Source organism: Streptomyces sp. NBC_00075 (assembly GCF_045041225.1).
Lineage (GTDB): Bacteria > Actinomycetota > Actinomycetes > Streptomycetales > Streptomycetaceae > Streptomyces > Streptomyces adonidis.
On the sequence record NZ_CP108243.1, the window covers coordinates 2,531,699 to 2,589,369 of the forward strand.

Below are 57,671 nucleotides of genomic sequence, written 5' to 3' on the forward strand. Positions count from 1 at the left end.
TGGAGGCGCTCGCCCGCCGCAACAAGCGGGAAAGCGCCGGGAGTTCGGGCTCCGGCGGCGAGCTGTCGGTACGGACCCGGCTCACCCTCATCGACAAGGACCGGTACTACTTCCGGGGCGTCGACGCCGCCGAACTGGCCTCGCGTCACTCCTACGAAGAGGTCGCCGAGTGGCTGTGGACCGGCACCCTGCGCCCCGGGGTCACCTTCACCGCCCCCAAGGCCTCCGTCGCCGCCGCCCGCCGCTCCGTCAACGCGCTGCCCGAGCACAGCGACCCGGTCGACCGGCTCCGCGTCGCCGCGATCGCCGCGGCGGCGGCCGACCCGCTCCGCTTCGACCTCTCCGCGGACACCGTCCTGGGCACCGCCCGCACCCTCATCCCCACCCTCGTCGCCGCCCTGCCGACACTCTCGCCGGGCCACCGCGACGAGGGCCCGCTGGCCCACCGCCTCTGGACCCGGCTCGCCTTCCGGGTCCCCGACGAGGCGTCGCTGCGCACCCTGGACACGGCTCTCGGCCTGCTCGTCGACCACGACCTGGCCGCCTCGACCCTCGCCGTGCGCGTCGCCGCGTCCGCCCGCGCGCACCCCTACGCGGCCGTCTCGGCCGGCCTCGGCGTCCTCGAAGGCCCGCTGCACGGCGCCGCCAGCGGCCTGGCCCACAAGATGCTCCTGGCCGTGCTGGAAGAGGGCGACGCGGCTCCCGTGGTCGCGGACGAGCTGCGCGCGGGCCGCCGCGTCCCCGGGCTCGGCCACCGGCTCTATCCCGGCGAGGACCCACGCGCGCGTGCCCTCTTCGCCCTCCTGGAGGAGATGCCCCAGGCCGAGCCCGCCCTCGCCGCCGCCCGCGACGTCGTGACCACCGCCGCCCGCCACACCCCGCTGCACGCCAACGTGGACCTCGCCCTGGCCGTGTTCACGGTCGCCAGCGGCATGGGCGCGTCGGCAGGCGAGACGATCTTCGCCGTGGCCCGTACGGCGGGCTGGATCGCGCACGCCCTGGAGGAGTACGACGAGCGCCCCCTGCGGATGCGCCCGTCCGGGACCTACGTGGGCGAGCGCCCTCCACAACCGCTCCCGGAGTAGCCCGACCCCGCCCGGAGCCACCCCCAGCCACCGTCAACCACCCTCAACCGCCCTGAACCCCCCGTTCCGCGCGGCTGGAAGTCGTCCCGCTCCAAGTCAGGTTAGGCTCACCTCTGTGAGTAGGTGCGCGACCGTCTCCCGGGACCTCGACGAGCCCATCGCGGGAACCGCGGCGACCGCGAGGACATGGCTGCTGCTGGAGCAGCCCGGCCCCTGGGGTGCCCAGGCACTCACCATGAGCCACCTGGACCCCGCACTCGGCCGCGCCCTGGAGAAGGCCGCGGAGGGCACCGGCGTACGGATCGCGCTGATCCGCCGCCCCGGCCGCCACGCCGACTTCGGGACCCCCGCCGTACGGCAGGTGTACGTAGCCCACACCACGCCAGGAAACGCCTGGCTGCACGGCGCCACGACCCGCACCCCCGAGCAGTTGCTCGGCCTCGACTTCGGCGCGCTCGGCACGGGCGACCCGCGATCCTTCGACGCCGCGCTCCAGGGGCAGCCCCACACCGGCGATCCCCTCGCGCTCGTCTGCACCAACGGCAAGCGCGACCGCTGCTGCGCGTTGCTCGGCCGTCCCCTCGCGGCCGAACTGGCCGCCTCCGGGGTCGAGGGTGCCTGGGAGGTCACGCACCTCGGCGGACACCGTTTCTCCCCGACGCTGCTCGTCCTGCCGTACGGCTACGCCTACGGCCGCGCCCAGGCGCCGCACGTCAAGGAGATCCTCCAGGGCGTGCGCGAAGGGCGTGTCGTCGTGGAGGGCTGCCGTGGCGGCTCCGCCTGGGAGCGGCCCGGACAGGCCGCGGAACTCGCCGTCCGCTCGGCGGCGCGCGAGGACACGGCGGACGCGCTGAGCGTCGTGCGGACGGAGGGCTCGGCCCCGCTCTGGGAGGTGACCGTCGCGCACACGGACGGGCGCCGGTGGAGCGTCGAGGTCGCCCAGAGCGCCTCCGCACCGCCTCGTCCGGAGAGCTGCGGGTCGGCGCTGGGTTCGCCGGCGCGGATGGACGTGGTGTCGGTGCGCGAACTGGAGCCGACGGCTCCCACACGCTGATCGAGCAACGTAGAAGACAGCCGTCGTCCACCCGTCAGGCACCCCGTACACGTATTGATCAAGGGATCCACGTCACACCCCACTACGGCAGAACCCACTCGTCCCCGTACCTTCATGGGTATGAGCCCCACTCCCCCCGTACGCCGCCTGCGCCTCGGTCTGCCGCGGCGGATGTTCTCGCAGGTACTGCTGATGCAGGTGGCGATCGCCGCGGGAGTCGCGGTGCTCGCGACCGGGCTGTTCCTCGCACCGCTCAGTGATCAGCTGGACGACCAGGCGATGCGTCGGGCGCTGGCGATCGCGCAGACCACAGCGGCCCAGCCGCAGATCGCCGAGGATCTCCAGGGCAGCGAGCCGTCGGTCGACGGGCCGGTGCAGACCGAGGCGGAGCGGATCCGGAAAGCCAGCGGGGCCGAGTACGTCGTGGTGATGGACATGCGGGGCGTGCGCTGGTCGCACACGGACCCGAAGGAGATCGGCAAGGTCGTCTCCACCGACCCCCGCGAGGCCCTGGCCGGCAAGGAGGTCATGGAGATCGACAGCGGCACCCTGGGCCGCTCGGCCCGGGGCAAGGTGCCGCTGCGCGACACCGGCGGCAGGATCGTCGGGGCGGTCTCGGTCGGCATCGAGTACGACAGCGTGCGCGCCCGGCTGATCCACGCGATCCCGGGACTGTTCGCGTACGCGGGCGGCGCCATGGCCGTGGGCGCCCTGGCCGCCTGGGTGATCTCCCGGAGGGTGCACCGGCAGACGCGGGACCTGGCCTTCTCGGACATCGCGGCACTGCTCGCGGAACGCGAGGCCGTCCTGCACGGCATCCGCGAGGGTGTCGTCGCCCTGGACCGCGCGGGCCGCGTCCGGCTCCTCAACGACGAGGCGCAGCGCCTGCTGGGCATCGGCGAGGAGGCCGTCGGCCGCTCCCTGGACGAGGCGCTCGGCGCCGGACGTACGACCGATGTGCTGGCCGGCCGGGTGACCGGCACCGACCTGCTCACCGTGCGCGGCCAGCGGGTCCTGGTCGCCAACCGCATGCCCACCGACGACGGGGGCGCCGTCGCCACCCTGCGCGACCGCACCGAGCTGGAGCAGCTCGGCCGCGAACTGGACTCCACGCACGGTCTGCTCGACGCCCTGCGCGCCCAGGACCACGAACACGCCAACCGCATGCACACCCTGCTGGGGCTGCTCGAACTGGAGATGTACGACGACGCCGTGGAGTTCGTCGGTGAGGTGGTCGGCGACCACCGGGCCACCGCGGAGCAGGTCGCCGAGAAGATCCGCGATCCGCTGCTCGCCGCGCTGCTGGTCGGCAAGGCCACCGTGGCGGCGGAGCGCGGTGTCGCCCTGTGGGTCTCGGACCGGACGCTGCTGCCGAACCGGCTGATCGACCCCCGGGAGCTGGTCACGGTCGTCGGCAACCTGGTCGACAACGCGCTGGACGCCGTCGCCGGCACTCCGCACGCGCGCGTGGAGGTCGAACTGCGTGCGGAGGGCCGTACCGCGGTCCTCAGAGTGCGCGACACCGGGCCCGGGATCCCGGCGGAACAGCGCGAGTTGATCTTCACGGAGGGGTGGTCCACGAAGAAGCCCCCGGCGCACGGCAAGCGCGGAATCGGGCTCCCCTTGGTACGCCGGCTCGCGGAGCGGCAGGGCGGCAGCGCGCGCGTGGCCGACGCCGAGGGCGAGGGCGCGGAGTTCACCGTCGTGCTGCCTGAGGCACTCGCGGAGCCGGACCCGGCGCCGGAACAGGAGCAGGAGCGAGTCCCGGACACGGGACGACCCCTGGAACCGGCCGCCAGCACAGCCACCACCACCCCCGTCGCCGCCGAGGAGGAGTCGAGATGATCGAGGTCCTGGTAGTGGACGACGACATCCGGGTGGCGCGCGTCAACGCCGCCTATGTGGAGAAGGTGCCCGGCTTCCGTGTCGCGGGAGAGGCGCACAGCGCGGCCGAGGCACTGCGGCAGCTGGAGGCGCTGCCACAGCTCGATCTCGTCCTGATGGACCACTACCTGCCCGACGACACGGGCCTCTCGGTCGTCCAGGAGATGCGTCGGCGCGGCCACGAGACCGACGTGATCATGGTGACGGCGGCCCGGGACGTGTCGACCGTGCAGGCGGCGATGCGGCAGGGGGCGCTTCAGTATCTGGTCAAGCCGTTCGCCTTCGCGGGACTGCGCTCCAAGCTGGAGGCGTACGCGGAGCTGCGCCGCACCCTCGACGGCGGCGGCGAGGCCGAACAGGCCGAGGTGGACCGGATCTTCGGCGCCCTGTCCTCCGGCCCCGAGCCCGAACTGCCCAAAGGGCACTCCCCCACCACCGCGGAGCTCGTGCGCCGCGCCCTGGTGAACGCCGAGGGCCCCCTGTCCGCCCAGGAGATCGCCGAACGGACAGGGGTGAGCCGCCAGACCGCCCAGCGCTACCTGAAGCTCCTGGAACGCACTGGACGAGCCAGACTGACCCTCAAGTACGGCGACGCGGGCCGCCCCGAACACCGTTACGTGTGGGCGACCCGCCCCTGAGGAACCCGGAGGACCGACAGCGGAGGACCACAGATGTGGCGCATGCCACAACATCCGCCTTCTGGGCGCAAACCGCTCCTCTGCTTGCAAGAGTGGTCCGATGATTGACGTCCTGGTGGTGGACGACGACCTCCGAGTCGCGGAGATCAACACCAAGTACGTGGAGAAGGTCCCCGGATTCAGAGTCGCCGCCCGTGCCCACAACGCTGCCGAGGCCCTGGCCGCCGTACAGCGCGGCACCATCGACCTGGTCCTGCTCGACCACTACCTGCCCGACCGGACGGGACTCGAACTGGTCCACCGCATGCGGGAACAGGGCCACTGCACCGATGTCATCATGATCACCGGGGCGAGTGACGTGGTGACCGTGCAGGCCGCGATGCGCCTGGGCGCCCTGCACTACCTGGTCAAGCCGTTCACCTTCACCGCGCTGCGCACCCGCCTGGAGTCCTACGCCGCCCTGCGCCGCACCGTCGACCACGTCGGCGACCGGAACCACACCTGCCAGGAGCAGGTCGACCAGATCTTCGGCGCCCTGCGCACCCCGCCCGCCCCCGCCGCCCCCGACCTGCCGAGCGGCCACTCGGAACCGACCACGGACCTCATCTGCGGCGTCCTCCACCGCGCCGGCCACGCCCTCTCGGCCCACGAAGTGGCCGCCGAGACGGGCCTGAGCCGCTCCACGGCCCAGCGCTACCTCCGCCACCTGGAACAGGCGGGCCGCCTCCGCCTCTCCCTCAAGTACGGCGACACGGGCCGCCCCGAACACCGGTACGTATGGGTGGCCCCCTGAGCGGCCCGCCTGCCCTTCACGGTCGTACGACAGTGAAGAAGTCGTACGACCGTGAAATCGCCGCCCGTTAAACAGCCCCCGCCCCCGTGAGCGACCGCACCTCGGTCTCCGCGTGCTTGGCCGCGTCCGGCTCCTCCGCGGAGGTGACCGTGCCGAGCCAGCCCGCGAGGAATCCCAGCGGGATCGAGACGAGCCCCGGGTTCTGCAACGGGAAGTACTGGAAGTCCACGCCGGGGAACAGGGATTCGGGGCTCCCCGACACCACGGGTGACAGCAGCACGAGGACGACCGACGGAACCAGCCCCCCGTACACCGACCACACCGCGCCCCTGGTCGTGAAGCCGCCCCAGAACAGCGAGTAGAGCAGCACCGGCAGATTCGCGGAGGCCGCGACGGCGAAGGCGAGGCCCACCAGGAAGGCGACGTTCAGGTCGCGGGCGAGCAGGCCGAGGGCGATCGCGACCACACCGATGCCGACCGCGGCGGTACGTGCCACAGCCACCTCGCTGCGCGGCTTGGCACGCGGGCGACGCAGCGACGCGTACAGGTCGTGGGCCACGGACGCCGAGGACGCGAGCGTGATGCCGGCGACCACCGCGAGAATCGTTGCGAAGGCGATGGCGGCGACGATCGCGAACAGAACCGTTCCGCCTGTGGAGTGCGCGCCACCGCCCAGATCGAGGGCCAGCAGTGGCACCGCAGTGTTCCCGGCGGCGTTCGATCCGCGGACCGCCTCGGGTCCCACGATCGCCGCCGCGCCGAAGCCGAGGACGATCGTCATCAGGTAGAAGCCGCCGATGAGCCCGATCGACCAGACGACCGATCGACGGGCGGCACGGGCGGTCGGCACGGTGTAGAAGCGGGAGAGGATGTGCGGCAGCCCGGCGGTGCCCAGCACGAGTGCGAGGCCCAGGCTGATGAAGTCGAAACGCGAGGTCCAGTCGCCGCCGTACCTCAGTCCGGGGGCGAGGAACGCGTCACCGTGACCGCTGCGCTCGGCCGCCGTGCGCAGCAGCTGGTCGAAGTCGCCGTGGAACCGCACCAGCACCAGCACGGTCAGTGCGATCGCCCCGCCCATCAGCAGGACCGCCTTGACGATCTGGATCCACGTAGTGGCCCGCATCCCTCCCAACGACACATAGATCACCATGAGCGCGCCGACCGCGATCACCGTCCAGGACTGCGCCGCCTCGCTCGTCCCGCCCAGCAGCAGTGCGACCAGGCTCCCCGCCCCGACCATTTGCGCCACCAAATACAGAACGGACACGGTGACCGAGGAAGTTCCCGCCGCGATCCGCACGGGTCGCTCCCGCATCCGCGAGGCCACGACGTCGGCCAGCGTGAACCGACCGCAGTTGCGCACCAGTTCGGCGACGAGGAACAGCACGACGAGCCAGGCGACCAGGAAGCCCACCGAGTACAGGAGTCCGTCGTAGCCGAAGAGCGCGATGAGGCCGGAGATACCGAGGAAGGAGGCGGCCGACATGTAGTCGCCCGCGATGGCAAAACCATTCTCCATCGGGGAGAACAGCCGGCCGCCCGCGTAGAACTCCTCCGCGGAGCCCTGCCGACGCCGGCTCACCCAGGTCGTGATGCCCAGCGTGACGGCGACGAACGCGCTGAACAGCATCAGCGCCAGCATCTGGTGATCACCCGTCACGATCCACCGCCCCTGAGGCCACGCGTCAGTTCCTGGGTGTCCCAGCGCAGATCGAGCGCGGCCCGGTCCCTGCGCAGCCGTGCGTGGCGGGCGTACGCCCAGGTGAACAGGAACGTCGTGAGGAACTGTCCGAGTCCCGCCAGCATCGCCACGTTCACCGCGCCCACCACGGGCCGGGCCATGAATCCGGGTGCCATGGTCGCCGTCACGACGTAACCCACGTACCAGGAGAAGAAGACGGCGACGCCGGGGATCACGAACCTCCGGTACCGGCCGCGCACCTCCTGGAAGGCCGCGCTGCGCTGCACCTCCAGATAGACGTCGGCCGCGCCGCCGCCCCGGCGCTCCTGTTCCCGGCGTGCGGGTGGGACGACGGTGGCGGGCGCGCCCGTGCCGTCCAACTCGCCCCAGCCGGAGGCGAGCGCGTCGTACCAGGGGTCCTCGAACGGCGTGTCCCCGCTCACCCCCGCGTGGGTGGGGACGACGTCACGACGTGCGTGGGTCTCGGCCGAACTCTCAGGGCCGCCCCCGCGTCTGCGCGGACGACCGGTGCTTGACTGCATGCCCAAGGATGGACAGAACGGGAAGATCCCCGACTCTTCTTCTCCCTGGGCTTCACCCCATTAGGTGATTCATTCCGTGAGATCGGTTTGCGGTGGGTCGGGCGTACGCCCCGGGGTGTACGCCCGACCCACCGCGGTCACGCGTCGATCCGGGACCTGTCCAGCGTCGCCGCCGAGCTGGAGATGAACTCCTTGCGCGGAGCGACGTCGTTGCCCATCAGGAGGTCGAAGACCTGCTCGGCGGACTCCAGGTCGGACAGGTTGATCCGCCGCAGGGTGCGGTGACGGGGGTCCATCGTGGTCTCGGCCAGCTGGTCGGCGTCCATCTCACCAAGACCCTTGTAGCGCTGGATCGAGTCCTTGTAGCGCACGCCCTTGCTCTGGAACTCCAGCAGCTTCTCGCGCAGCTCACGGTCCGAGTACGTGTAGACGTACTTGTCCTGGCCCTTCTTCGGCTGGACGAGTTCGACACGGTGCAACGGCGGCACCGCGGCGAACACCCGGCCCGCCTCGACCATGGGCCGCATGTAGCGGTGGAACAGGGTCAGCAGCAGGGTGCGGATGTGGGAGCCGTCAACGTCGGCGTCGGTCATCATGATGATCTTGCCGTAGCGGGCCGCGTCGATGTCGAACGTACGACCGGATCCGGCCCCTATGACCTGGATGATCGCGCCGCACTCGGCGTTCTTCAGCATGTCGGTCACGGACGACTTCTGGACGTTGAGGATCTTGCCGCGGATCGGCAGCAGCGCCTGGAACTCGGAGTTCCGGGCGAGCTTGGCCGTACCGAGCGCGGAGTCGCCCTCCACGATGAACAGCTCACTGCGCTCGACGTCGTCACTGCGGCAGTCGGCGAGCTTCGCGGGCAGCGAGGAGGACTCCAGGGCCGTCTTCCGGCGCTGCGCGTCCTTGTGCTGACGGGCCGCGATGCGCGTACGAGCGGCCGCGACGGCCTTCTCCATGACGACGCGGGCCTGCGCGGCGGCGTCCCGCTTGGTGGTGGTCAGGAAGTCCTTGAGCTCCTTGGACACCACGTTCGTCACGATACGGCGGGCCGCCGAGGTACCGAGCACCTCCTTGGTCTGGCCTTCGAACTGCGGTTCGGCGAGCCGCACGGTGACGACCGCGGTGAGGCCCTCCAAGGCGTCGTCCTTGACGATGTCGTCCTCGGCGACGCGCAGCAGCTTCTTGGTGCGCAGCACCTCGTTCATCGTCTTCGCGACGGCCTGTTCGAAGCCCGCGACATGGGTGCCGCCCTTGGGGGTGGCGATGATGTTCACGAACGACTTCAGGGTCACGTCGTAGCCCGTGCCCCAGCGCAGCGCCACGTCGACACCCAGCTCGCGGGTGACCTCGGTGGGGGTCATCTGGCCGTGGTCGTCCAGGACGGGGACCGTCTCCTTGAAGGTGCCCTGCCCGGAGAAGCGGAGGACGTCGCAGACCGGCTTGTCGGAGGCCAGGTACTCGCAGAACTCGCTGATGCCGCCGTCGAAGCGGAATGACTCCTCGCCCTTGCTGCCGCCCTCGCCGAGCCCGAACTCGTCACGGACGACGATGGTGAGGCCCGGCACCAGGAACGCGGTCTGCCGAGCGCGCTGGTGAAGGTTCTCCAGGGAGAGCTTGGCGTCCTTGAGGAAGATCTGCCGGTCGGCCCAGTAGCGCACGCGCGTGCCGGTGCGGGTCTTGGGGATCCGCTTGGTCTTGCGCAGGCCGCCCGTCTCGAACTTGGCGTCGGGACCGACGGCGTCGAAGGAGCCCGGCACACCGCGCCGGAAGCTGATCGCATGGGTGTTCCCCACCCGGTCGACCTCGACGTCCAGACGCGCCGAGAGCGCGTTCACCACGGACGCGCCCACACCGTGCAGACCGCCGGAGGCGGCGTACGAGCCACCGCCGAACTTGCCGCCGGCGTGCAGCTTGGTCATGACGACCTCGACACCGGAGAGGCCGGTCTTGGGTTCGACGTCGACGGGGATGCCCCGGCCGTTGTCCCGCACCTCGACGGAGCCGTCGTCGTGCAGGATGACGTCGATGTGGTCGCAGTAGCCCCCGAGGGCCTCGTCCACGGAGTTGTCGATGATCTCCCAGAGACAGTGCATCAGGCCGCGGCTGTCCGTCGACCCGATGTACATGCCCGGGCGCTTGCGCACGGCTTCGAGCCCCTCAAGGACGAGCAGGTGCCGCGCGGTGTAGTTGGAACCGTCCCGGTCTGCTCCTGCCAGCAGCGCTGTGGACGGCACGGACGTATCGGCGGTCACGCGGTTCGCTCCTCGCTGAATTTGAATTGGGGCCCTGATGGGTAAGGGCCCGGCTTCGGTAGCCGCTCAGAGGGTACCGAGGCCTGGTAGAGCCGATGTAACGCCACCCTCGTCATGAACTCACACTATTCCAGCGTCGCATGCTTGTTCGATCCCTCGATGGAGTGAAGTACATATCACGTTCCCTTCCAGGCATGAACCATTTAGGCTCCGGGCACGTCCTCATGAACAACCGGCAACCCAGCCGGGGGACCCACACACCGACAGACGACAGACAGCGCGAACCCGTACAGACACGAAGACACGCAATACGGCACATTCGCCGCCAACCGGCAGCTGACAGCCGCTTCGAAAAGATTTTTTTCGAGGAAGAGCCGCGAGCGGGAACGTTTTCGGCCTGGTTGGATGTTGACCCTGGTACGACAGCTCGTCGAGCTAGAGAAGAGGCGACGTGACTACTGTTCTGACCCCCGCGAGCCCGCTGACGGCCGCTGATCGCTGCGACCGCTGCGGCGCCCAGGCATACCTTCGCGTTGTCTTGGCGAGCGGCGGAGAACTGCTCTTCTGCGCCCACCACGGCCGCAAGTTCGAGCCGGAACTCAAGAAGATCGCCGCTGAGATACAGGACGAGACGGAGCGCCTGACGACCGTTCCGGCCAGCTCCAACGAAGAAGAACGCTGATACCGCGCTTCGACGACGAGCCAGCTCCGGCCCAGGCCGGTTGATCCGGGCGGCCACTCCTGTTCCCAGGAGTGGCCGCCCGCTTCACGCAGGCTCGCTCACGGAGCGCGAGACGGCCGTCACAGGGTCGTCGCACCCCAGCCGCGTCCCGAGGGACCCCTCAGGCCGCCGCTCACGGGGGCCTCAGGCGCCGCTACCGGCAGTGGTGGCGGTGTTCCACCCCATCGTCCGTACGACGTCGGAGACCCGCGTGTAGACGCCCGGACTCCCGGGCCGTCCGCAGCCGCTGCCCCAGGACACCAGCCCGACCAGCCGCCCCTGGGCGACCAGCGGCCCTCCGCTGTCCCCCTGGCAGGCGTCCGGCCCCCCTGCGGCCTCGCCGGCACACAGCATGCTGTCGGCCTTGTAGGTGCCGTCGGCGCTGCCCGGATAGGCCCGCTCACAGAGTGCGTCGGCCAGCACGTGCACACGCGCGGCCCGCAGACTGCGCGCGTAGTCGGCGCCGCCCGTGATGTCGCCCCAACCGTAGACCGTGGCGTTCGTCCCGGGTTCGTAGGCCGGGTCGCCGGCAGCCGCCATCCCGATGACCGAGGTCTGCGGGAGCGCCTCGGCGAGGGTGAGCACGGCGAAGTCCCCGGCGTTGCTGGTCTTGTCGTAGCCCGGATTGACCCAGGTGTCGCGGACCGCGATCTCCTTGCCCTGAGCCGACGTCAGTTCCGTACGCCCGGTGATGACCTTCAGGTCCTGAACGCGGTCGGGCGGTCCCCCGAGGACGTCGGCGCCCATGCAGTGGGCCGCCGTCAGTACGGTGGTCCGGCCGACGGCCACGCCGCCGCAGAACTGCCCGGCCCGCGTACCCCCGAACCGGTCACGGCTGGACAGGGCCACCGTCCACGGGCCCTCGGACACGTCGACCGGGAAGCCGCCGACGACAACGCTGTCGGCGGCGACAGGGGCGACGGACGCCAGCGGTATCACGCCCGCCGAGGCCGCCAGGACCAGCGACCGGGTCAGCGTCCGGGACAGGGCCCGGACAATGGGACGACGCATGCGCGCTCCTCACTCTGGGATGATCACGAGAAACCCAGAGTGATCCAACCGGCCCCGCCCCGCACGCGCGGGCCACGAAAGAGGGACGCCGTCGGCCGAAGCCCGCGCTCCGCACGCGCCGGGCCGCGCTCCCCGCACGCCGGTGCGACGACCCGCTCTCCGCACAGCACGAAGGCCCGGCTCCCGTCGAGGGAGGCCGGGCCTTTCGTGTCGTACGACCGCGACCTAGTCGAGGTAGTCGCGCAGGACCTGCGAACGCGACGGGTGGCGCAGCTTCGACATGGTCTTGGACTCGATCTGGCGGATGCGCTCGCGGGTGACCCCGTACACCTTGCCGATCTCGTCGAGGGTCTTCGGCTGACCGTCGGTGAGACCGAAGCGCATCGAGACGACGCCCGCCTCGCGCTCGGACAGGGTGTCCAGGACCGAGTGCAGCTGCTCCTGAAGGAGCGTGAAGCTGACCGCGTCGGCCGGGACGACCGCTTCGGAGTCCTCGATGAGGTCACCGAACTCGCTGTCGCCGTCCTCGCCCAGGGGGGTGTGGAGGGAGATCGGCTCACGGCCGTACTTCTGGACCTCGATGACCTTCTCGGGGGTCATGTCGAGTTCCTTGGCCAGCTCCTCCGGGGTGGGCTCGCGGCCCAGGTCCTGGAGCATCTGGCGCTGCACGCGCGCGAGCTTGTTGATGACCTCGACCATGTGCACCGGGATACGGATGGTGCGGGCCTGGTCGGCCATGGCGCGGGTGATCGCCTGACGGATCCACCAGGTGGCGTACGTGGAGAACTTGTAGCCCTTGGTGTAGTCGAACTTCTCGACCGCGCGGATCAGACCGAGGTTGCCCTCCTGGATGAGGTCCAGGAAGAGCATGCCGCGGCCGGTGTAGCGCTTGGCCAGGGAGACCACCAGACGGAGGTTGGCCTCCAGGAGGTGGTTCTTGGCGCGGCGGCCGTCCTCGGCGATGATCTCCAGCTCGCGCTTGAGCTTGGGGGCGAGCTTGTCGGCGTTGGACAGCTTGTCCTCGGCGAACAGACCGGCCTCGATGCGCTTGGCGAGCTCGACCTCCTGCTCGGCGTTGAGCAGCGGGACCTTGCCGATCTGCTTGAGGTAGTCCTTGACCGGGTCGGCGGTGGCACCGGCGACGGCGACCTGCTGGGCCGGCGCGTCGTCCTCGTCGTCGTCGGAGAGGACGAAGCCCTTGTTCTCGGCCCCTTCCTCTTCCTCTTCACCGGGCTTGACGTCCTCGAGGACCTCGTCCTCGGCGACCTCGGCGTCGTCCTTGCCGGCGGTCGTCTTCTTGGCCGCCGTCTTCTTGGCGACCGTCTTCTTCGCGACCGCCTTCTTGGCGGTCGTCGTCTTCTTGGCCGCGGCCTTCTTCACGGGCGCCTCGTCCTCGACGGAGGACTCGGCGGCGGGGGCCGCCGGGGTGGCGGTGGCGGTGGCCTTCTTCGTGGTCACCGTCTTCGCCGCGACCGTCTTGGTGGCGGTGCGCTTGGCCGGACTCTTCGCTGCGACGCTCTTTCGGGTGCGCTTTGGCTCCGCGGCACTGACCATCAGCGTCACACCCTCTTCCTCGAGGATCTGGTTGAGGCTGCGCAGTACGTTCTTCCACTGAGTGGCCGGAATCTGGTCAGCTTCGAAGGCCCGACGCACGTCATCGCCGGCGATCTGCCCCTCAGCCTTTCCCCGCTCGATGAGCGCCATGACAGAGACGGACTCGGCGATCTCCGGCGGGAGCGTACGGGATGTGCTGGCCGACACGAACAACCTCTCGGAACGTTGGAAAACGGCTTCCGGCCCCGTCCACTACGGACAGGAGCCGACGACCGCCGACTGGGGATGGGCCGACGGCGCGGGCGGGGGCCGGGAAGATGCACAGCGCCTTGAACGGCGTCTGTATTCCCTCCTCGGCTGCCACCTCTTAGGTCATCGCGCTGCTTCCACAAGCGTTACGCCCAATCTGCGTGGCCCGAGTCACACCCCGTAAGCACACAAAAGCGGTCAGATACGGCTAGATATGGTCAGCCGTGGTGGCGACCAGGTCGTTCCGGCCGATCCGTGCCCGCGTCGGCAGACACATCGACAGCCAAAACGACAGTCGCATCCACAGCCTTATTCACAGCCGCGACGGACGCTTCAGGACCGGCCGCCGCCCCTTCGCCCCACCGTCACCGCGCCACCTGCCCGCCCCGTCTCCGCCGCCGGGCCCCGCCGGGCCCTCTCGGGATCCGACGGGACCCGGCGGTGACGGTTCGCGGGCCGGGCGAGGTTCCGGGAGGGCGACACGGCCCCCGATCGCGCCGCCCTCGGCTCGCGGTCAGTGCTCGCGCGGGGCCGGCACCACGCGCTCCACCTCGGGGTGCACGATGAGGAGCTGCCGCATGGCCGCCTCCGCACCCGCGCCGTCGCCGGCCGCGAGAGCGTCGGCGATCCGGGCGTGGTGCGCGAGGGACGCCTCGGTGGGCCGGTCACAACCGGTGACCGGACCGCCGGACACCTGGAGGGCGGCTGAGACGATCCCGGAGAGGTGCTCCAGCATGCGGTTGCCGGCGAGCTGGATGAGCAGCGAGTGGAACTCGGAGTCGGCGCGCGAGAACGTCAGCGCGTCGCCCTGGCTCATGGCGTGGCCCATGATCTCGACCATGTCCACGATCCTCTGCTGGACGTCCTCGCGCCCGTGCCCGGCGGCGAGACGCGCGGCGAGCGGCTCGATCGTCCAGCGCAGCTCGCTCAGCTCGCGGCGCTGGTCGTCGCGCTGCGGCCCGAAGGCACGCCACTCGATGATGTCGGGGTCGAGGAGGTTCCAGTCGCTGACGGGACGCACGCGCGTGCCCACGTTCGGCCGGGCGCTCACCAGGCCCTTGGCCTCCAGGACGCGGAGCGACTCACGGACGACGGTGCGGGAGACCTCGAAGCGCTGGCCGATCTCCTCGGGCACGAGGGGGCGGTCCGCGCCCAGGTCGCCGGAGACGATCATCTGGCCCAGCTGCTGGACGAGTTGACCGTGCAGCCCGCGGCCGCGGCTGCCCGCGCTGCGGCGGCCGACACGGCCCAGCTCCGGGTCCGCGGCGTCCCAGGAGGGGACTCCGACGCGGTCGGGACCGGGAGCCTCGGCGTAGGGGTAGCGGTCGAGTTCGCCCGGGCCGACGAGACCGGAGTCTGCGGAGCGGGCGGCGGTCATCATGGTGTGCGCAAGGGTACTCACGGATCTTTTGTCGGCTCCGTCTCCAACTCCCTTGAGGTCTTTGGTGAAAAGCACACGAAAGGGTGATCGCTCACCCCGTCGCAATTGACGCCTTATCGGAAAGAAATGGGCGTTCCCCGGGGAGTTGTGCGCAGGGCGGGACCGGAAGGGTGCGGCCGGTCGTCATCGGACCCTGCTTCGCAGGGTCGTGAGCAGATACGCGCAGAGCAGGGCAGTCAGCGACAACGCCAGTGCGCCACCGACGGGTTGGGCCATCATGCGCGCCCCGGCGGCCAGGTACCGCTCGCCCCCGAACGGCCACTGCGCCAGGAGCAGCTCCCGCAGCCGCACGGAGAACCCGGCCGCGCTCCGCACGGACGCCCCGTCCAGGACCTTCTGTACGAGGGGCACCACGAGGACGGGTACGGCGACCACCGCCGCGAGCCCGGCGGTGGTGGACCGGAAGATCCCGGCGGCCAGCACCCCGGCCCATGAGCAGCCGATCACGAGCCCGATCCAACTCGCGGTCAGCGCGAGCCAGTCCGCGGGAACCTTCGCCAGCTCCTGTCCGTAGACGAGATAGAGCACTTCGGCGTTACAGCCCACGGTGAGGAAGGCCAGCAGCAGCCCGGTGCCCGCGGCGACGAGGAGCTTGGCGACGAGCAGTCCCAGCCGGCGGGGCACGGTGCCTCGGTCCACCGCCAGGGCGGGGTGACGGAACTCGTCACCGAAGGCGATGGCGCCGAGCAGCCCGGCGCCGAGTGCCGCGGGCGGCAGCGGCAGTTCCCGCGGCCAGGCGGCCAGCAGGCGGTGCTGCGGGGTGTGCCCGATGCGGGCCATGAGCACGGCGACGAGCGCGGACGAGACGAGCACGGCGGCCCCGGTGAGAAACCCTGTGCCGACACCGCCGGCCCGGCGCAGCTCGTAGCGGAGGGGGCGCAGCGGACTCGGGGCGGAGCGGACGGAGATGGGGGGTGGCAGCGGGGGCGGGTTGCCGGAGGCGAGGGCGGCGTCGGAGGAACGCGGGTGGGCGGCCCGGGGGCGAGTGGGCGCGGATGCCGCCGGGCCGGGTCCGTCCGACGGCTCGGAGACACCGGCGGCTGTCGCCGAGCGGCCGGGGGGCACGTCCGACTCGGGGAGACGGGTCGCAGGGGTGACCTCGGTTGACGCCTCGGTTGACGCCTCGGTTGACGCGCCGGGGCCGTGCTCGGCAGAGAGTTCCGGGGGCATGGCAGCCCCTTGACGCACGGCCGCGTCCTCGGGAGCCTTCTCCTCGCCCCGGTGGGTCGAGTCGCCGCCGGAGGCCATGTCACCGACCTCGTCGGCGAGTTGGTGTACGAGGATGCCGTGCCGGAACGCGGTCTCGCCGACGTCCGCGCAGGTACTGCCGTACACGGCGAGCCGGTTGCCGGACTCCCGTACGACCTCCACGGAGCGATGTGCCGTCCGGGCCTCCTTGGTCAGCAGGGCCGCGAGACGGGTGGCGTGCGGGCTGCGGACGGCGACCCGGGGCCGCAGTCGGGTACGGGCGAAGTCCGCGGCGGCCTGGTCGGCGACGAGCCGGCCCTGTTCGAGGGTGATGATCCGGTCGGCGGTGCGGGCCGCCTCCTTGGGGTCGGTGGTGGTGAACAGGACGGTGCCGCCCTGGGTCGCGTGGGCGCGCAGCATGCCGTGCAGCCAATGGCTTTCGCGGGCGGACAGGCCCTCGGTGAGGGAGTCCAGCACGAGGGTGTGCGGGTCCGCCAGCAGGGCGCAGGCCAGGCCGAGCCGGCGGTCCATGCCGCGCGACAGGGTGCCCAGACGTTCGTCGCGCAGACTGACGAGGCCGACCACCTCAAGGACCTCGTCTGCACGGCGGGCCGGGACGCCGGCCGCCGCGCACAGCATGCGGAGTTGACCTCGGACCGTGCGCGCGGGGTGCCCCGGCACATCGCCCAGGAGAACACCGACCTCACGGGACGGATGGGCGATGCGGTGCAGTGGCCGGCCTCTGAAGTAGGTGATGCCACGGCCCTGTTGGAGTTCGAGCATGAGCCTGAGCACCGTCGTCTTGCCGGCGCCGGGGGGACCGAGGAGTGTGGTGACGCATCCCGCGCGCGCCTCGAAGGAGACGTCGTCGACGGCGGGGGGAAGCTCCTTGCGAGGGTTGCTGGTCAGTCCGAAGGCCTGGATCACCCGTAGCAAGATAGCGCGTTATGTCCGTTTTCTGGGGTGTGGCAGGGCCCATGTACGCACATCTGTCCACGGCGTTCGTGTGTCAGACCTCGGGGCGCAGCATCGGAGGGTTGAGCAGTGTGGCGCCGCCGGCTCGGAAGAGCTGGGCCGGGCGGCCACCCTGCCTGGTGGTCGTACCGCCGGTGGGGACGAGGAAGCCCGGGGTGCCCGTGACCTTGCGGTGGAAGTTACGGGGGTCGAGGGCCACGCCCCACACCGCCTCGTACACCCGGCGCAGCTCGCCGACGGTGAACTCGGTCGGGCAGAACGCGGTGGCCAGCGACGAGTACTCGATCTTGGAGCGGGCCCGCTCCACCCCGTCCGACAGGATCTGGGCGTGGTCGAAGGCGAGCGGTGCCGCCTGTTCGCCGTCGCGGCCGTAGCCGCCCTGCTGGAGCAGTTCCTCGACGGGCGCCCAGCGCGCACTGTTGGCGTCGCCGCCGGCCCGGGGTGCGGGCAGGTCGGGGGCGAGCGCGAGATGGGCGACGCTGACCACGCGCATCCGGGGGTCGCGCTTGGGGTCACCGTAGGTCGCGAGCTGCTCCAGGTGGGCGCCGTTGTCCTGTGCCGGGGCGTCCGGGTCGTGGGCGCGCAGGCCGGTCTCCTCGGCCAGTTCACGCGCCGCGGCCTGCCCCAGATCCTCGTCGGCCCGCACGAAGCCGCCCGGGAGCGCCCAGCGCCCCTGAAAGGGCGGCTCACCCCTGCGTACCGCCAGCGCGCACAGGGCATGACGACGCACGGTCAGCACGACCAGGTCCACGGTGACGGCGAAGGGCGGAAACGCTGACGGGTCGTAGGGCATGCGGCGATCATAGTCGTCTGCCTGACGATAAACACTCCCCTCTCCAGCCGCACCCATGACTGATCCACGACGGTCGGACAGGGCCGTCACCGACCGCCTCCGGACGCCTTCCCGAGGCATGTCGTACGAGGTCACGCCCCCAGTTGCAGCCCAGCGGCGGCCTCCTCGACCATGGCGACGCCGAGACGGCCGACCCGTACGGAGAAGGGCTCTCCAGCGACCCGCAGCCCCGTCAGGCCGATCTCGCCCAGCGGCACACTGCGTACCGGACGGAGCATGACCGTGTTCGCCGGGGCGTCCGGACGGATGCCGGCCAGGGTGGCTAGCAGCAGGATCCCGGAGGCGGCAGCGGTGGCCGACGGCCGGCAGGCCGCCGGGTGGGGCAGCGGGGCGCCTCCTGCTGTGCGCTGCTCCCCCGCGTACATCTCCGGCAGCCGGTGGTCGAAGGCCTCGGCCGCCGACAGGAGGCCGCGCAGCAGTGAACTCGCCTCCTTCTCGTACCCGGCGGTGGCCAGGCCCGCGACGGCCACCGCGGTCTCCTGGACCCGCACAGCGCCGCTGCGGTGGCCGAACGGGTTGTACCCCGGCTCCTTGACGCCGAGGCCTCGCAGTCCCCAGCCCGAGTCCATGGCCGGGCTGCCGAACAGCCGGGCGAGCTGTTCGGTCTGCACCTTGTCGAGCAGCCCGGAGGCCGACTCGCCCGCGCCCAGCAGACCGGTGTCGAGGAGATGGGCGGCGATCGCGCCGAAGTGCGGCACGATGCGCCCGTCCGGGGTACGGGCGGCGGCCGGTCTGCCGCCGCCCCGGTCCTCGACCCAGAAGTCGTCCCGGAACGCGGTGCGCAGCTCCTGGGCCCACTGCCGCAGCCCGGCGCCGCCGGGTCGGCCGTACGCGTCGAGGAGATCGGCGCCGAGGAGGGCGGCGCGGTGTGCGTGGGCCTGTGTCTCGCAGCGCAGGGGGCCGCCCGGCTGTGGATCGGGCAGGTAGGTGCCGTCGCCCACTGCCGTGCGCAGCCAGGTCAGACAGCGCTCGGCGGTGGGGAGCAGTTCCTCGGTCGTCTGCTCGGGGAGACCCCAGCGGCGGGCCTCGGCGAGGAGTACGGGGAAGAGCAGGGTGGCCTCCGTACCCGTGCAGCCCGGAGGCAGGTGTGCGCCCGCGTCCCGGCGCGGCCCGGGCAGCATGCCGGACCTCGGGCCCGGCCCCGGGATCTGGGTGCGGGCGAGGGTGCGCAGGGTGCCCGCCGCGAGTCCTGTGCCCAGCGGGAGCGTCATCCGGGCGGCGGCGAGAGCCTCGGCCGGGGCCATGCCGCAGCGCCACGGCGCCCCTGCCGCGAGATGTGTGTCGGAGGGGTGCGCGGAGTCGCGCAGGAGCAGGGCCTGGAGGTCCTCGATGCTGGTGCCGAGGAGCGCCTCGACGCGTGGATCGTCACCGACGGCCCGTGCCGGGGCGAGGGGGCTCGTCGCCACGTGACCCACGGCTCGGACGGGTCCCGCGCCGTCCTGCCGTATGCGCAGCTCCAGAGTCGTGGAACCGCCCGGGAGCAGGTCCAGTTCCCAGCGCAGCAGGCCCGCGGAGGCCAGTGCGTCGGCGGGCGGCGGGTCGGCCGTGACGGCCGCGCCGCCGGTGGCGCCGGCCCAGCGCAGGCCGAAGGCGTGGACGCTGGCGGGCAGTTCGGGGCCCGCGGTGCCGGAGGCGATCATGCCCAGGTCGGCCAGGTCGGTCCCGAGTGACACCTCCACCGGCAGGCGCAGCGGGCGCGGTGCCGAGCTGTGCAGGGTGATCCGCTCGGTGCCGTCCGCGTGGCGGATGCGCTCGACGACGACGTCCGGGTCCGGCCCGCCGTCCGGGGAGGCGCGCAGTGTCCCCACGAAGCGGGCGCGGTCGGCGGCGGTCATCCGGGCCTGGACCGCGAGCGGTTCACGGCCGGCCACCCGGACCTGGCACCGGGCGAGCAGGCGCCGCCCGCCGCGATAGAAGCCCTCCAGCCCTCGGCCGGTGAGCTGTCCCTGGTCCGTGGAGATCGCGAGCCCGGGGAGGGCGACGCAGATCAGGGTGGTGTGGGTCGGGGGCAGTTGGGCCGGACGGCGGGCGCCTGGCGGCGGAGCAAGCGGTGGCCGAGCAGCAGGGGACAGTGACGGCGCGCCTCTTGCCGGGGGTGCGGAGGGGAGTCCGGTGCCCTGAAGTGCGGCAGGCCGTCCGATGCCCGGGAAAGGCGGCTCCGAGCCGCGCGGGTCGCCTGCGCTCCCGGGTGCTCCGCCGCCACCTCCCCGCGAGGGCGACGCGGGTGGACTCACGGCACGGTGATCGTCGGCGGCCGAGGGCGGGGTCGGTGGATGCATGGGCGGCTTCTTCTGCGCTCTGGGCGCCGGGGGCGCGCTCGGCGCCTGGTAGGGGGCTTCGGCGGGGCAGGTGTGGGGCGGCGGCTCGGCCCGTCCAAGGGTTCCGCCACTCAGGTGAACGGACCAGGGCTTCCCCGAGTCACGCCCCCGGCGGGACAAGCCGACCGAATGGCGGTGCGGCGGGGCCGGTGTCCGACCGGTGCCGTGACAACCACACCGGCTGCGCGCCGGGGTCGGGATGGTGGGGTGTCCGTCAGCTGTCCTGGCGCCGGTCAGTTGTACGTGGGACGCGGCGGCGTTGCTCAATCGACGGTTGCGCGGTGCGGCCCGGCCGAACCGTCCGCCGCCCATCACGCGCTCGCCGGTATGCCTGTGCCCTGTCCCGTCGCCGGCGAGTCGCTCCTCGGGCCTCCCGTCGCTGCGCAGCCGTCGGCCGCCGATCCCGGCGCTGTTCAGACGCCGGTCGACTGCCCCGCCCTTGTCGATCCGTCCGACCGGCGTCCAGCCGCTGCCCCGGCGCCCGTGGCTTGCCCTACGCCTGTTCACGCATCGTCCCCCTTCGCCCTGCGACCTCGCGGTGTGGCCTCCCCCGCGCCCGGACTGCGACGACGTACGGCGGGCTTGCCCAAGGGCTGGGGACGGGTCCCGCCCGTCCCCCTGGCCCGCGGGCGCGTCTCGGCGCCGTCCGGCGGGCCTACCCGACGTCGTCGCCTGGTGGCCGACTCCAGCGCCCGTGTGGCAGCACTGACCGATGTCGAGCAGGACGGGGGACCCCCGACCTCGTCGTGCGGAGACGTGGCCTCGGTGCCGTCGAACCGGCCGTCGCTCTCAGCCCCCTGCGTGCCATCGATACCGCTCGTCCCCTCGAACCCGTCCATGGCCTCGAACCTTTCGGGGTCCTCGCCCCAGCCGATGCCCATACTCATGCCCTCGCCCTCCTCGCTGTCCTCGTCCTCGATCCACCCGGTGTCCGGCGTCGTCCGGGGCGGCCCGGCAGGCCCGCCTGCTCGGCCGCCGCGCTCGGCGCGCAGGCAGCGGCGGATCGACTCGGGGTCCAGGCCCTCGTTGCAGGCCTGGTGCAGCAGGCGGGCGAACAGGTAGCCGGGGTCGGCACCGAGTGCCATGGCCAGGGCCTCCCTCGCCTCCAGATCGTCGCCGGTCGACCAGGCGACCCAGCCGGCGAGCGTCAGCGGAGCCGCCGCGTGCTCCCGGTAGGACCCGACGCAGCGGCGGGCGAGGGCTCGCCAGAGGCGCAGGGCCGGTGCCGCCTCGTCGCCCTCCATCCACTCCGCCGCCCGGTCGCGGGTCGTACGGTCCTGAAGGCCCAGAATCAGCGCGGCGGCCTCGTCGTGGGAGAGCAGTTCGTCGTCACGGAGGTCCGACAGGAGCGTGCCGGACACGGCGGGAGCCTCGGCGAAACGGTCCCTGACCCGGCGTGCCTCTCGCAGGGTCTCCTCGGCGATGTCCGCGCGGCTCGCGTCGTCGAGGATTCGCGGGACCAGGCGGGCGTTCACAGTGTGGAGCACACGTTCCTGTTCCAGCGCCGCAGCGGTCTCCCAGGGCTGGAGCCTGGCCCGCAACTCACGTAGGGTGCCCCGCACTTGCAGGCCGGCGTAGGTCGCGGCGGCGGCCAGCACCGAGGTGCCGGGCAGGCCCATGGGCACCCCGTCGTCGGGACAGCACTCGGGCGTCACACAGCAGTAGGACCAGAAGCGGTTGTCGGCGATGCACAGCGCCTCGACCACGGGGACGTCGAGACGGCCGCACTCGGTGCGCAGCAACTGGGCGAGCGGGCGCAGCCGTTCCCGCACCTGGTGCCGAGCCTCGCCCTCCGCCGGTTCCTGGCAGAGATACACGACCATGCTCTCGGGCCGTGCGCCTCTGCGCTCGCTTCCGGTCACCAAGCCGTGCGTCAACTGCTGTGCCACGGCGGGCCAGTCGTCCGGGTTCGTGGGAATTCCGAGCCGGGCCCGGCCGCCGAACCGGCCTCGTCCGTCCCTGTCGTGCAGTGCGACCAGGACGATGCTGTCCTCGGGGTGGTAGCCGAGCAGATACGGCAGGGCGTCGGCCAGTTCTGCCGGGGTGCGCAGGGTGACCTGATGCGTTTCGCTGTGATTCGTCATGCGGTGACGATCTCGCGGATCTCCGGATTCCGTTTGAGCCTGTGGATAACCCCAATCAGGGACACGCCAAGGTGGCGCCAGACCGGGCGAGCACGTGTTCGGGCGCGAAAAGCGGACACCGGCGCCCGCCCTGTCCGCCCACGCCCGCACGCATACGCGCGCGCCCGAGAGGTGGCCGTGATGCGACGTCCCACGTCCCGGTTGTCAGTGGCGTCCTGTTGTATGGGGTGCATGGAGCACACGAGCAACGCGGATCTCCGGGCGGCGGCCGACACGGTCCTCGCCCGCCTCGTCGGGGACGCCACCGGCGCCGCCCGGCTGCGCGAGGACCAGTGGCGGGCGATCGAGGCGCTGGTCGCCGACAAGCGCCGGGCCCTGGTCGTACAGCGCACGGGGTGGGGCAAGTCCGCGGTGTACTTCGTGGCGACCTCGCTGCTGCGGGCCCAGGGCAGCGGGCCGACGGTGATCGTCTCGCCGCTGCTCGCGCTGATGCGCAACCAGGTGGACGCCGCGGCCCGGGCGGGCATCCACGCGCGGACGATCAACTCCTCGAACACCGAGGAATGGGACACGGTCCAGGAAGAGATCGCGGCGGGCACGGTCGACGTCCTGCTGGTCAGTCCCGAACGCCTCAACAACCCCGACTTCCGCGACCATGTGCTGCCCAAGCTCGCCTCCGCGACGGGCCTGCTCGTGGTGGACGAGGCGCACTGCATCTCCGACTGGGGCCACGACTTCCGCCCCGACTACCGCCGGCTGCGCACGATGCTCACCGACCTCGCGCCGGGCGTGCCCGTCCTGGCGACCACCGCCACGGCCAACGCGCGCGTGACCGCCGACGTGGCCGAACAGCTGGGCACCGGCGGCGCCTCGGACGCGCTGGTGCTGCGCGGCCCCCTGGACCGGGAGAGCCTGAGCCTGGGAGTGCTGCGACTGCCGGACGCGGCGCACCGGATGGCGTGGCTCGCCGACCACCTGTCCGAACTGCCGGGCTCCGGGATCATCTACACGCTCACGGTGGCCGCCGCCGAGGAGGTCACCGCCTTCCTCCGGCAGCGCGGGCACACCGTGGCCTCGTACACGGGGAAGACGGAGAACGCCGACCGGCAGCAGGCCGAGGACGACCTGCTCGGCAACAAGGTGAAGGCCCTGGTGGCGACGTCCGCGCTCGGTATGGGCTTCGACAAACCGGACCTCGGCTTCGTCGTGCACCTCGGTTCGCCCTCCTCGCCGATCGCCTACTACCAGCAGGTCGGTCGCGCCGGACGCGGTGTCGAGCACGCGGAGGTGCTGCTGCTCCCGGGCAAGGAGGACGAGGCGATCTGGGAGTACTTCGCCTCGCTCGCCTTCCCTCCGGAGGAGCTGGTGCGCCGTACGCTCGACGTCCTCGCGCGCGCGGAGCGGCCATTGTCGCTGCCCGCCCTGGAACCCTTGGTGGAGCTGCGCCGCTCCCGCCTGGAGAGCATGCTCAAGGTTCTCGACGTAGACGGGGCCGTCAACCGGGTCAAGGGCGGCTGGGTCTCCACGGGCCGGCCCTGGACGTACGAGACGGAGCGGTACGAGTGGGTGGCGCGCCAGCGGAAGGCCGAGCAGCAGGCGATGCGCGCGTACGCGTCGACGACGGACTGCCGGATGGAGTTCCTACAGCGCCAGTTGGACGACGAGGGCGCCAAGCCCTGCGGCCGCTGCGACAACTGCGCGGGCGCCCGGTTCGCCCCCGACGCCTCCTCGAAGGCCGTGGACGCCGCGCGCGCGGATCTGGGCCGGGCCGGTGTCGAGGTCGAGCCCCGGCGCATGTGGCCGACCGGGCTGCCGGCGATCGGAGTCGAGCTGAAGGGGCGTATTCCGGTCGGTGAACAGGCCTCCACGGGGCGCGCGTTGGGCCGGTTGTCGGACATCGGCTGGGGCAACCGGCTGCGCCCGATGTTCTCGCCGCAGGCCCCGGACGGACCGGTGCCGGACGATGTGGCCAAGGCTGTCGTCGGAGTACTGGTCGACTGGGCGAAGGGACCCGACGGCTGGGCCTCGGGAGCCGCGGCGGCCCAGCCGCGTCCGGTCGGCATCGTCACCGTCGCCTCGCGCACCCGCCCGCAGCTGATCGCGTCCCTGGGCGCGAGGATCGCGGAGGTCGGGCGGCTGCCGCTGCTGGGCAGCCTGGAGTACGCCGGTGACGCCCCGCCCGTGTCGCGCAGCAACAGCGCCCAGCGGCTGAAAGCGCTCGACGGGGCCCTGACCGTGCCGCCCGCGCTGGCCGCCGCCCTCGTCGATGCGCAGGGGCCAGTCCTCCTTTTGGACGACTTCACGGAGACCGGGTGGACCCTCGCGGTGGCGGCCCGGATGCTCCGCCGGGCCGGTGCTCGGGGGGTCTTGCCACTGGTCCTCGCCCTACAGGGCTGATGACGGGCAGATGAACCGAGGTGGACACCCGGACCAACGGCACGTTCCCGACCACCCCAGGCATCTACAAATGACACACCCGGCAGGGATATAATCCACAGATCACCAGAAGACGGTCGGTGGCCCCATTTGCTCGTTGCCGCAACCCAGTTCGACCGCAAGAATTGGAGTCCGCTCCCCGCACGGCATGTCCGTGGTCCGGCAGGGCTTCGCTGCGGTGTGCGCTCCCCCAAGTCCGATCTCCGCCCGCAGTGTGGGCGCGTAGCCGAAGGGAGGACCGTGACCTTCGGATTCGCTCCGTCTACCGCGGCATCCATGTCGACGTCTGCCGACCTGTCCGCCGCTTCCACCAACTCAGCAGCCCGCATGCTCGAACCCTCGGAGTGGGCCGCAGCCGGAATCCCCCTGCTGCGCAATCCGCGCGAGGTCGTCAGCGGACTGCACTCCAGGCACAGCCCCAGACCCGCGACCGCGATCGTGGCCGTCCTCGACACGGACGAGCGGGTGCGGGCGAGCGCCTCGTTCACCCGTCGCTCGGCGCCCGCCGACGGCTGGATGTTCCGCAACTCGCTGCTCGCGCAGCTGCGCCGGGTCATCCCGCACGACCTGCGCCGCCGTACACCGGTGCGTACGGCCGTCCTGCTCTACTGCCGTGACGGCGACGCCCGTTGGACGGAGGAGGACGGTGCGTGGATGTGGGGTCTGCGTGACGCGTGCACCCTGCACGGGCTGCGCTGCGGCGCGTACATCACGCTGACCCACGACGGCTGGCAGGTGCTGGGCGAGGGCCGCGGCGGGCGACGCCCCAACGCGGACTCGCCCCCGGAGCCCTTCGCCATGTCCGAGGCACCGCCACCGCTGCCGATGCCCCGCACCGGAGGCGCCGCCTCGGACATCCTGCGCCGCGCGGCGGCCCGCTGACCCCGGCGTCCGACAGGGCCGCGCGCGACGGCCCCGGGTGACGTCCACGTCGTACACGTCGTAAAGGAAGAGCCACCGCGGACAACGGCGTCCGCCTGGCACGACGTACGAAGACGCACCAGGGCATGCGGCAGCACACCGGGACATGCGGCAGCGATCAACCCACGCGCGTGTGCACGACGGGCCGGGCGCGCGAGCGCACGACAGCACGGCACACGGCGACTCGCCCGTACGGCATCCACAGCACACGACGGGCGCACGCACACGCGTGCCCCCGTCGACCGTACGACCTCTCCCTGTTGCCCGCGCCATGACATCACCGACGCATGATCACCCGGACGCGTCGAAGCACGTCAGGGCACGTCGAACCGCCCGCTGTACGAATACCGCTTCAGCGGCCCTCCGTCAGCCGGTCCGCTGGCGCTGGACCGGCTCAGACCCCCGCGCCCAGCACCGAGTTGATCTGCTGCGGGTCGCCGCAGACGATCAGCAGGGCGCCGGCCCGGCCGAGGGCCAGGGGAAGGGCAGCGGCTGCCGTGGCGTCGGCGCCGCCGTTGACGGCGACCACGACCACGGGACGGGAGCCGGCACGGCTCAGAGCGGCGGCGTCGGCATAGAAGACGTCGTCACCCGCGTCGTGCTGCGCCCAGTACGGGGCCTCACCGAAGGACAGCTCGTGCGCGGCCCACGGGTGCGGATCGCCGGTGGTGATCACCAGCACCTCCCCGGGGGCACGACCCGACTCCAGGAGCAGGTCGACGGCTTCCTCGGCAGCGTCCAGCGCGCCCTCGGTCGAGGCCGGGATCAGCTGGATCTGCGGGGCCGCCGAAGCCGTGGAGGCAGGGGCGGAGGGGGCGGAAGGGGCAGGGGCGGCCGGAGCCGCGGACGGCCCGGGCTTGACCGCGCCCGCGGTCGCGGCCACGGCGGTCGCCGGCGCGTCGTGCGGTGCGCGCTGGACCGGCGCCGTGGGCCGGAAGGGCCCCGGACGGCCGGGACGCGGCGCGGCCGCGGGGCGGGGGCCGGGTACGGGACGGGGGGTCGGCGCGGTGCGGCCACTGGCCGGAGTGACGCGGGGACCCTGGGCACTCTCGTGAATCTGAGGCTCCTCGGGAATGAGAGGCATGACCTGATATTTATCAAACGCCGGTGCGACTCGCGTCGGCGGGTGGCACATGAGTGCGAACGGAACCGTCAGAAGTCGAAGCCGAGCTGGCCCTCGATCTCCTGAGCGTTCCCGTTCGCCCAACTGCGGGCCTTCTTGAGGTGCCGCCACTGGGGCAGCGCATCAAGATAAGCCCACGACAGCCGGTGGTACGGGGTGGGGCCCCGCTCCTCCAGCGCGGCCTTGTGCACGGGAGACGGATACCCGGCATTGGCCGCAAAACCGAAGTCTGCATGGTCGATGCCCAGTTCGGCCATCATTTTGTCGCGCTGAACCTTGGCGATCACGGACGCCGCCGCGACCGCCACGCACGACTGGTCACCCTTGATCACCGTGCGGACCTGCCACGGCGATCCCAGGTAGTCGTGCTTGCCATCGAGGATGACCGCGTCGGGGCGGACGGGCAAGGCCTCCAGTGCGCGCACCGCGGCGAGCCGCAGCGCGGCCGTCATCCCCAGGTCGTCGATCTCCTCCGGGGAGGCGTGCCCCAGCGCGTACGACGTGACCCATTTCCGCAGTTCTTCCGCGAGTTGGGCACGCCGCTTGACCGCGATGAGCTTGGAGTCGGTGAGCCCCTCGGGGGGCCGTCGGAGTCCGGTGACCGCCGCGCAGACGGTGACGGGGCCGGCCCACGCACCCCGGCCCACCTCGTCGACGCCGGCGATGACCTTCGCTCCGGTCGTGGCGCGCAGGGAGCGCTCGACTGTGTGGGTGGGTGCTTCGTACGGCATGGCGGTCTCAGCCTACGCCGCCCGGAACCCCACGCGACACCCCGGCCCCCCGGGCGACTTCAGACACTTCCCGCCCGCAACAGCGGAACCATCAACTGGTCGATCATCTCTTCGATGTCCGGCTCATGCCATTCACTCGCGCACATCTTCGAGCGGTACATCATCATCGCCGGAATGGCGTCGAGAACATAGCTGTTGGCCGCGTCGGGACGGGTCTCCCCCCGCGCGATTCCGCGGTCGATGATCTCCCGGAGGAGCCTTACCGTCGGCTCGACGAGCCCTCCGAAGATCACGCCCTGAAAGCGTTCCGCCTGCGGGCTGTCGCATTCGTGAATCACCGAGCGCAGCGCGAACCCCGGGCGCGAGAACATCGCCTCACGCACCTGCCGGCACAGTTCGAGGAGGTCGTCCCGCACGTTCCCGAGGTCGGGCGCCAGGTCGAAGCGCGGCAGCCCGGACTGGAGCGCGTCCGCGACGAGGTCCTCCTTCGAGGGCCAGCGTCTGTAGACGGCGGCCTTGCCGGTCTGGGCGCCGGCGGCGACGCCCTCCATCGTGAGGCCGTTCCAGCCGACCGTACTGAGTTGCTCCAGCGCGGCGTCGAGAATCGCGCGTTCGAGTACGGCGCCGCGCCGGCGGGGGGAGGCCGTCTGAGCGGGGGCGGCCGTCCAGCGCGAAGTAACCATCTGATGTGTCTCCAGCGGGCAGGGATGAGCGGGCGGTGCGAGGATTATGAGGATTGTCGGTATTGAGGGGATCGCCGACCAGGTGAATCGCTGAGATTACCCGGGCGACCGGAGTGCGAACCGCGGCGACTTCAGTGAACGCTTGCGTTCACTGTCGGGGACTCACTACCGTTCGAGGCAACAGTGAACGCGAGCGTTCACTAGTGCTCTTATGGGGGACCCATAGTGACTACCTCTTCATTGATGAAGGACCAGAAACCAGGTGCGGCCCGCCGGGAGGGGCATCCCGGCATAGCGCTCACCGTCATCGCGGCCTGCCAACTCATGGTGGTACTCGACGCGACGATTGTGAACATCGCGCTGCCGCACATTCAAGACGCGCTCAAGTTCAGCACCACCGACCTCACCTGGGTGGTCAGCGCCTACACGCTCACGTTCGGCGGTCTGCTGCTGCTCGGCGGCCGGGCCGGTGACATCCTGGGCCGCCGCCGGGTCTTCCTGACCGGCATCCTGGTGTTCATCGCCGCCTCCCTGCTGGGCGGACTCGCCCAGGAACCCTGGCAGTTGTTGGCCGCACGCGCCCTCCAGGGCGTGGGTGGCGCGATCGCGTCGCCCACCTCGCTGGCGCTCATCACCACCACGTTCGCCGAAGGCCCGGAGCGGAACCGGGCGTTCGGGGTCTTCGCCGCCGTCTCGGCGGGCGGCGGCGCCGTCGGTCTGCTGGCCGGGGGCATGCTCACGGAGTGGCTCGACTGGCGCTGGGTGCTCTTCGTCAACGTGCCGATCGGCCTCCTGATCGCCGTGCTCACGCCGTTGTACATCAGTGAGTCCGAACGTCATCCCGGCCGCTTCGACCTCCTGGGCGCGCTGACCTCGACGCTGGGTATGGCGTCCCTCGTCTACGGCTTCATCCGCGCGGCGGAGGAGGGCTGGCGGGACAGCCTCACCCTCGCCTCCTTCGGCACGGCGGTGATCCTGCTGGCCGCGTTCGTCCTCGTGGAGATGCGCGCCAAGGAGCCGATCACCCCGCTGAAGATGTTCGCCGACCGCAACCGCTCGGGCACGTACGTGATCATGCTGAGCCTGGCCGCGGCGATGTTCGGCATGTTCTTCTTCATCGTCCTCTTCGTGCAGAACGTGCTGCTGTACACGCCGATCGAGGCGGGCCTCGCCTTCCTGCCGGTGACCTTCGCCATCGCCATCGGCGCGGGCCTTTCGCAACGGTTCCTGCCGGTCCTCGGGCCCAAGCCGTTCATGGTGGTCGGATCGGCGCTGGCCACTCTCGGCCTCATCTGGCAGTCCTTCATCAGTCCCGACAGCTCGTACGTCAGCGGGGTGCTCGGCCCGATGGTGGTGTTCGGCTTCGGTATGGGCCTGAACTTCGTGACGCTGACCCTCACAGCTGTCTCCGGGGTCGCCGCGCACGAGGCGGGCGCGGCGTCCGGGCTGCTCAACGTCACGCAGCAGGTGGGTGGTTCGCTCGGCCTCTCCATCCTGACGACGGTATTCGGCGCGGCCAGCCGCAACGAGGCAGCGGAACAGGTGCCCAAGTTCCTCGCCGAGGCAACTCCGGAGCAGAAGGCCGAGTTCGCCAGGACCCATCAGCTCCCCGCGCCCTGGAGTCACGAGGTACTGGCCCACGGCATCTCCACGGCCTTCATCCCGGCCGCCGCGATGGCCGTACTGGCCCTCGCCACCGCCTGGTTCGTCATCCGCGTCCGCAAGAGCGACCTGGAGGCCCTGGCAGGCACGGCGAGCACCGCGGGTCCGGCGGGCGGCTGATCTCCCGGCAGCGGGCCCGCAGGCGCCGCCTGTGGGGTCGCGGTGCCCGACGGTAGCCGTACGTCGCTCCGAGCGCCGGAGCGACGTACGGCTGCGGGGCCCTCACCAGGCCGTCGCCCGCGCGGACGGTATCCGAGGGCATGCGGGCACGCGTACGTCACTTCGCGCGCCGCGTCAGCAGCGGCGCTACGATCCGTGCCCTGGCACAGCCCACGCGGACGGCGTCCCGCGGCCTGGCGACGCCACGGCAGCGCCCCGCGCCACAGGCGCCCACCGAGGCAGCCACGACTGCGCGGCACCTCGCCGGGCTCCCTCGCCCGCCCCAGGTGCGCGCTCCTGGACGTGCACGCACGCGCGTGCCGCACACCGTCGAGGCCCCGGTCGACTTGCGTGCCGCATGCGCGCGCATACCGGCGCCACCGGTGACCGTCCCGCCAACGATGAGGTGTTCCACGCCGCACGCGCGCGTGTGCGGCACCGCCCCTCTCCGGCGGCGACGACGTCTCCACACGCGCGGCACTCCCACCCGGCCGCGCACCCCCGGCCCAAGGCCTGGTGCGCATGTGCGGCACGCCGACGACCGCTCGGCCCAAGTGCGGCTCACGCGACGACGCCGCGCCGCGCGTGGAACGGGCCGCCGCACGCCCGGCCGCTCCATAGGACGCGAGTGCTCTCCCCATCCCACGCGTGTGCGTGGCCGCACCTCTACGTCGCCCCCCGGCACCAAACCGGCTCACGGCCCGAGCCCACCGTCCCAGGGCCCCGCACCCAGCAGGGCTACGCCCCCGCAGGCGCCCACGACGGCAGCGTTTCCGTCCGCTCCAGCCACGCCTGCGGCGGTGCCCCCGCCTTCCCCGCGGCGAGTACGCCGCCCACGATGGCGCAGTTCGTGTCCACGTCGCCGCCCGCCTGGGCCGTGGCCCAGAAGGCCTCTTCGTAGTCACCGAGGGCGCGCGCGGCGGACCAGAGCGCGAACGGCACGGTGTCGTGCGCCGTCGTACGCCGGCCACAGCCCAGTACGGCCGCGACCGTGCCCGCGTCGGCGTAGTCGAGCATGTCCCGGGCGCGCCGCAGCCCGGCGGCGACGGCGCTGCGCGGGACGAGTGCGATGACGCCGTCGAGGAGCGCACCGGGGCTCGGCGGGCCGTCCGGGGAGGCCGCCAGGGCGGCTGCCGCGGCGACGGCCATGGCGCCGACCACGGCCTCGCGGTGCTGGTGCGTGGGGTAGGCGGAGATCTCCGCCTGGTGGGTCGCCTGCTCCGGATCGTCCGCGTACCAGGCGCCCAGCGGAGCGATGCGCATGGCCGCGCCGTTGCCCCAGGATCCCTGCCCGTTGAACAGGGCGGACGCCAGCTCGCGCCAGTCGCCGCCCTCCCGGACCAGCCGCAGGAGCCGGTTCACCGCGGGGCCGTACCCGCGGTCGAAGTCGTGGTGGTGCGCGAAGGAGTGGGCCAGCGCGTCCTGGTCGACGCGGCGGTGGGCGGACAGTACGGCCACCACGGAGCACGCCATCTCCGTGTCGTCGGTCCACTGCCAGGTGCCGGGCGGCAGCTCGCGGAGCCCCAGCAGCCGGTGGTTCACGGGTACGAAGAACTGCGACCCCAGCGCGTCCCCCACCGCGAGCCCGCGCAGGCTGGCCAGGGCGCGCTCCAGGCGCTCGTGCGAAGCGGAAGCGGGAGGGGAAGCAGGAGTGGAGTCAACTGTCATCGCCCTGCCACCCTAACCACTCACCCCATACGATTCCGGGTCACGCCAGCGCTCGAACGGCCGGTCAAGGGTGTACCTGCCGTCACTCCCGAGAACGAGCATCCGCTTCTCCGCGTTCCCCGGATTCGACAGCGACTCGAACTCCGCGACCGTCCAGTGGAACCAGCGCATACAGAACAGCCGCATGGCCAGACCGTGGGTCACCAGCAGCACATTGGGCGGATGGTCGGGTGCCTCGAAACTCCGGTAGAGGCTCTCCAGGAAGCCGCCGACCCGGTCGTACACATCGGCGCCGGACTCCCCCTGGGCGAACCGGTAGAAGAAGTGCCCGTACGCGTCCCGGTACGCCTTCTGCAGCTGTACGTCGTCCCGGTCCTGCCAGTTGCCCCAGTCCTGCTCGCGCAGCCGGGGCTCCTCGCGTACGCGTATGAGGTCGGGGTTCAGGCTGAACGCGCGGAGGGTCTCGTGGGTGCGGCGGTACGGGGAGACATACACGCTGACCTGCTCCCGCCCGAACACCTCGCGCAGCCGTTTGCCTGTCTCCTCCGCCTGCCGCCAGCCGCGTTCGGTGAGGGCCAGGGCATGGTCGGGCTCGCGTTCGTAGACGGTGTCATCGGCATTGCCCATTGACTCGCCGTGCCGGACAAGGACGATGCGCCGTGGTCTTACCATGCCAAAACCCTAGATCGGGTCGGCGTCGAGCGGGCACTCGCACGGTCTCTATACGGCGTATGTCACACATGTCGTGCGCATTGGAGCACTCAGAGTGCTGATCTGATGCCGATCTTCAGACTATCCAGCTCGGTTCCAGCTCGACGATGTCGCCGGCGAGGGCCGCGACGTCCGCCTCCAACTGGGCCCGCAGTGCCAGCCGCTCCACGCGTTCGGCCCGGTACTTGCCGTGCTCGGCGGCCGACTGCCACATCGACAGGATCAGGAACTCGCTCCCCGGCGCCTCGCCGAACAGCCCGCGCACCATGCCGGGCGAGCCCGCCATCGCGGGGTTCCAGACCTTCTCCTGCATCAGCGCGAAGTGCTCGGCGCGCTCCTCGTGGACACGGCAGTGCGCCACCCGTACCAGGTCGGAGTCCGTGAAGCGCGGCTCGAAGCCGGTCTTCACGTCGAACCGGTGGTCGAAGAGCTTGACCTGCTGTTCCTTGAAGGTGCCCGACTGAGTGGTGGCGAGCCGGTCATGGGACCGGGCCATGAAGGAGTCGTAGAAGGCCCGGCTCTCCCAGAAGGCGAAGACGTGTGCCACACCGGGACGCCCCCGGCTCCAGCCCCCGCCCTGCCCCCGGAATCCCGGCTCCCCCAGAAGTCCCGCCCACTTTCGCTGCCCCCGTTCGAAACCGCGGCGGTCCACCACGGTGCAGCGAATCCACTTGACCAGCACCGCGCCATCGTAAGGCCACGGAGCGTGGCGCCGGTCACGCTCGGGCGGACTGCAACCGCGCGAGCGCCCCCGCGCACGTGGCACGATGGACAACCAGCTGTGATGTACCGGCAGTTGGAGCATCCGCACACGGCGAACGGGGAAGGGAAGTCTGGTGAAGGCCCTCAACAAGGGGATCCGCAAGGCCGAAGTCTCACTGAAGTGGGATCCGAGTCCGGCGGGGCAGCCGCCCACCGATCTCGACATCGTCGCCGCGACCTACCCGGCGACCGATCCGTACGGCGATCCCGCCTATGTGGTGCACTTCGACAGCCGTTCCCCGGACGGCACGATCACCCTCAACCGGGACAGCAAGGACGGCAAGGGCTTCGGCTGGGACGAGGTCATGACGCTGGAGTTCGACCGCCTGGCCGCGCAGTACGCGCGCGTGGTGGTCGGTGTCATCATCCAACAGCGCTCCACGCACCGGACGTTCGTGAGCGTCATCAAGCCCGGCCTGCGCATCCGCGAGGGCTACAGCGTCCTGGCCGAGGACGACTTCGGCGGCGTCCTCGGGTCTACGGCGGCCACGGTCGCGGAGTTCGTCCGCGACGAGACCGGGTCGTGGGACTTCCACTCCGGCGTCCAGGGCTTCGAGGACGACCCCGCGACGTTCACCAGGACGATGGGCCGCACCCGTCAGACCTGATCCCTCCCCGGAGGGGTGGGCAGGTAGGGGGTGACGATCGCGAGGGTGGCGGCCAGGACATCGAGTACGGCCTCCCGATGGGTGACCGTGCTCGGCGGGCCGTCCCCTCCCGGCGCGAGCAGTCCGCGGTCCGTCAGCAGGTAGAGCATCCGCAGCGTGCGCATGGTGTTGGAGGCCCACGGGGGAACCGGGCCCGGCTCCCCCGTCCGGAACGCCGCCGAGACCGTGTCCAGCCATCCCACCGACTCGGCCACCCCGATCCCGGGCCGGCACAGGACCTGGGCCAGCGCGCGGGCGATCCGGTCGTCCTCCTGAGCGTCGAAGACATGGTCGGTGCCGGCCAGCAGCCGTGCGACGGCCAGTTCGATCAGCGGTGCGGGCTCCTGCTGCGGGCGCCGTGCGAGAGCCGCCAGCAGATCGGCGCCGTGCGCGGCGGCGTGCACCCAGCCGAGCGTGCTGTCGTACCCGCGCAGATCGGCCTCCCCCGGGTACCACCCGGCGAACGCCTCCCACCACTCCTGCCGCCAGTCCCCCGCGTCGACGATCCGGGCTAGGACAAGGGGAGCGAACGCCCGCGCCTGAACGCCGGGATCGTCGAACAGCCCGGCCGTCCGGTCCCCGAGCCACCGCCGCTCCGCCGCGTCGAGGGCGGGTATCCAGCGGACAGCCGCGACATAGGCGCGCTCGTCCCGCACCACGGGATCCGGGGACCGGAGATCCACGACCAGCGCGTCGAGAGCGGCTGCCCGAGCAGCCGCCGAGAGCTCACCGATCTCACCGTCGTGACGCTGCAACTTGTCATCCATGGACGGAGGTTACGTGGCCCACGACACGACGAGGGAGGGGCACCGGCGCGAAGCCGGCGCCCCTCCCTCACTCACTGGTCAGCTGCAACCGCTGGTCGACCCGCAGCCCTCGCAGATGTAGCAGGACCCGGCCCGCTGCATCTTCGTGCCGCAGGAGAAGCACAGCGGGGCGTCCGCCTGGATGCCCAGCTGCATCTCCACCAGTTCGGCGCTGGTGTGCACCTGCTGCAGAACCGGCTGGACCGCTTCCGCGGCGGCCTTCGGGGTCGCCACGGCCTTCAGTTCCTGCGCGCGGGGCGCCGACTGGGCCAGGCCCTCGATGTCGACCTCGTCGTCGATGGACGGCTCGTAGGAACCCGTCTCCAGGTGACGCTGGCGCTCCTCGGCGGAGTGGATGCCGAGGGCGGACCGCGTCTCGAAGGGCAGGAAGTCCAGCGCGAGGCGACGGAAGATGTAGTCGACGATCGACTGGGCCATGCGGACATCGGGGTCGTCCGTCATACCGGCCGGCTCGAAGCGCATGTTCGTGAACTTCGAGACGTACGTCTCCAGCGGCACGCCGTACTGGAGGCCCACCGAGATGGCGATCGAGAAGGCGTCCATCATGCCCGCGAGGGTCGAGCCCTGCTTGGACATCTTCAGGAAGACCTCGCCGAGACCGTCGTCCGGGTAGGAGTTGGCGGTCATGTAGCCCTCGGCGCCGCCGACCGTGAAGGACGTCGTGATGCCGGGACGGCCCTTGGGGAGGCGCTTGCGGACCGGGCGGTACTCGACGACCTTCTCGACGGCCTCACGGATCGTCGCCTCGGCCTTCGCGGTCACCTCGGTCTTCTCGTCCTCCTTCTTCTTGACGGAGAGCGGCTGACCGACCTTGCAGTTGTCGCGGTAGATCGCGAGCGCCTTGACGCCCATCTTCCAGGCCTCGAAGTAGATCTCCTCAACCTCCTCGACGGTCGCCGTCTCCGGCATGTTGACCGTCTTGGACAGGGCGCCGGAGATCCAGGGCTGGATCGCGGCCATCATGCGGACGTGGCCCATCGCGGAGATGGTCCGCTCGCCCATGGCGCAGTCGAACACCTCGTAGTGCTCGTGCTTGAGGCTCGGGGCGTCGATCACATGGCCGTGCTCGGCGATGTGGGCGACGATCGCCTCGATCTGCTCCTCCTGGTAGCCCAGGCGGCGCAGGGCCTGCGGGACGGTGCCGTTGACGATCTGCATCGAGCCGCCGCCGACGAGCTTCTTGAACTTGACCAGCGCGAGGTCGGGCTCGAGTCCCGTGGTGTCGCAGGACATCGCGAGACCGATGGTGCCGGTCGGGGCGATGACGGACGCCTGCGCGTTACGGAAACCGTTCTTCTCACCGATACGGACGACGTCCTGCCAGGCCTCCGTGGCGGCGGCCCAGATCGGGGTGTCCAGGTCGTCGATCCGGACGGCCTTGTCGTTCTCGTCGGCGTGCTGCTTCATGACCCGCAGATGCGGCTGCGCGTTGCGGGCGTAGCCGTCGTACGGACCGACGACCGCGGCGAGTTCGGCGGAGCGGCGGTACGAGGTGCCGGTCATCAGGGAGGTGATGGCACCGGCCAGGGCACGGCCGCCCTCGGAGTCGTACGCGTGACCGGTCGCCATCAGCAGGGCGCCGAGGTTGGCGTAGCCGATGCCGAGCTGGCGGAACGCGCGCGTGTTCTCGCCGATCTTCTGGGTCGGGAAGTCCGCGAAGCAGATGGAGATGTCCATCGCGGTGATGACCAGCTCGACGACCTTGGCGAAGCGGTCGATCTCGAAGGACTGGCGGCCCTTGCCGTCGTCCTTGAGGAACTTCATCAGGTTCAGCGAGGCGAGGTTGCAGGACGTGTTGTCCAGGTGCATGTACTCGCTGCACGGGTTCGAGCCGTTGATACGGCCGGACTCCGGGCAGGTGTGCCAGCGGTTGATCGTGTCGTCGTACTGGATGCCCGGGTCGGCGCAGGCCCAGGCCGCGACGGCCATCTTGCGGAAGAGCTCCTTGGCGTCGACCTCCTCGATGACCTCGCCGGTCATCCGGGACGTGAGCCCGAACTTGCCGCCCGCCTCGACCGCCTTCATGAACGTGTCGTTCACACGGACCGAGTTGTTGGCGTTCTGGTACTGGACGGACGTGATGTCGTCGCCGCCCAGGTCCATGTCGAAGCCCGCGTCACGCAGGGCGCGGATCTTCTCCTCTTCCTTCACCTTGGTCTCGATGAAGTCCTCGATGTCGGGGTGGTCGACGTCGAGGATGACCATCTTGGCCGCGCGGCGGGTGGCGCCGCCCGACTTGATCGTTCCCGCCGAGGCGTCCGCGCCACGCATGAAGGAGACCGGGCCCGAGGCGTTGCCGCCGGAGGAGAGCAGTTCCTTGGAGGAACGGATCCGGGAGAGGTTCAGGCCGGCGCCGGAGCCGCCCTTGAAGATCATGCCCTCTTCCTTGTACCAGTCGAGGATCGACTCCATGGAGTCGTCGACGGCCAGGATGAAGCAGGCCGAGACCTGCTGGGGCTGCGGCGTCCCGACGTTGAACCAGACGGGGCTGTTGAAGCTGAAGATCTGGTGCAGGAGGGCGTACGCCAGCTCGTGCTCGAAGATCTCGGCGTCGGCCGGGGAGGCGAAGTACTTGTACTCCTCTCCGGCCTTCGTGTACGTCTTCACGATGCGGTCGATGAGCTGCTTGAGGCTCACCTCGCGCTGCGGGGTGCCGACCGCACCGCGGAAGTACTTGCTGGTGACGATGTTGACCGCGTTCACCGCCCACTCGGCGGGGAACTCGACGCCACGCTGCTCGAAATTGACCGAGCCGTCGCGCCAGTTGGTCATGACGACGTCACGGCTCGCCCACTCGACCTCGTCGTACGGATGCACGCCGGGGGTGGTGTGGATGCGCTCGATGCGCAGCCCCTTGCTCGCCTTGGTGCTGCCCTTGGCGCGGGAACTCCGTGCCGGACCGCTCGCCGTCTCTGTCATGCCGCCTCCCTGTATCGGGCAAAACGCCCAGAAGTGTCACGTTGTTCCCATGACACGGTGTTGTTTCTCGCGCTGCGGGCACCCTCGATGCCGCCCGCAGCAGGTCCTTGGATCGCCGCCGCTCCGGCCGGTTCCGAACTCCGAACACACCGTCCGGGTCCGGCCCGCCGGTCAGTCGGCGGCGTTGGCGGGCACGGGGACCTGAGGGGCCCCTCCGCTCCCGCGGTCGTCTTCCTGGCGCCCCACATCCGGGTCTTCGTCGTCCTCGGCGGGGCGGCGCGATGTTTCCCTGAGTTCCGCGACGGCGGCCTCGAAGTCGTCCAGCGAGTCGAACGCCCGGTAGACGGACGCGAATCGCAGGTAGGCGACGAGGTCGAGTTCCTGCAGCGGACCGAGTATGGCCAGCCCCACGTCGTGGGTGGTCAGCTCGGCGCTTCCGGTGGCCCGCACCGCTTCCTCGACCCGCTGGCCGAGTTGGGCGAGTGCGTCCTCGGTGACAGGTCGTCCCTGGCATGCCTTGCGCACGCCGTTGATGACCTTCGTACGACTGAAAGGCTCGGTGACTCCGGACCGCTTGACCACCATGAGCGAGCACGTCTCGACGGTCGTGAACCGGCGAGTGCAGTCGGGACACTGGCGGCGCCTGCGGATCGACGTGCCGTCGTCGGTCGTACGACTGTCGACGACGCGGCTGTCGGGGTGCCTGCAGAAGGGGCAGTGCATGGTCTCCAACCCTCCCTCACAGCAGACTCGATGGCCTCTCAGGACCTCTCGGGCCCCTCGAAGCAGCCCCCAGCATAGGTGATGCCCGAGGGACCGAAGACCCGGGGGACCACAACTTCTGGGCTACTGCCGCAATCCAACCACTAGATGTGGGGATTGGCCCGTACATCCATCGCGTATCAGCGTGTCGCAACCGTATTGGCATGTGCCGTACGGCCATACCGCTCGCGAACATGCGGAGATACGGTGAGAACCGCGTGCGACAGGGGGCGAATCCCGGTTGACGGGCTCCCGGGTGGCAGACTTGGGCACCGGCCCACGAGGTCGTCACCCCGGCGGTGAAGGGTACAACAATGAGCCCTTTTGTCCGCCCGGCACGGCATGAGCCATACACCCAAACATCTGATCGCGGCAGGCCATCCTCAATTTTTCACTCGAACGTGTGTTTGGCGCAACCTTTCGAAAGCAACTACCGTTGCACTGCACGGGAGACCATCGAGAGGGGCCGACGTGACCACCACCGCAGACAGTGCCACCATCACTGCCCAGGACCGCTCCCAGGGCCGACTCGAGCCGGTGCATGCGATGAACGAAGCCACGAATCCCGAGGGACACAAGCGGTCCCTCCCTGGGCGACCTCCAGGAATCCGAGCGGACAGCTCGGGCCTCACCGACCGGCAACGGCGCGTGATCGAGGTCATCAGGGACTCCGTGCAGCGACGCGGTTACCCGCCGTCGATGCGCGAGATCGGGCAGGCAGTCGGCCTCTCCAGTACCTCATCGGTCGCACACCAGCTCATGGCCCTGGAGCGCAAGGGATTCCTGCGCCGCGATCCACACCGCCCGCGCGCCTATGAGGTGCGCGGTTCCGACCAAGGGGCTTCCGTGCAGCCCACGGACACCGCGGGCAAACCCGCGGCGTCCTATGTCCCACTTGTGGGACGGATCGCCGCCGGCGGTCCCATCCTCGCCGAGGAATCGGTCGAGGACGTGTTCCCGCTCCCCCGCCAACTGGTGGGCGACGGTGAACTGTTCGTCCTGAAGGTCGTCGGTGACTCGATGATCGAGGCCGCGATCTGCGACGGCGACTGGGTGACCGTCCGCCGTCAGCCGGTCGCGGAGAACGGCGACATCGTGGCCGCGATGCTGGAGGGCGAGGCCACGGTCAAGCGCTTCAAGCGCGAGGACGGCCATGTCTGGCTCCTCCCGCACAACTCCGCGTACCAGCCGATCCCCGGCGACGAGGCGACGATCCTCGGCAAGGTGGTGGCGGTGCTCCGCCGCGTGTGAGTGCTGCGGGAGGCGGCGGGTCTTCGGGACCCGCCCCCGACCGGGCCCCGGAACCCCTGCGCCGGTTCCGGGGCCCTGTGCTGTCCCCGTGTGTGCAGGTGCGTCACTGTGCGGGCCACCGACCGAAGTCGGTGGCCCGCACAGTGACGGCTACGCTTCGGCCGGCTCGGCGTCCTCCGTCTGCTTCGCCGCCGCGTCGATCGCGGCCAGTGAGCGCCTGACCACATTGCGGTCCGTGGTGTACCAGAAGTCCGGCAGGGACGCCTTCAGATAGCTGCCGTAGCGGGCCGTGGCGAGCCGTTGGTCCAGTACGGCGACCACACCGCGGTCCCCCGTCGCCCGTACGAGACGGCCGGCGCCCTGGGCCATGAGCAGTGCCGCGTGGGTGGCGGCGACGGCCATGAAGCCGTTGCCCCCGGCGTCCTCGACGGCCTTCTGGCGGGCGCTCATCAGCGGGTCGTCCGGGCGCGGGAACGGGATCTTGTCCATGACGACCAGCTGGCAGCTGGCGCCCGGGACGTCGACGCCCTGCCAGAGCGACAGCGTGCCGAACAGACAGGTCTTCGGGTCCGCCGCGAAGTTCTTGATCAGCTCGCCGAGCGTCTCCTCGCCCTGGAGGAGGATCGGGAACTCGGGGATACGGGACCGCAGTTCCTCCGCCGCGAGCTGCGCGGCCCGCATCGAGGAGAACAGGCCGAGCGTGCGCCCGCCCGCCGCCTGGATCAGCTCCGTCAGCTCGTCGAGCATGTCCCCGCGGTCGCCGTCGCGCGCGGGGCGCGCCAGATGCTTGGCGACGTACAGGATGCCCTGCTTCGGGTAGTCGAAGGGCGAGCCGACGTCGACGCCCTTCCACTGCGGGAGGTCGTCGCCCGCCGTGCCCTCCGGGGCGAGGCCCAGGGAGGCCCCGACGCCGTTGAAGTCGCCGCCGAGCTTGAGGGTCGCCGAGGTCAGGACGACGGAGCGGTCCGTGAAGAGCTTCTCCCTGAGGAGGCCCGAGACCGACATGGGGGCGACCCGCAGGGAGGCTCCGAAGCGGTCGTGCCGCTCGTACCAGACGACGTCCCACTCGGAGCCGTTCGCGATCCGCTCCGCGACGTCGTGCACGCTCTCCACCGAGGCCAGCGCCTGTTTGCGGACCGCGTCCTCGTCCTGGACCGACTTGTCGCGGGTCGCGCCGATCCCGGAGATCACCGTTCGGGCCGCGTCCCGCAGCGCCATCAGGGCGTACCCGAGATCTTCCGGGACCTCCTCCAGGCGGCCGGGCAGGGCCAGCTCCATCACCCGCTCGAAGCCCTCGGCCGCGGTCTGGAGCTGGTCGGCGGCCTTCTCATTGACGAGCTTCGCCGCGCGGCGCACGGCCCGGTTGACCTGGCCGGGAGTGAGTTCGCCGGTGGCTACTCCGGTGACCCGCGAGACCAGTTCGTGCGCCTCGTCGACGATCAGCACCTCGTGCTGCGGGAGGACGGGCGCGCCCTCGATGGCGTCGATCGCGAGCAGCGCGTGGTTCGTGACGATCACCTCCGCGAGCTTGGCCCGCTCCCGGGCCATCTCGGCGAAGCACTCGGCTCCGTACGCGCACTTCGTGGCGCCCAGGCACTCGCGGGAGGAGACGGAGACCTGCGCCCACGCCCGGTCGGAGACACCGGGGGTGAGGCCGTCGCGGTCGCCTGTCTCGGTCTCGTCGGACCACTCGCGCAGGCGCAGCAGGTCCTGGCCCAGCTTGCTGGTGGGCGCCGCCGCCTCGAACTGGTCGAAGAGGCCCTCGTCCTCCTCCTGCGGCACGCCTTCGTGGAGGCGGTGCAGGCACAGGTAGTTGGATCTCCCCTTGAGCATCGCGAACTCGGGGCGGCGGCGCAGCACGGGATGCAGGGCATCGACCGTGCGCGGCAGGTCGCGCTCCACGAGCTGGCGCTGGAGGGCGAGGGTCGCCGTCGCGACGACGACCCGCTCCCCGTGGGCGAGCGCGGGCACGAGGTAGCCGAGCGACTTTCCGGTGCCGGTGCCTGCCTGCACCAGCAGATGGGATCCGTCGTCGATCGCCTCCGCGACGGCTTCGGCCATGGTCACCTGGCCGGGGCGCTCCGTACCGCCGACAGCGGTGACGGCAGCATGCAGGAGTTCAGGGAGTGAGGGCTTCGTCATAGCCCGACCACCCTACGGGGCGGCACTGACAATCGGGTGATCAAGGCGGGAGAAGCGACGGCGCTACAACGCATCGCGCACGCCTCGGTCCCGGACCATGAGTGCGGCCCTCTTCGCGGGCAGATCCAGCTCGGCGGAGAACCGGAATCCGGCGGTGAGAAAGGCCGACACGGAGGGGGTGTTGCGCAGGTCGGGTTCCGCGACGACGCGCGCGCAGGCAGGGCGATGGTCGAGTACGAGGTCGGCGACGGCTCTGAGCAGGATGCTGCCCAGCCCGCGCCCGCGATCGGCGACACCGCCGAGCAGGAGGTGCACTCCGGTGTCGTGCGGACGGGCGGGGTAGTGCAGGGCCAGTGGGTCGAGGTCGGCCCGGTAGATCTCCCAGTAGCTCATCGGAGTGCCCTCCAGCACGCCGAGACAGGGGACGCTGCGTCCGTCCCCGTCGAGCTGGGACCGCAGATGGGCCTCGGTGACGCATTCGGTGCCGGCGAGGTCCCAGAAGGTGGCCACGGTGGGGTCGTTTATCCAGCGGCCGATCAGCGGGAGATCGCGCTCGACCTCGACGGGAACGAGCTGGAACGAGCCCGCGGGTGTGCGGCTCGGCCCCCAGTCCCCGATGCGGTCGAGGAGGTCGTCGGCGAACATTGCGACGAACTCGGCGGGCAGGCGCAGCTCCAGCGTTTCCTCGCTGTCGCCGAGGGTGCGGAGGTCGGCGGTCGGGGCGGTACGGGCGTCGGCAGGGGGCACGGGACGCTCCTCTCATGAGATGGGGTGTGTCGTGTTCCTCGGGGGTGAAAAGGGGTTTTCGGTGTCGGGGGCGTCAGGAATGCAGGGGGTTGGCGATGGTCACGTAGACGGACTGGGTGTCGACCGGGCCGACCAGTTCGTCGAGTCCGTGCAGCCGGGTGAGCAGGTTGGCCTTGCAGCGCAGGACGGGTGAGTCCAGCAGCCGGCCGGGCAGGGACGTACTCAGCCGGGCGGGTCCGGACGCGATGTCGCCGAGGAAGCGCCGGAAGGCCGCGAGCAGCAGCTGTTCGTCGGCGAGGCGCTGGGAGCCGAACGCGCCGATGAGACCCAGGACGTTGTTGATGCCGAGGTAGTAGGCGAAGCGTTCGTCGGTGACCTCGTCGGAGACGAAGGTGTCGCTCTGTTCGCCGATGCCCGGCAGCCGGGAGTCGAGTTCGGCGCGCCGGGACTCGCGAAAGTAGTACCCCTGGTTGTCGCGGTAGCGGCCTCCCCTGGGCCAGCCGTCGCCGTCCAGCAGGAGCAGGGTGTTCTGCTGATGGGCCTCCAGGGCGATGCCCGCCTCGCTGTCCAGCCACAGGACGGGCCGTACGACCTGCTCCAGGTAGCGCAGGAACCACTCGGCGGCGACGGCACCGCGCGGACGGCCGGTTCGTCCGGCGAGCCGCGTGATGACGGCGGCGAGCCGGGACCGCGGGGCCGGGTCCTCCAGGTGGGCATGCGGCCGGGGCGAGACAAGTCCCGCGATGCAGGCCACGTCGTCCGCCGGGTGGAACGGGTTGTGCCGGATCACCACGTCGAGGCCGGTGACGGGGCCGCCGTCCGGGTCGTCGACGGCGAGCCAGGCCGGGTCGCGGACGATGTCGAAGCCCGGGTGCGCGGACTGCCACTGTTTGGCCAGCCCGCCGCGCAGCAGCCGGTGCACCTCGACACCCCGGTGGAGTTCCTTGCGGAGGTTCTCGCGCCGGGAGTTGGTGATGCGCAGCCCCAGCGAGAGCTTCAGCATCGCGGGAGCGCCCGAGCGATGGACGGTGCGTACGGAGGAGGTGGGGTACCAGGGGGAGCCATGAGCGCAGAGGTCGCGCAGCAGACCGGCTTCGAACAGAGCCGCGGTCTGCGGGCGGTGCCGGGTCTCGCGGATCTGCCAGGGGTGCAGGGGCAGGGCCGCGTAGCCGTCGGGCAGCGGGAGCGGCAGTGCGGCGCCGATGAGCTGTGCGGTGAGCTGCTCGGCGCGGATGGGGCGCCCGCGCTCGGTCCAGGCGGAGTCCGTGGCGAGCACGGAGGGGGCCACCGCCAGCCAGTGCAGCGGGAAGGAGCCGCGCAACTCCGGTGAGTAGAGCCGGGCTTCGGCCTCGGCGAGCCCTTCGCGGCTCTTCGGGGTCGGGTGCAGCGGGTGGCCGAGCAGCAGCGCCTGCTCGGCGGCGAGAAAGAGGTCGGGCCCGTCGGCCGGCTGAGCCCGCCGGTCGCTGATGAAGGCGGCGGTACGGCGGACCGAGTCGGCGACACGTGCGACCAGGTCGACGGCGTCGGGGGGCAGAACGGCGGGGGTGCGAGCGGGAGAGGCATCGTTCCCCGGGCCGCTGTCCGTCCCCGCCGCCTTCGGGCCGTCGTACGCCTCCCTCGCGAGGAGGGTCGCGACGGTGACCGCGTCGGCGGCCGGGGCTCCTGCGGGGGCGTCGGCCAGGTGGGGGAGGCCGAAGCGGTGCCAGCCGGTCGGGGACCAGTAGTGGACCGGGGCCAGCAGGGCGGTGCCGCTGGTGGGGAGGGGGATGCGGAGGGTGCCGTCGGTGGGGGCGGTGAGGTTGTTCTCCCGTACCCAGCAGCGCAGCAGGTTCTCGGTGGCGGCGGCCTGGGCCGCGGTGTGGGGGTCGAGATGCTCCAGGAGGTCGGCCGTGGCACCGCGCGCCCACTGGGCGCTCCCGGCGGCTGCCTTCTGCCGGGGCACCGTGTCCCTCGCGGAGGTGGGGTGGGAACGGCCTTCGGGTACGGGGGTGCTGTTCAAGACGGTTCCTCGTGGGGGTCGGTCGAGTGCGGGGGGGGTACCGGGGTGGGCGTCTGGCCTGGCTATCCCGCTCGCTCGGAGTGGGTGTCGAGCGGGCGTCCTTCGGTGTGGCCGCGTGCCACCGACGCCACGGCGTCGGCCAGTCGGTCGAGTACCGCGTCGGCCTGCTCGTCGCTGATGGTCAGCGGCGGCAGCAGACGGACGACGCTCGCCTGACGCCCGCCGAGTTCGACGATGAGCCCCCGACGCAGGCACTCCCGCTGTACGGCGGCGGCCAGTTGGGGCGCTGCGGGGCGCGGGCCTCCTCCGGCCGGGCGGGGATACACCTCCGGATCGGCGCTTGGGTGACCAGTGGCCACCGCCTGCCGCTCCTCCCCCGGTCCGACCAGTTCGACCCCGATCATCAGTCCCCGTCCGCGTACGTCGCCGATGATCGGGAACTCCGCTGCCAGCTTCCGGAGTTGGGCGAGGATCCGGGGGCCCAGGGTGGCCGCGCGTTCGGCGAGGCCGTGTTCGCGGACGTACGTCAGGGTGGCTGTGCCCGCTGCCATGGCGAGCTGGTTGCCGCGGAACGTGCCCGCGTGGGCGCCGGGTTCCCAGACGTCGAGGTCGTCGCGGTAGACCACGACGGCCAGTGGCAGGCTGCCGCCGATGGCCTTGGACAACACCATCACGTCGGGGGTGATCCCGCTGTGCTCCACCGCCCAGAAGGCGCCGGTGCGGCCGACTCCTGTCTGGATCTCGTCGGCGATCAGCGGGATCGAGCGGTCCTCGGTGATCCGTCGCATACGCCGCATCCAGGCGTCCGGCGCGGGAATCACCCCGCCCTCGCCCTGGACGGGTTCGAGGATCATCCCGGCGGGCAGGGGCACGCCCGACTTGGTGTCGTCGAGGACGGACTCGGTCCAGCGGGCGGCGAGTTCGGCGCCCCGGTCGCCGCCCATCCCGAAGGGGCAGCGGTAGTCCTGGGGGAAGGGCAGCCGGGCGACCCGTACGTCGGCCGCGTGGCCGGAGGCGTCCAGGGAACCGGCCGTCATGCCGTGGTAGGCGCCGGTGAAGGCGAGCATGCCGGTGCGGCCGGTCGCGGCGCGTACGAGCTTGAAGGCGGCCTCCACCGCGTCCGTCCCGGCCGGTCCGCAGAACTGCACGCGCGCGTGGTCGGCGAGTCCTGGCGGCAGGGTGCGGAACAGCTCGGTGATGAAGGCGTCCTTGACGGGGGTCGCCAGATCGAGGACGTGCAGCGGCGCCCCCGAGTCGAGCACCTTGCGGATCGCCTCCAGCACGACGGGGTGGTTGTGCCCGAGGGCCAGGGTCCCCGCACCCGAGAGGCAGTCGAGGTAACGGCGACCGTCGGCGCCCTCGATCGTCAGCCCGCGTGCCCGAACGGGGACGATCGGGAGGGCGCGCGCATAGGTGCGTGCCGACGATTCACGCGCCGACTGGCGCCGCAGAATCCCCTCGTGCGCCCCGCGCGCGCCGGCGCACACCTCGACATCCACGTCGGTTTCCACTGGCGCCCGGGATTCCCGTGCCCCTGTGCGCTCCCCCGTCTCCATGGACTCCCGTAGCCCCAACGCCCCAACTCCCCGCTGCTCCACTGCTCTGCCGCCCCGGCAGCCGCCAACTCGCCGAGACACTCCTCCCGTTACCAACACCCGCCGTGCCACAGGAGTCACGGGTCACCTCAAGATCCTTGCCAGGACGGAACAGTTGCGGGTGTGGCGAGCCCCTTTCGGAACTCCGGAATCAGCCGTGACCAGGCGTCACATCGGCGCCCCGCCGGACGTTTGGCAGCCCGGACCGCCTGTAGCGAAACAGTTGCCGTTCCATCGGATGGCCCCCACAGGGACCGCATAGTGTGTGATGCCGTCCAGGGACAGCACACGGTCCGACCACGCCAGGGGGAGACAGATCATGCGACCCATACGCCCGCCCTTCGTCGGCCGCCGGGGGAGGGGCGCGCGCCGCGGAACCTCCCCCGTGCCGGCCGCCGTCGGCCTCGCGGTGGCGCTCGCGCTCACCGCCACCGCCTGCGGATCCGACTCCGGCGACTCCGACGCGAGCGGGCAGTCCTCCGCCTCCGCGGCCGACGACGGTGCCGGGAAGATCACGATCCCCGACGGGCTCAAGGACAAGCTCAAAGAGCACGGGATCGACATCGACAAGTGGAAGAACGGCGCCTGGAAGAACTGGGACAAGGACGACTGGCTGCGCGAGGCCGAGGACTACGTCAACCCGATCATCGAGGGCCTCTGGGACACGGACCGCATGCGCGAGGCCGACGACCCGGAGAAGAGCGTCGACGAGACCGACCTCGCGGACGACCAGGGCGTCACCGACCCGACGCCGGAGCCGGTGGACGCGAAGGCCGTATCGCCCGCCTACCACGACAACGCGCCCGAAGCGGGCAAGGTGTTCTTCGACGGGCCCGAGGGCACGATGGTCTGCTCAGCGACCGTGGTCGAGGACCCCGCCCACCCCGGGAAGTCGAACCTCGTCTGGACGGCCGGCCACTGCGTGCACGCGGGCAAGAACGGCGGCTGGTACCGCAACATCGCCTTCGTGCCGTCGTACAACAACGCGGCCAGGTCGAGCGCCGAGGCGGAGAACGCCCCGCGCGCGGAGATCGCTCCCTACGGTGTCTGGTGGGGTGACTGGGCGCAGACCTCGGACCAGTGGATCGAGCAAGGGGGCGCGACGGGCGGCGACGGGGCACCGTACGACTTCGCGGTCATCCATGTGACCCCGGAGAAGGGCGGCAGCGGCAAGTCGCTGGAGGAGACGGTCGGTTCGGCCCTTCCGGTGGACTTCGCCGCGCCCGCCGTCACGCAGGTGGAGAGCATCACGGCGACCGGTTATCCGGCGGCGGAGCCGTTCGACGGCGAGACGATGTACCAGTGTGAGGACCGGCCGGGCCGACTGTCGATCGTCGAGGCCGACCCGACGATGTACCGGATCGGCTGCACCATGACCGGCGGTTCCTCCGGCGGCGGCTGGGTCACCACAGGCGCGGACGGCAACCCGGCCCTGATCTCCAACACCTCGATCGGCCCAGTCAGCTCAGGCTGGCTGGCAGGCCCGAGGCTGGGCAAGGTGGCAAAGGGCATGTACGACGAGGTGAGCGAAAAGTTCGCCGACCAGTAGTAAGGGTTGGCCCCCCGATGCCTTCGGCATCGGGGGGCCAACCCAGGGGCGCGGGGAACTGCGCGAACAACCCCCACGCACCCGCAGACGACAACGCACCCGCCCGGCGGAGCCTAAAGCGCCGCAGCCGCCGGAACATACGGCGAAAGATCCGCCGCCAATTCCTCATGCACCCGCGCCTTGAGCAACGTGCCCTCCGCGGTGTGCTCCTCGGAGATCACCTCGCCCTCGGTGTGGGCACGGGCGACCAGCCCGCCGTGGGTGTACGGCACGAGCGCCTCGATCTCGACCGAGGGCCGGGGCAGCTCGTTGTCGATCAGCGCGAGCAGCTCGTCGATGCCCTGACCGGTGCGGGCGGACACCGCGATCGAACGCGTCTCCATCCGCATCAGCCGCTGGAGCGTCAACGGGTCCGCCGCGTCCGCCTTGTTGATCACGACGATCTCCGGTACGCCGGTCGCGCCGACGTCCCTGATCACCTCGCGCACGGCGGCCAACTGCTCCTCCGGCGCCGGGTGCGAACCGTCGACCACGTGCAGGATCAGGTCGGAGTCGCCGACCTCCTCCATCGTGGAGCGGAACGCCTCGACGAGGTGGTGCGGCAGGTGCCGCACGAAGCCGACGGTGTCGGCCAGCGTGTAGAGGCGCCCACCAGGGGTCTCGGTCCGGCGCACGGTCGGGTCGAGGGTCGCGAACAGCGAGTTCTCGACCAGCACGCCCGCGCCCGTGAGGCGGTTGAGCAGCGAGGACTTGCCCGCGTTGGTGTAGCCGGCGATGGCGACCGAGGGCACCTTGTTGCGTCGGCGCACCTGACGCTGGATGTCGCGGCCGGTCTTCATCTCCGCGATCTCCCGGCGCATCTTCGCCATCTTCTCGCGGATCCGGCGCCGGTCCGTCTCGATCTTGGTCTCACCGGGACCACGGGTGGCGAGACCGCCGCCCTTGCCGCCGCCCATCTGACGGGACAGCGACTGACCCCAGCCTCGCAGCCTCGGCAGCATGTACTGCATCTGCGCGAGCGCGACCTGCGCCTTGCCCTCTCGGGACTTGGCGTGCTGGGCGAAGATGTCGAGGATCAGGGCCGTACGGTCGATGACCTTGACCTTGACGACGTCTTCGAGGTGGATCAGCTGGCCCGGGCTCAGCTCACCGTCGCAGATGACGGTGTCGGCGCCCGTCTCGATGACGATGTCCCGCAGCTCGTTGGCCTTGCCGGAGCCGATGTAGGTGGCCGCGTCGGGCTTGTCGCGGCGCTGGACGACGCCGTCGAGCACGAGCGCGCCCGCGGTCTCCGCGAGGGCGGCCAGTTCGGCGAGGGAGTTGTCCGCGTCCTTGATGGTTCCCGTGGTCCACACACCGACGAGCACGACCCGCTCCAGACGGAGCTGGCGGTACTCGACCTCGGTGACGTCCTCGAGTTCGGTGGAGAGTCCAGCCACGCGGCGCAGGGCCGCGCGCTCGGAGCGGTCGAACTGGTCGCCGTCCCGGTCTCCGTCGTTCTCGTGGCTCCAGGCGACGTCCTCTTCCATCAGGGCATCGGCCCGAAGACCTTCGGGGTAGGTGTGCGCGAAGCGCTCAGTGTCCTGGGAAGGGGAAGAAGAGGAGGTCATTGGGTCCTTACGTCGTTGGGGATTCGGTTGCGGCGACGGATTGCGCGTCGTCACTGCTCACAACGCACGAGCATCCCGGGAGATTCCCGGAACCCGTCCCGTGAGGCCGGGGGCAGCGCCGCCGACCCGACGATGGTCGCACGGCACGCCCCGTCTCGTCACGGTGTTATTCCGCGGGGCTATGTCGCGGGCGCGACGGACTTCCAGTCCGGGTGGCCGGGCATCGGCGGCGTCTTCTCTGCGTACAGCCAGGCCTGGAAGAACGCGCTCAGGTCGCGCCCGGCGATGTCGGAGGCGAGGCGCTCGAAGTCGGCGGTGCCCGCGATGCCGTCCTTGTGGAGGCCGACCCATGCCTCCTCGACGCGCTCGAACGCGGGGCGGCCGATCTCCTGGCGCAGGGCGTAGAGGGCGAGGGCGGCGCCGTCGTAGACGTTCGGGCGGAAGATGCCGATCTTCTGGCCGGGCTTGGGCGCCTTGGGGGCGGCGGGCGGTCCGCCGGCGGACCGCCAGCGGTCGGAGGAGCCGTAGGCCGCCTTCATGCGGTCCGCCAGTTTCCGGCCCGCCTTCTCCTCCGCGTACAGGGCCTCGTACCAGGTGGCGTGTCCCTCGTTGAGCCACAGGTCGGACCAGGTGCGCGGGCTGACGCTGTCGCCGAACCACTGGTGGGCCAGTTCGTGCACCATGATCGAGTCGACGTACCACTCGGGGAAGGCGGGCTCGGTGAACAGGTCTCTCTCGAAGAGAGAGAGGGTCTGTGTCTCCAGCTCGAAGCCGGTCGACGCCTCGGCGATGAGCACCCCGTACGTCTCGAACGGGTAGCGGCCGACCTTGCTCTCCATCCACTCGATCTGTGCGGGCGTCTTCTTCAGCCACCGCTCCAGCAGCACCCGGTCCTTGGTGGGCACGACATCGCGTACGGGCAGACCGTGCGGCCCGGTGCGGTGCACGACGGAGGAGCGGCCGATGGACACCTGGGCCAGTTCGGTGGCCATGGGGTGCTGGGTGCGATACGTCCAGGTCGTGGCCTTGCCGACCCGGTCGACGCCCGCGGGCAGCCCGTTGGCGACCGCGGTGTAGCCGTCCGGGGCGGTGACCCTGATGGTGAACATCGCCTTGTCGGAGGGGTGGTCGTTGCACGGGAAGACCAGGTGCGCGACATCGGCCTGGTTGGCCATCGCGAGCCCGTCCTTGGTGCGCACCCAGCCCCCGTCCCGGTCGGGCGCGGACACGGGATCACTGGTGTGCCGCACGGTGATCCGCATCCAGCTCCCGGCGGGCAGCGCCGCCCGGGGAGTCACCACCAGGTCCTCGCCCGCACTGGTGAACGACGCCGGTTCACCGTCGACCTCGACCGCCTCGACCTTCCCGTGGGAGAAGTCGAGGTTGACCTGTTCGAGCGGGGCGGTCGTCCACGCGTCGATGGTCGTGACGGCGGACAGCGGCTTGCTGTTGGTTCCGGGGTAGCTGAAGGCCAGGTCGTACGACGCCACGTCGTACCCGGGGTTGCCCAGGTGCGGGAAGAGGCGGTCGCCGACGCCCAAGGGTGCCGCGGGGGCACTCGCGGCGACGAGACAGACGGAGACGGCGGAGGCGAGCAGCGCCGACGTGAACCGGGTACGGGGGTTGAGCAGCATGCACCACGGCTACCAGCGCCCGCCCGCCGGACGACGGCGACTCGCGCCGGTCCCACCCGAACGGGTACCTCAGGGAACCGCCACGTGATGCTGTGCCCGGCTCACGTCGTACACGCCCGGTACGTTGCGCATGGCCCGCATGAGGGCGGGAAGGTTCGCGGCGTCCGGGAGTTGGAGCGTGTAGGTGTGGCGTACGCGCTGCTGGCTGGGGGGTTCGACGGTCGCCGAGACGATCGCGACGCCCTCCAGGGCGATGGCCTCGGTGAGGTCGGCCAGCAGATGGGGCCGCCCGAACGATTCGGCGACCAGGGTGACCCGCGCCTCGGTGGTGTCCCCCCAGTGCACACCGACCTCCGCGCGCCCCGTGCTCTTCATGCGCGCCACCCCGGCGCACTCCACGCGGTGGACGGTCACCACTCCCCCGCGCACGGCGAAGCCGGTGACCTCGTCGGGCGGTACGGGCGTACAGCAGCCGGCGAGGCGTACGGTCGCGCCGGGCTGGTCGACGACGGCGGTCGCTGCGGCCGGGGAGACGGCGGAGCCGTCAGCTGCCGGACGGACCCCGACGGGCTCGCGGACGGCTTCCACGGGGGTCTCCTCGGCCTCCGAGGAGTCACCGGAGGTCTCCGGCCCGTCCGCCGGTTCATCGTGCGTCGGATGGGCGGCGAGCCAGCGCTGGATGGCGATCCTGGCGACGGGGGTGTGCGCGTGCTCCAGCCACTCCCTGGAGGGCTCGGAGGCCGGGTCCTGCCCCATGAGGAGCTGGACCGTGTCGCCGTCCCGCAGGACCGTGCTCAGCGTCGCCAGCCGGCCGTTGACCCGGGCGCCGATACAGGCGTGCGCGTCCTCGCCGTACTGTGCGTAGGCCGCGTCCACGCAGCTCGCGCCCTCGGGGAGCCCGAGCGAGCCGCCGTCGGCCCGGAAGACGGTGATCTCGCGGTCCTGGGCGAGGTCCTCGCGCAGGGTGGACCAGAAGGTGTCGGGGTCGGGCGCCGCTTCCTGCCAGTCGAGCAGCCTGGAGAGCCAGCCGGGCCTGGTGGGGTCGATGCGCTCGCCGTCGCCTTCGAGTTCGGCCCGCGTCCCGTCGCCGTCGGTCTGCTCCTCCGAAGGAGGAGCGTAGGGATTGCCGAGCGCGATCACGCCGGCCTCGGCGGCCTTGTGCATCTGGTGCGTACGGATGAGGACTTCGGCGACCTGACCGTCCTTGCGGGCGACGGCCGTGTGCAGCGACTGGTACAGGTTGAACTTGGGGACGGCGATGAAGTCCTTGAACTCCGAGACGACGGGCGTCATGCAGGTGTGCAGCTCGCCCAGTACGCCGTAGCAGTCGGCGTCCTCGTTGACGAGCACCAGGACCCGCCCGAAGTCGGAGCCGCGCAGGGTGCCGCGTTTGCGCGCCGTCCGGTGCAGGGACACGAAGTGCCGTGGCCGGATGAGGACTTCGGCCTGGATCCCCGAGTCGCGCAGTACCGCGCGCACCTCGTCGGCGATCTCGGCGAGCGGGTCGTCCGCGCGGGAGGCGTTGTCGACGATCAGCTCCCGGGTGTGCTGGTACTCCTCGGGGTGCAGGATCGCGAAGACGAGGTCTTCCAGCTCGGTCTTGAGCGCCTGGACGCCGAGCCGTTCGGCGAGCGGGATGAGCACGTCCCGGGTGACCTTGGCGATGCGTTCCTGCTTCTCGGGGCGCATCACGCCCAGGGTGCGCATGTTGTGCAGCCGGTCGGCGAGTTTGATCGACATCACGCGGACGTCGTTCCCGGTGGCGACGAGCATCTTGCGGAAGGTCTCGGGCTCGGCGGCGGCGCCGTAGTCGACCTTCTCCAGCTTCGTCACACCGTCGACGATGAAGCGGACCTCGGCGCCGAACTCCTCACCGACCTGATCCAGCGTCACATCGGTGTCCTCGACGGTGTCGTGGAGCAGAGACGCCGTCAAGGTCGTGGTCTCCGCGCCGAGTTCGGCGAGGATCAGGGTCACGGCGAGCGGGTGCGTGATGTACGGCTCGCCGCTCTTGCGCATCTGGCCGCGGTGCGAGGACTCGGCCAGGACGTAGGCCCGGCGCAGCGGATCCAGGTCGGCGTCGGGGTGGTGGGCGCGGTGCGCCTCGGCGACGTGGCCGATGGCGTCGGGCAGCCGGTCGCGGGTGGCGGAGCCGAGGAAGGCCGCTCTGCCCAGCCGACGCAGGTCGATCCGGGGGCGGGCCCGTCGGCGGGGCGCGGGAGTCCCCCCTTGCTCCAGCGAGACCGCGAGCTTGGGCGAGGACGTCACAGCACCTGGGCTCGCGGGATTCGTGGCCTCCGCACTCATGGGCACCTCCGGCTACCTGGACCGGCGGACGGGATGCCCCATGGCGGACGGCGGCTCAGGGGATGACGTTGTTCCCCCGTCCGGGCCGGTGCTTGATGCTACCGAGCCCACCACGCGCGACTGACCACCTCTCGTCGAGCGTGAAACGGATCACCCATTCGAGCGACGGTTCGAGGGCCTGTGCATTCGAGCCACCCGACCCGCGGTCAACCTCGTTTCCGAGTCGCACAGGGCCACAGGGCTACGGTTCCACGGCTCACAGGCCCCATGGGCTGCGATGCCCGACCGCCACCCGCCTCACTTCACCGCGGATTCCAGCCACTCCGCATCGATCTCGCCCTCGGCGACGATCACCGCGGGACCGGTCATCTCGATCTCGCCGTCGGCCCGCTCGGTGATCACCAGGCGTCCGCCGGGCACATCGACGGTGTACGTCACCGGAGTGCCGGTCACGGCCGGGTCCGTACCGTCGCGCCGAGCGGCGGCCACGGCGACGGCACACGCGCCCGTGCCGCAGGACCGGGTCTCACCGGACCCGCGCTCGTGCACGCGGAACGCGACATGGCGCGGACCCCGGTCGACCACGAACTCGACGTTGACCCCGTCCGGGTAGACGGAGGCGGGGCTGAACGGCGGCGCGGTGAACAGGTCGCCCGCGTGCGCGAGATCGTCCACGAAGGCGACCGCGTGCGGGTTGCCCATGTTGACGTTCCGCGCGGGCCAGGCGTGCTCCCCCACCCGTACAGTGACCTCCCCTTCGGGGAGGAGGGCCTTGCCCATACCGACGGTGACGTCGCCCTCCTTGGCGAGGTGCACGTTCTTCACGCCCCCGCGCGTGGCGATGGCGATGTCCCCTTCGGTGACATGTCCGGCCCGCTGGAGATAGCGCGCGAAGACCCGCACCCCGTTGCCGCACATCTCCGCGATCGAGCCGTCGCCGTTGCGGTAGTCCATGAACCACTCCGCCTCGCCCGCCATACCCCTGGCCTCGGGATGCGCGGCGGACCGCACGACGTGCAGCAGTCCGTCACCCCCGATGCCCGCACGCCGGTCGCACAGGACGGCGACGGCGGCCGGGGAGAGGTCGATGACGTTCTCGGGGTCGGGGACGATCACAAAGTCGTTCTCGGTCCCGTGCCCCTTGAGGAAGGCGATCCGCGTGCTCATTCCTCGATCGTACGGCGTAGGAGCGCCCCAGAGGGGCGGAGAACTGCGCGATCAACCACGACGGCGCCGCGGCCGAACCGCTAGCGCAGCCTGGCCACTCTCCACACGGCGAGCGCGATCACCACGGTCACCGTCACGACGTACGCCAGCACGACCCACCAGCCGCGCCGACGGCCTTCGCCCAGCCCCGGTGCCGTGTAGCCCACCCGACGGGCGGCCATCATGCCCCAGCCCGCGGCGCACGAGCAGATGAGCAGCCCGAGCATGGCGATCACGGCTCCGCTGTCGCCGAAGTCGAACGCCAGCGGGAAGGCGAACATCAGGGAGCCGAGCGCGGCCAGGACCACGATCGGGGCGAGCTGCCAGATGCGCAGACGGCGCTGCGGGCGCAGCTCGACCTCGACCTCGGGCCCGAGGAACATCTCGTCCGGTTCGGGTCCGTCGGCGGTCACGCCGCCCTGGGTGTCGTCGGGCCCGTCCGGGCTCAGACGGTCCTCACCCAGTTCCGTTTCGCCACCGTCACCGGTGACGTGTCCCGCGCCTTGTGCGGTGTCGCGAGGGCCGGCCTCCATCGCCACGCGCCCTCCCAACTCGGACTCCACTTGGTCGATCGAAGCTCGATGATGGCACGGCGCCGGAGGCCTGGATGACGGCCGGAGCGTCCCGATGCCATGACGTGATCAGGCTGTGACCGGTCGTTCGAGCAACGCCAGCGCGAGGCGCGGAAGTTCTGTGAGATCCGCCGCAGCCCCACTGAGCCAGTGCACCCGGGGATCGCGTCTGAACCATGAATCCTGACGGCGCGCGAAGCGTTTGGTGGCGCGTACGGTCTCCGCACGCGCGTCGTCCTCGCCGTACTCCCCCGCGAGCGCCGCGAGCACCTGCTGGTAGCCCAGCGCGCGCGATGCCGTGAGCCCCTGGCGCAGGCCGTGCGCCTCCAGCGCGCGTACCTCGTCCACGAGCCCCGCCGCCCACATCCGGTCGACGCGGCGTGCGATGCGCTCGTCCAGTTCGGGGCGGGACACGTCGACGCCGATCTGGACGGTGTCGTACACGGAGTCGTGGCCGGGCAGGTTGGCGGTGAAGGGCTTGCCGGTGATCTCGATGACCTCCAGGGCCCGGACGATACGGCGGCCGTTGCTGGGCAGGATCGCGAGCGCGGCCTCGGGGTCGGCGGCGGCCAGCCGGGCGTGCAGGGCGCCGGAGCCGCGCAGGGCCAGCTCCTCCTCCAGGCGGGCCCTGACCTCGGGATCGGTGCCGGGGAACTCCAGGTTGTCGACGGCTCCACGGACGTACAGACCGGAGCCGCCGACCAGGATCGGCCAGCGCCCCTCGGCGAGCAGCGCGTCGATCCGCTCGCGCGCGAGGCGCTGGTACTCGGCGACGCTGGCCGCGACGGTCACGTCCCAGATGTCCAGGAGGTGGTGCGGGACGCCGCCGCGCTCCTCGGGCGTCAGCTTGGCGGTACCGATGTCCATCCCTCGGTAGAGCTGCATCGAGTCGGCGTTGACGACCTCCCCGCCGAGACGCTGGGCCAGGAAGACGCCCAGATCGGACTTTCCGGCCGCGGTGGGGCCGACGACGGCGATGACTCGGGGGGAGGGGGGTGTGCTGCTCACCGCCCCAGTCTCCCAAACCCGGGACCCCTCCTCGAACGAGTTACGTGACGGTGGGTGTCCGGCGTCGTTGCCAGTTGCGAGGTCGCGCCGCCGGATTCGGGAGGCGGTGACGGGGGCGACGCAAACGGACGCACCGGGCGACGCGGGATTTCGCCCGCACGAGTAACGTATGGAGTGGATATGGGAGTTTTTGCACGGTTTTTTGGGCGGTCGAAGACCGCGGAGGAGGCGTCAGCCGCGGAGGAGCAGTCCGTCGCGGTGACGGACGAGGCCGCGGCGGAGGAGACGGAAGCGGCCACGGGGTCGCCCGAGGCCGGCAGCGGTGCCGGGACGGAGAGCACGGCGGAGAAGGCGGAAGCCGTGGCCGTGGCCGCCACAGAGGGCGTCGAGATCCCCAAGCAGCAGTCCGCCGAAGAGGCCGCCGACAGCGAGGCCGGTGAGGGCGCCCGCAAGTGACCGCCCGCGAGGGAAGGTGAACCATGGGTCTGCTGGACAGTTTGAAGGCGAAGCTCGCCCCGGCCAAGGACAAGGTCTCTGACCTCGCGCAGCAGCACGGGGGCAAGATCGAACGGGGTCTCGACAAAGCCGCGAAGGTGGTCGACGACAAGACCAAGGGCAAGTACAGCGACAAGATCCATACGGGCACCGACAAGGCGAAGGGCGCCGTGGACCGCATCGCGCACAAGCACGGTGACACCACCCGGGACGACACGTTCACGCCGCCCCCGGACGCGCCACCGCCGGCTTCCTGACCGGCACGGACAGCACCACCGCACCACATCGGCGGACGGCCGCGGAGCAGACGCTCCCGGCCGTCCGCCGCGTCCGTACGCCCTCTACGACCAGGCCGCGACCACGTACCCCACGCCGTACGGCGCGTCCTCGTACAGCAGCGCGCCCGCGAGTCCTGCGTCCTCGGCCGCGCCCGCGAGGACCTGCCAGGGAGCGCGGCCCGAGACCTTCAGTTCGTACGCCAGTTCCGCGTCCAGCGTCTTCAGCGCCGCCACGTCCGCCGCGCCCAGCGCCCGTCCGACCGCCTCGTCGAACCCGGCCGCCCGATCGTCCAGATATCCCGGTGCCTTGAGCGTGCGGCAGGCGCTGGCGTCGCCCATCACCAGCAGGGCCAGCCGCTCCGGCCGCCCGCCGATGTCCCTTCCGGCCTCGAAGCATCGCTCGGGCGCGAGCGGTTCGCCCACGCCCAGGCCTTCGACGGGCGCCACGGACCAGCCGGTGCGCTCCAACAGCCAGGCGGCGACGGCGAGCGACGACGGCAGTTCCCCTTCCGCCTCTGCGCCTCCGGTGCCCAGGCGTACGTCGACGTCCACGCCGAAGCCGCGGAACGAGCCGCGTGTGCCCTCCGGGTGCGGTCCGCGCCCGCTCTCCCCCGCCGGCCCGACGACCAGCAGGCGGTCGGGGCGGGAGGCCGCGAGGACGCCCAGCGCGTCCGTACAGGCGGTGCGGGCGGCGTCCAGCTCGGGCGCGGCGCCCGCGGCCACCTCGGGCACGAGGAGGGGCGGACAGGGGCAGATGGCGGCGGCGACAAGCATGATCGGGAGCGTAACCCCGGAGGACGGCCCGGTGTCACTCCTCGAAGAGCACGTCCGTCAGGTCGATGACCGTGAGCACGAGCACCACGAGCTTGCCCTCACTGATCACGTACTCGATGAAGAGATTGCGCGACAGGGCGAGCCCGCGCGTGGACTCGTCGCCG

General features: G+C 71.0%; 45 protein-coding genes (2 of these 45 running past the window's edge). 14 read left to right on the forward strand and 31 right to left on the reverse strand.

The genetic code is table 11. The annotated features are described in order from the left end of the window. The 5 genes from OG787_RS10735 to OG787_RS10755 all read left to right on the forward strand — a co-directional run. Positions 1–1,085 carry the 3' portion of a citrate synthase gene (locus OG787_RS10735; RefSeq protein ID WP_405535037.1) on the forward strand. 172 nt of this gene lie to the left of the window's left edge, so 1,085 of the gene's 1,257 nt are visible here — the last part of the coding sequence; its start codon lies off the left edge, out of view; it ends in the stop codon at positions 1,083–1,085. A 115-nt stretch (positions 1,086–1,200) separates the two neighbouring features. Further along, the gene (locus OG787_RS10740) at positions 1,201–2,139 is read left to right on the forward strand and encodes a sucrase ferredoxin (protein WP_405535038.1); all 939 of its coding nucleotides are present in this window, start codon (positions 1,201–1,203) and stop codon (positions 2,137–2,139) included. A 120-nt stretch (positions 2,140–2,259) separates the two neighbouring features. Further along, positions 2,260–3,984, forward strand: coding sequence for an ATP-binding protein (locus OG787_RS10745; protein WP_405535039.1), 1,725 nt, complete (start codon positions 2,260–2,262; stop codon positions 3,982–3,984). Next, a complete protein-coding gene (locus tag OG787_RS10750) occupies positions 3,981–4,661 on the forward strand; it encodes a response regulator (protein ID WP_369029340.1) in 681 nt (226 codons plus the stop codon). Before OG787_RS10745 ends, OG787_RS10750 begins: the two co-directional genes overlap by 4 nt. Positions 4,662–4,761: 100 nt before the next feature. Beyond that, positions 4,762–5,454, forward strand: a complete 693-nt coding sequence (locus tag OG787_RS10755; protein WP_405535040.1) for a response regulator — start codon at positions 4,762–4,764, stop codon at positions 5,452–5,454. A 67-nt stretch (positions 5,455–5,521) separates the two neighbouring features. Here OG787_RS10755 and OG787_RS10760 read toward each other — a convergent pair whose 3' ends face one another. The 3 genes from OG787_RS10760 to OG787_RS10770 all read right to left on the reverse strand — a co-directional run bounded on the left by OG787_RS10760 (position 5,522) and on the right by OG787_RS10770 (position 9,935). Then, on the reverse strand, positions 5,522–7,114 hold the full coding sequence (locus OG787_RS10760; RefSeq protein ID WP_369029338.1) for a cation acetate symporter: 1,593 nt from the start codon (positions 7,112–7,114) through the stop codon (positions 5,522–5,524). Then, complete coding sequence (locus tag OG787_RS10765) at positions 7,111–7,677, reverse strand: DUF485 domain-containing protein (RefSeq protein WP_369029337.1); 567 nt, start codon at positions 7,675–7,677, stop codon at positions 7,111–7,113. Before OG787_RS10765 ends, OG787_RS10760 begins: the two co-directional genes overlap by 4 nt. Positions 7,678–7,814: 137 nt before the next feature. Then, on the reverse strand, positions 7,815–9,935 hold the full coding sequence (locus OG787_RS10770; RefSeq protein ID WP_369029336.1) for a type IIA DNA topoisomerase subunit B: 2,121 nt from the start codon (positions 9,933–9,935) through the stop codon (positions 7,815–7,817). A gap of 451 nt (positions 9,936–10,386) precedes the next feature. On the opposite strand from OG787_RS10770, the gene OG787_RS10775 reads away from it, so the two are divergent. Beyond that, positions 10,387–10,617: a hypothetical protein gene (locus OG787_RS10775; protein ID WP_055532400.1), complete on the forward strand. Its 231-nt coding sequence runs from the start codon at positions 10,387–10,389 to the stop codon at positions 10,615–10,617. A 183-nt stretch (positions 10,618–10,800) separates the two neighbouring features. Here OG787_RS10775 and OG787_RS10780 read toward each other — a convergent pair whose 3' ends face one another. The 7 genes from OG787_RS10780 to OG787_RS10810 all read right to left on the reverse strand — a co-directional run bounded on the left by OG787_RS10780 (position 10,801) and on the right by OG787_RS10810 (position 22,329). Further along, a complete protein-coding gene (locus tag OG787_RS10780; RefSeq protein ID WP_369029335.1) occupies positions 10,801–11,667 on the reverse strand; it encodes a trypsin-like serine protease in 867 nt (288 codons plus the stop codon). Positions 11,668–11,892: 225 nt separating this feature from the next. Beyond that, on the reverse strand, positions 11,893–13,428 hold the full coding sequence (locus tag OG787_RS10785; protein WP_268828133.1) for an RNA polymerase sigma factor: 1,536 nt from the start codon (positions 13,426–13,428) through the stop codon (positions 11,893–11,895). Positions 13,429–13,984: 556 nt separating this feature from the next. Beyond that, positions 13,985–14,872, reverse strand: a complete 888-nt coding sequence (locus tag OG787_RS10790) for a FadR/GntR family transcriptional regulator (protein WP_235474389.1) — start codon at positions 14,870–14,872, stop codon at positions 13,985–13,987. A gap of 162 nt (positions 14,873–15,034) precedes the next feature. Continuing rightward, complete coding sequence (locus OG787_RS10795; protein ID WP_405535041.1) at positions 15,035–17,026, reverse strand: ATP-binding cassette domain-containing protein; 1,992 nt, start codon at positions 17,024–17,026, stop codon at positions 15,035–15,037. A gap of 82 nt (positions 17,027–17,108) precedes the next feature. Continuing rightward, on the reverse strand, positions 17,109–17,867 hold the full coding sequence (locus OG787_RS10800; protein ID WP_235474391.1) for an NUDIX domain-containing protein: 759 nt from the start codon (positions 17,865–17,867) through the stop codon (positions 17,109–17,111). A gap of 131 nt (positions 17,868–17,998) precedes the next feature. Further along, positions 17,999–20,206 carry a glycogen debranching N-terminal domain-containing protein gene (locus tag OG787_RS10805; protein WP_405535042.1) on the reverse strand — a complete coding sequence of 736 codons (2,208 nt, stop codon included), beginning with the start codon at positions 20,204–20,206 and terminating at the stop codon, positions 17,999–18,001. 542 nt (positions 20,207–20,748) lie between these two features. Next, complete coding sequence (locus OG787_RS10810) at positions 20,749–22,329, reverse strand: DUF4192 domain-containing protein (protein WP_405535043.1); 1,581 nt, start codon at positions 22,327–22,329, stop codon at positions 20,749–20,751. A gap of 231 nt (positions 22,330–22,560) precedes the next feature. On the opposite strand from OG787_RS10810, the gene OG787_RS10815 reads away from it, so the two are divergent. Next, positions 22,561–24,726, forward strand: coding sequence for a RecQ family ATP-dependent DNA helicase (locus OG787_RS10815; protein ID WP_369029331.1), 2,166 nt, complete (start codon positions 22,561–22,563; stop codon positions 24,724–24,726). Positions 24,727–25,005: 279 nt separating this feature from the next. Next, positions 25,006–25,647: a hypothetical protein gene (locus tag OG787_RS10820; protein ID WP_369029330.1), complete on the forward strand. Its 642-nt coding sequence runs from the start codon at positions 25,006–25,008 to the stop codon at positions 25,645–25,647. 433 nt (positions 25,648–26,080) lie between these two features. Here OG787_RS10820 and OG787_RS10825 read toward each other — a convergent pair whose 3' ends face one another. The 3 genes from OG787_RS10825 to OG787_RS10835 form a co-directional block, all read right to left on the reverse strand. Continuing rightward, positions 26,081–26,770 carry a hypothetical protein gene (locus OG787_RS10825; protein WP_405535044.1) on the reverse strand — a complete coding sequence of 230 codons (690 nt, stop codon included), beginning with the start codon at positions 26,768–26,770 and terminating at the stop codon, positions 26,081–26,083. 68 nt (positions 26,771–26,838) lie between these two features. Further along, positions 26,839–27,540: a ribonuclease HII gene (locus tag OG787_RS10830; protein ID WP_405535045.1), complete on the reverse strand. Its 702-nt coding sequence runs from the start codon at positions 27,538–27,540 to the stop codon at positions 26,839–26,841. 59 nt (positions 27,541–27,599) lie between these two features. Further along, positions 27,600–28,223 carry a TetR/AcrR family transcriptional regulator gene (locus OG787_RS10835; protein ID WP_369029327.1) on the reverse strand — a complete coding sequence of 208 codons (624 nt, stop codon included), beginning with the start codon at positions 28,221–28,223 and terminating at the stop codon, positions 27,600–27,602. A 225-nt stretch (positions 28,224–28,448) separates the two neighbouring features. Between OG787_RS10835 and OG787_RS10840 the strand changes: the two genes are divergently transcribed. Further along, on the forward strand, positions 28,449–30,005 hold the full coding sequence (locus OG787_RS10840) for an MFS transporter (protein ID WP_405535046.1): 1,557 nt from the start codon (positions 28,449–28,451) through the stop codon (positions 30,003–30,005). A 777-nt stretch (positions 30,006–30,782) separates the two neighbouring features. Here the strand turns inward: OG787_RS10840 and OG787_RS10845 are convergent. The 3 genes from OG787_RS10845 to OG787_RS10855 all read right to left on the reverse strand — a co-directional run bounded on the left by OG787_RS10845 (position 30,783) and on the right by OG787_RS10855 (position 33,105). Further along, the gene (locus tag OG787_RS10845; protein WP_405535047.1) at positions 30,783–31,712 is read right to left on the reverse strand and encodes an ADP-ribosylglycohydrolase family protein; all 930 of its coding nucleotides are present in this window, start codon (positions 31,710–31,712) and stop codon (positions 30,783–30,785) included. Between the two features lie 12 nt (positions 31,713–31,724). After that, entirely contained in the window at positions 31,725–32,384 is a 660-nt protein-coding gene (locus tag OG787_RS10850) for a histidine phosphatase family protein (protein ID WP_405535048.1), read from the reverse strand. A 115-nt stretch (positions 32,385–32,499) separates the two neighbouring features. Further along, complete coding sequence (locus tag OG787_RS10855; RefSeq protein WP_235474402.1) at positions 32,500–33,105, reverse strand: YdbC family protein; 606 nt, start codon at positions 33,103–33,105, stop codon at positions 32,500–32,502. A gap of 151 nt (positions 33,106–33,256) precedes the next feature. On the opposite strand from OG787_RS10855, the gene OG787_RS10860 reads away from it, so the two are divergent. Continuing rightward, positions 33,257–33,793: a TerD family protein gene (locus tag OG787_RS10860; RefSeq protein WP_405540462.1), complete on the forward strand. Its 537-nt coding sequence runs from the start codon at positions 33,257–33,259 to the stop codon at positions 33,791–33,793. Here the strand turns inward: OG787_RS10860 and OG787_RS10865 are convergent. The 3 genes from OG787_RS10865 to nrdR all read right to left on the reverse strand — a co-directional run bounded on the left by OG787_RS10865 (position 33,784) and on the right by nrdR (position 38,301). Beyond that, positions 33,784–34,599, reverse strand: a complete 816-nt coding sequence (locus tag OG787_RS10865) for a DUF2785 domain-containing protein (protein ID WP_405535049.1) — start codon at positions 34,597–34,599, stop codon at positions 33,784–33,786. The genes OG787_RS10860 and OG787_RS10865 overlap by 10 nt on opposite strands. A 78-nt stretch (positions 34,600–34,677) precedes the next feature. Continuing rightward, complete coding sequence (locus tag OG787_RS10870; RefSeq protein WP_405535050.1) at positions 34,678–37,578, reverse strand: vitamin B12-dependent ribonucleotide reductase; 2,901 nt, start codon at positions 37,576–37,578, stop codon at positions 34,678–34,680. Positions 37,579–37,749: 171 nt separating this feature from the next. Beyond that, positions 37,750–38,301: a transcriptional regulator NrdR gene (gene nrdR, locus OG787_RS10875; protein WP_369029320.1), complete on the reverse strand. Its 552-nt coding sequence runs from the start codon at positions 38,299–38,301 to the stop codon at positions 37,750–37,752. 510 nt (positions 38,302–38,811) lie between these two features. Here nrdR and lexA point away from each other — a divergent pair. After that, complete coding sequence (gene lexA, locus OG787_RS10880; RefSeq protein WP_053743545.1) at positions 38,812–39,591, forward strand: transcriptional repressor LexA; 780 nt, start codon at positions 38,812–38,814, stop codon at positions 39,589–39,591. Between the two features lie 150 nt (positions 39,592–39,741). On the opposite strand, the gene OG787_RS10885 is transcribed toward lexA, so the two are convergent. The 4 genes from OG787_RS10885 to OG787_RS10900 form a co-directional block, all read right to left on the reverse strand. After that, positions 39,742–41,733, reverse strand: a complete 1,992-nt coding sequence (locus OG787_RS10885) for an ATP-dependent DNA helicase (RefSeq protein ID WP_369029319.1) — start codon at positions 41,731–41,733, stop codon at positions 39,742–39,744. 63 nt (positions 41,734–41,796) lie between these two features. Beyond that, a complete protein-coding gene (locus tag OG787_RS10890; RefSeq protein ID WP_369029318.1) occupies positions 41,797–42,480 on the reverse strand; it encodes a GNAT family N-acetyltransferase in 684 nt (227 codons plus the stop codon). Positions 42,481–42,553: 73 nt separating this feature from the next. Further along, positions 42,554–44,479 (reverse strand): IucA/IucC family protein, encoded by a 1,926-nt coding sequence (locus OG787_RS10895; RefSeq protein ID WP_405535051.1) that lies wholly within the window; start codon positions 44,477–44,479, stop codon positions 42,554–42,556. A 62-nt stretch (positions 44,480–44,541) separates the two neighbouring features. Then, positions 44,542–46,035 carry a diaminobutyrate--2-oxoglutarate transaminase family protein gene (locus tag OG787_RS10900; protein ID WP_405535052.1) on the reverse strand — a complete coding sequence of 498 codons (1,494 nt, stop codon included), beginning with the start codon at positions 46,033–46,035 and terminating at the stop codon, positions 44,542–44,544. A 358-nt stretch (positions 46,036–46,393) separates the two neighbouring features. On the opposite strand from OG787_RS10900, the gene OG787_RS10905 reads away from it, so the two are divergent. Continuing rightward, positions 46,394–47,623, forward strand: a complete 1,230-nt coding sequence (locus OG787_RS10905) for a trypsin-like serine peptidase (protein WP_405535053.1) — start codon at positions 46,394–46,396, stop codon at positions 47,621–47,623. A gap of 113 nt (positions 47,624–47,736) precedes the next feature. Here the strand turns inward: OG787_RS10905 and hflX are convergent, their stop codons facing one another. From hflX to miaA, 6 genes are all read right to left on the reverse strand, one after another. Next, the gene (hflX, locus tag OG787_RS10910) at positions 47,737–49,233 is read right to left on the reverse strand and encodes a GTPase HflX (protein ID WP_405535054.1); all 1,497 of its coding nucleotides are present in this window, start codon (positions 49,231–49,233) and stop codon (positions 47,737–47,739) included. A gap of 179 nt (positions 49,234–49,412) precedes the next feature. After that, positions 49,413–50,867 (reverse strand): M1 family metallopeptidase, encoded by a 1,455-nt coding sequence (locus OG787_RS10915; RefSeq protein ID WP_405535055.1) that lies wholly within the window; start codon positions 50,865–50,867, stop codon positions 49,413–49,415. Positions 50,868–50,936: 69 nt separating this feature from the next. Then, on the reverse strand, positions 50,937–53,174 hold the full coding sequence (locus OG787_RS10920; protein WP_405535056.1) for a RelA/SpoT family protein: 2,238 nt from the start codon (positions 53,172–53,174) through the stop codon (positions 50,937–50,939). Between the two features lie 297 nt (positions 53,175–53,471). After that, a complete protein-coding gene (gene dapF, locus OG787_RS10925; RefSeq protein ID WP_369029311.1) occupies positions 53,472–54,341 on the reverse strand; it encodes a diaminopimelate epimerase in 870 nt (289 codons plus the stop codon). Positions 54,342–54,421: 80 nt separating this feature from the next. Then, a complete protein-coding gene (locus OG787_RS10930) occupies positions 54,422–54,913 on the reverse strand; it encodes a hypothetical protein (RefSeq protein WP_369029556.1) in 492 nt (163 codons plus the stop codon). Between the two features lie 108 nt (positions 54,914–55,021). After that, positions 55,022–55,960 carry a tRNA (adenosine(37)-N6)-dimethylallyltransferase MiaA gene (gene miaA, locus OG787_RS10935; protein WP_369029310.1) on the reverse strand — a complete coding sequence of 313 codons (939 nt, stop codon included), beginning with the start codon at positions 55,958–55,960 and terminating at the stop codon, positions 55,022–55,024. 180 nt (positions 55,961–56,140) lie between these two features. On the opposite strand from miaA, the gene OG787_RS10940 reads away from it, so the two are divergent. Then, entirely contained in the window at positions 56,141–56,416 is a 276-nt protein-coding gene (locus OG787_RS10940; RefSeq protein ID WP_369029309.1) for a hypothetical protein, read from the forward strand. 23 nt (positions 56,417–56,439) lie between these two features. Continuing rightward, positions 56,440–56,712, forward strand: a complete 273-nt coding sequence (locus tag OG787_RS10945) for an antitoxin (protein WP_369029308.1) — start codon at positions 56,440–56,442, stop codon at positions 56,710–56,712. A gap of 84 nt (positions 56,713–56,796) precedes the next feature. On the opposite strand, the gene OG787_RS10950 is transcribed toward OG787_RS10945, so the two are convergent. Both OG787_RS10950 and OG787_RS10955 read right to left on the reverse strand, forming a co-directional pair. After that, positions 56,797–57,507: a class III extradiol dioxygenase subunit B-like domain-containing protein gene (locus OG787_RS10950; RefSeq protein WP_369029307.1), complete on the reverse strand. Its 711-nt coding sequence runs from the start codon at positions 57,505–57,507 to the stop codon at positions 56,797–56,799. Between the two features lie 34 nt (positions 57,508–57,541). Next, positions 57,542–57,671 carry the end of a hypothetical protein gene (locus tag OG787_RS10955; protein WP_235474419.1) on the reverse strand. It continues 140 nt past the right edge of the window, so the window shows 130 of its 270 coding nt (coding positions 141–270); the start codon falls outside the window, past its right edge — the gene reads right to left on this strand; its stop codon occupies positions 57,542–57,544.

Excerpts from the sequence above, each read along its gene's own strand:
- OG787_RS10745 (WP_405535039.1), top strand. The coding sequence starts at position 2,260 with ATGAGCCCCACTCCCCCCGTACGCCGCCTGCGCCTCGGTCTGCCGCGG.
- OG787_RS10750 (WP_369029340.1), top strand. The coding sequence starts at position 3,981 with ATGATCGAGGTCCTGGTAGTGGACGACGACATCCGGGTGGCGCGCGTC.
- OG787_RS10755 (WP_405535040.1), top strand. The coding sequence starts at position 4,762 with ATGATTGACGTCCTGGTGGTGGACGACGACCTCCGAGTCGCGGAGATC.
- OG787_RS10765 (WP_369029337.1), bottom strand. The coding sequence starts at position 7,677 with ATGCAGTCAAGCACCGGTCGTCCGCGCAGACGCGGGGGCGGCCCTGAG.
- OG787_RS10780 (WP_369029335.1), bottom strand. The coding sequence starts at position 11,667 with ATGCGTCGTCCCATTGTCCGGGCCCTGTCCCGGACGCTGACCCGGTCG.
- OG787_RS10800 (WP_235474391.1), bottom strand. The coding sequence starts at position 17,867 with ATGCCCTACGACCCGTCAGCGTTTCCGCCCTTCGCCGTCACCGTGGAC.
- OG787_RS10805 (WP_405535042.1), bottom strand. The coding sequence starts at position 20,206 with ATGCATCCACCGACCCCGCCCTCGGCCGCCGACGATCACCGTGCCGTG.
- OG787_RS10810 (WP_405535043.1), bottom strand. The coding sequence starts at position 22,329 with ATGACGAATCACAGCGAAACGCATCAGGTCACCCTGCGCACCCCGGCA.
- OG787_RS10815 (WP_369029331.1), top strand. The coding sequence starts at position 22,561 with ATGGAGCACACGAGCAACGCGGATCTCCGGGCGGCGGCCGACACGGTC.
- OG787_RS10825 (WP_405535044.1), bottom strand. The coding sequence starts at position 26,770 with ATGCCTCTCATTCCCGAGGAGCCTCAGATTCACGAGAGTGCCCAGGGT.
- OG787_RS10830 (WP_405535045.1), bottom strand. The coding sequence starts at position 27,540 with ATGCCGTACGAAGCACCCACCCACACAGTCGAGCGCTCCCTGCGCGCC.
- OG787_RS10835 (WP_369029327.1), bottom strand. The coding sequence starts at position 28,223 with ATGGTTACTTCGCGCTGGACGGCCGCCCCCGCTCAGACGGCCTCCCCC.
- OG787_RS10845 (WP_405535047.1), bottom strand. The coding sequence starts at position 31,712 with ATGACAGTTGACTCCACTCCTGCTTCCCCTCCCGCTTCCGCTTCGCAC.
- OG787_RS10850 (WP_405535048.1), bottom strand. The coding sequence starts at position 32,384 with ATGGTAAGACCACGGCGCATCGTCCTTGTCCGGCACGGCGAGTCAATG.
- OG787_RS10865 (WP_405535049.1), bottom strand. The coding sequence starts at position 34,599 with ATGGATGACAAGTTGCAGCGTCACGACGGTGAGATCGGTGAGCTCTCG.
- OG787_RS10870 (WP_405535050.1), bottom strand. The coding sequence starts at position 37,578 with ATGACAGAGACGGCGAGCGGTCCGGCACGGAGTTCCCGCGCCAAGGGC.
- nrdR (WP_369029320.1), bottom strand. The coding sequence starts at position 38,301 with ATGCACTGCCCCTTCTGCAGGCACCCCGACAGCCGCGTCGTCGACAGT.
- OG787_RS10885 (WP_369029319.1), bottom strand. The coding sequence starts at position 41,733 with ATGACGAAGCCCTCACTCCCTGAACTCCTGCATGCTGCCGTCACCGCT.
- OG787_RS10900 (WP_405535052.1), bottom strand. The coding sequence starts at position 46,035 with ATGGAGACGGGGGAGCGCACAGGGGCACGGGAATCCCGGGCGCCAGTG.
- OG787_RS10905 (WP_405535053.1), top strand. The coding sequence starts at position 46,394 with ATGCGACCCATACGCCCGCCCTTCGTCGGCCGCCGGGGGAGGGGCGCG.
- hflX (WP_405535054.1), bottom strand. The coding sequence starts at position 49,233 with ATGACCTCCTCTTCTTCCCCTTCCCAGGACACTGAGCGCTTCGCGCAC.
- OG787_RS10915 (WP_405535055.1), bottom strand. The coding sequence starts at position 50,867 with ATGCTGCTCAACCCCCGTACCCGGTTCACGTCGGCGCTGCTCGCCTCC.
- OG787_RS10920 (WP_405535056.1), bottom strand. The coding sequence starts at position 53,174 with ATGAGTGCGGAGGCCACGAATCCCGCGAGCCCAGGTGCTGTGACGTCC.
- dapF (WP_369029311.1), bottom strand. The coding sequence starts at position 54,341 with ATGAGCACGCGGATCGCCTTCCTCAAGGGGCACGGGACCGAGAACGAC.
- OG787_RS10930 (WP_369029556.1), bottom strand. The coding sequence starts at position 54,913 with ATGGAGGCCGGCCCTCGCGACACCGCACAAGGCGCGGGACACGTCACC.
- OG787_RS10940 (WP_369029309.1), top strand. The coding sequence starts at position 56,141 with ATGGGAGTTTTTGCACGGTTTTTTGGGCGGTCGAAGACCGCGGAGGAG.
- OG787_RS10945 (WP_369029308.1), top strand. The coding sequence starts at position 56,440 with ATGGGTCTGCTGGACAGTTTGAAGGCGAAGCTCGCCCCGGCCAAGGAC.
- OG787_RS10950 (WP_369029307.1), bottom strand. The coding sequence starts at position 57,507 with ATGCTTGTCGCCGCCGCCATCTGCCCCTGTCCGCCCCTCCTCGTGCCC.